42 protein-coding genes and 1 pseudogene (1 of these 43 running past the window's edge) are annotated in these 57,671 nt (G+C 46.3%); 23 read left to right on the top strand and 20 right to left on the bottom strand.

Going from position 1 to position 57,671, the window contains the following annotated elements; genetic code table 11:
* On the bottom strand, positions 1-303 hold the beginning of the coding sequence (locus EMM73_RS08210; RefSeq protein ID WP_127685963.1) for a DUF6776 family protein. It extends 444 nt beyond the left edge of the window; 303 of the gene's 747 nt are visible here — the first part of the coding sequence; the start codon lies at positions 301-303; its stop codon lies off the left edge, out of view.
* 171 nt (positions 304-474) lie between these two features.
* Here EMM73_RS08210 and EMM73_RS08205 point away from each other — a divergent pair, with 171 nt between their 5' ends.
* The 5 genes from EMM73_RS08205 (at position 475) to EMM73_RS08185 (ending at position 5,414) form a co-directional block, all read left to right on the top strand.
* Positions 475-2,178 carry a chloride channel protein gene (locus EMM73_RS08205; protein WP_127685962.1) on the top strand — a complete coding sequence of 568 codons (1,704 nt, stop codon included), beginning with the start codon at positions 475-477 and terminating at the stop codon, positions 2,176-2,178.
* On the top strand, positions 2,178-2,609 hold the full coding sequence (locus tag EMM73_RS08200) for a CopD family protein (protein ID WP_127685961.1): 432 nt from the start codon (positions 2,178-2,180) through the stop codon (positions 2,607-2,609). Before EMM73_RS08205 ends, EMM73_RS08200 begins: the two co-directional genes overlap by 1 nt.
* Positions 2,610-2,698: 89 nt before the next feature.
* Positions 2,699-3,703 (top strand): aspartate carbamoyltransferase, encoded by a 1,005-nt coding sequence (locus EMM73_RS08195; RefSeq protein ID WP_127685960.1) that lies wholly within the window; start codon positions 2,699-2,701, stop codon positions 3,701-3,703.
* An 80-nt stretch (positions 3,704-3,783) separates the two neighbouring features.
* Positions 3,784-5,070, top strand: a complete 1,287-nt coding sequence (gene hemL, locus EMM73_RS08190) for a glutamate-1-semialdehyde 2,1-aminomutase (protein ID WP_127685959.1) — start codon at positions 3,784-3,786, stop codon at positions 5,068-5,070.
* A 131-nt stretch (positions 5,071-5,201) separates the two neighbouring features.
* Positions 5,202-5,414 (top strand): hypothetical protein, encoded by a 213-nt coding sequence (locus EMM73_RS08185; RefSeq protein WP_261373356.1) that lies wholly within the window; start codon positions 5,202-5,204, stop codon positions 5,412-5,414.
* 88 nt (positions 5,415-5,502) lie between these two features.
* Here the strand turns inward: EMM73_RS08185 and EMM73_RS08180 are convergent, their stop codons facing one another.
* From EMM73_RS08180 to EMM73_RS08150, 7 genes are all read right to left on the bottom strand, one after another.
* Positions 5,503-7,584 carry a winged helix-turn-helix domain-containing protein gene (locus EMM73_RS08180; RefSeq protein ID WP_127685958.1) on the bottom strand — a complete coding sequence of 694 codons (2,082 nt, stop codon included), beginning with the start codon at positions 7,582-7,584 and terminating at the stop codon, positions 5,503-5,505.
* 70 nt (positions 7,585-7,654) lie between these two features.
* Complete coding sequence (locus EMM73_RS08175) at positions 7,655-7,864, bottom strand: hypothetical protein (protein ID WP_127685957.1); 210 nt, start codon at positions 7,862-7,864, stop codon at positions 7,655-7,657.
* A 93-nt stretch (positions 7,865-7,957) separates the two neighbouring features.
* Positions 7,958-10,108 (bottom strand): winged helix-turn-helix domain-containing protein, encoded by a 2,151-nt coding sequence (locus EMM73_RS08170; RefSeq protein ID WP_127685956.1) that lies wholly within the window; start codon positions 10,106-10,108, stop codon positions 7,958-7,960.
* A gap of 17 nt (positions 10,109-10,125) precedes the next feature.
* Positions 10,126-12,309 (bottom strand): penicillin-binding protein 1B, encoded by a 2,184-nt coding sequence (gene mrcB / locus EMM73_RS08165; protein ID WP_261373355.1) that lies wholly within the window; start codon positions 12,307-12,309, stop codon positions 10,126-10,128.
* Positions 12,310-12,383: 74 nt separating this feature from the next.
* Positions 12,384-14,843 carry an ATP-dependent helicase HrpB gene (gene hrpB, locus EMM73_RS08160; protein WP_261373354.1) on the bottom strand — a complete coding sequence of 820 codons (2,460 nt, stop codon included), beginning with the start codon at positions 14,841-14,843 and terminating at the stop codon, positions 12,384-12,386.
* Between the two features lie 96 nt (positions 14,844-14,939).
* Positions 14,940-16,229: an aminopeptidase PepB gene (gene pepB, locus EMM73_RS08155; protein WP_127685954.1), complete on the bottom strand. Its 1,290-nt coding sequence runs from the start codon at positions 16,227-16,229 to the stop codon at positions 14,940-14,942.
* A 79-nt stretch (positions 16,230-16,308) separates the two neighbouring features.
* On the bottom strand, positions 16,309-17,118 hold the full coding sequence (locus tag EMM73_RS08150) for a sulfite exporter TauE/SafE family protein (RefSeq protein ID WP_127685953.1): 810 nt from the start codon (positions 17,116-17,118) through the stop codon (positions 16,309-16,311).
* A gap of 302 nt (positions 17,119-17,420) precedes the next feature.
* Between EMM73_RS08150 and dksA the strand changes: the two genes are divergently transcribed.
* The 7 genes from dksA (at position 17,421) to EMM73_RS08115 (ending at position 31,475) form a co-directional block, all read left to right on the top strand.
* A complete protein-coding gene (gene dksA, locus EMM73_RS08145) occupies positions 17,421-17,870 on the top strand; it encodes an RNA polymerase-binding protein DksA (RefSeq protein ID WP_008897238.1) in 450 nt (149 codons plus the stop codon).
* Positions 17,870-18,766, top strand: coding sequence for a tRNA glutamyl-Q(34) synthetase GluQRS (gene gluQRS / locus EMM73_RS08140; protein ID WP_127685952.1), 897 nt, complete (start codon positions 17,870-17,872; stop codon positions 18,764-18,766). The genes dksA and gluQRS overlap by 1 nt, the downstream gene beginning before the upstream one ends.
* Before the next feature lie 76 nt (positions 18,767-18,842).
* On the top strand, positions 18,843-20,285 hold the full coding sequence (pcnB, locus tag EMM73_RS08135) for a polynucleotide adenylyltransferase PcnB (protein WP_127685951.1): 1,443 nt from the start codon (positions 18,843-18,845) through the stop codon (positions 20,283-20,285).
* A complete protein-coding gene (gene folK, locus EMM73_RS08130; protein ID WP_127685950.1) occupies positions 20,278-20,763 on the top strand; it encodes a 2-amino-4-hydroxy-6-hydroxymethyldihydropteridine diphosphokinase in 486 nt (161 codons plus the stop codon). Before pcnB ends, folK begins: the two co-directional genes overlap by 8 nt.
* Positions 20,764-20,969: 206 nt before the next feature.
* Positions 20,970-21,761 (top strand): 3-methyl-2-oxobutanoate hydroxymethyltransferase, encoded by a 792-nt coding sequence (gene panB, locus EMM73_RS08125; RefSeq protein WP_008897234.1) that lies wholly within the window; start codon positions 20,970-20,972, stop codon positions 21,759-21,761.
* 12 nt (positions 21,762-21,773) lie between these two features.
* Entirely contained in the window at positions 21,774-22,616 is an 843-nt protein-coding gene (gene panC / locus EMM73_RS08120) for a pantoate--beta-alanine ligase (RefSeq protein ID WP_127685949.1), read from the top strand.
* A 135-nt stretch (positions 22,617-22,751) separates the two neighbouring features.
* The gene (locus tag EMM73_RS08115; protein ID WP_127685948.1) at positions 22,752-31,475 is read left to right on the top strand and encodes a GH36-type glycosyl hydrolase domain-containing protein; all 8,724 of its coding nucleotides are present in this window, start codon (positions 22,752-22,754) and stop codon (positions 31,473-31,475) included.
* Position 31,476: 1 nt separating this feature from the next.
* On the opposite strand, the gene EMM73_RS08110 is transcribed toward EMM73_RS08115, so the two are convergent.
* Together EMM73_RS08110 and EMM73_RS08105 are read right to left on the bottom strand one after the other, a co-directional pair.
* Entirely contained in the window at positions 31,477-31,884 is a 408-nt protein-coding gene (locus EMM73_RS08110; protein ID WP_127685947.1) for a GFA family protein, read from the bottom strand.
* Positions 31,885-31,913: 29 nt separating this feature from the next.
* The gene (locus EMM73_RS08105) at positions 31,914-32,111 is read right to left on the bottom strand and encodes a PspC domain-containing protein (protein WP_127685946.1); all 198 of its coding nucleotides are present in this window, start codon (positions 32,109-32,111) and stop codon (positions 31,914-31,916) included.
* 309 nt (positions 32,112-32,420) lie between these two features.
* On the opposite strand from EMM73_RS08105, the gene EMM73_RS08100 reads away from it, so the two are divergent.
* The gene (locus tag EMM73_RS08100; RefSeq protein ID WP_127685945.1) at positions 32,421-33,881 is read left to right on the top strand and encodes a YolD-like family protein; all 1,461 of its coding nucleotides are present in this window, start codon (positions 32,421-32,423) and stop codon (positions 33,879-33,881) included.
* A 72-nt stretch (positions 33,882-33,953) separates the two neighbouring features.
* On the opposite strand, the gene panP is transcribed toward EMM73_RS08100, so the two are convergent.
* Entirely contained in the window at positions 33,954-35,594 is a 1,641-nt protein-coding gene (gene panP, locus EMM73_RS08095; protein ID WP_127685944.1) for a pyridoxal-dependent aspartate 1-decarboxylase PanP, read from the bottom strand.
* A gap of 344 nt (positions 35,595-35,938) precedes the next feature.
* Here panP and EMM73_RS08090 point away from each other — a divergent pair, with 344 nt between their 5' ends.
* Both EMM73_RS08090 and EMM73_RS08085 read left to right on the top strand, forming a co-directional pair.
* Positions 35,939-36,313, top strand: coding sequence for a hypothetical protein (locus EMM73_RS08090; protein WP_127685943.1), 375 nt, complete (start codon positions 35,939-35,941; stop codon positions 36,311-36,313).
* 130 nt (positions 36,314-36,443) lie between these two features.
* Positions 36,444-37,817 (top strand): EAL domain-containing protein, encoded by a 1,374-nt coding sequence (locus EMM73_RS08085; RefSeq protein ID WP_127685942.1) that lies wholly within the window; start codon positions 36,444-36,446, stop codon positions 37,815-37,817.
* 8 nt (positions 37,818-37,825) lie between these two features.
* Here EMM73_RS08085 and EMM73_RS08080 read toward each other — a convergent pair whose 3' ends face one another.
* The 4 genes from EMM73_RS08080 to mpl are packed head-to-tail and all read right to left on the bottom strand — an operon-like array spanning position 37,826 to position 41,524.
* Complete coding sequence (locus EMM73_RS08080) at positions 37,826-38,596, bottom strand: ABC transporter permease (protein ID WP_127685941.1); 771 nt, start codon at positions 38,594-38,596, stop codon at positions 37,826-37,828.
* Positions 38,593-39,519: an ABC transporter ATP-binding protein gene (locus tag EMM73_RS08075; protein ID WP_127685940.1), complete on the bottom strand. Its 927-nt coding sequence runs from the start codon at positions 39,517-39,519 to the stop codon at positions 38,593-38,595. Before EMM73_RS08075 ends, EMM73_RS08080 begins: the two co-directional genes overlap by 4 nt.
* Positions 39,516-40,130, bottom strand: coding sequence for a flavin prenyltransferase UbiX (locus EMM73_RS08070; protein ID WP_127685939.1), 615 nt, complete (start codon positions 40,128-40,130; stop codon positions 39,516-39,518). Before EMM73_RS08070 ends, EMM73_RS08075 begins: the two co-directional genes overlap by 4 nt.
* A 50-nt stretch (positions 40,131-40,180) precedes the next feature.
* Entirely contained in the window at positions 40,181-41,524 is a 1,344-nt protein-coding gene (gene mpl, locus EMM73_RS08065; RefSeq protein WP_127685938.1) for a UDP-N-acetylmuramate:L-alanyl-gamma-D-glutamyl-meso-diaminopimelate ligase, read from the bottom strand.
* Positions 41,525-41,725: 201 nt separating this feature from the next.
* On the opposite strand from mpl, the gene EMM73_RS08060 reads away from it, so the two are divergent.
* The 3 genes from EMM73_RS08060 to EMM73_RS20030 all read left to right on the top strand — a co-directional run bounded on the left by EMM73_RS08060 (position 41,726) and on the right by EMM73_RS20030 (position 44,788).
* Positions 41,726-42,697, top strand: coding sequence for a class 1 fructose-bisphosphatase (locus EMM73_RS08060; RefSeq protein WP_127685937.1), 972 nt, complete (start codon positions 41,726-41,728; stop codon positions 42,695-42,697).
* A 152-nt stretch (positions 42,698-42,849) separates the two neighbouring features.
* Positions 42,850-43,380, top strand: coding sequence for an inorganic diphosphatase (gene ppa, locus EMM73_RS08055; protein ID WP_127685936.1), 531 nt, complete (start codon positions 42,850-42,852; stop codon positions 43,378-43,380).
* A gap of 268 nt (positions 43,381-43,648) precedes the next feature.
* The gene (locus EMM73_RS20030) at positions 43,649-44,788 is read left to right on the top strand and encodes a methyl-accepting chemotaxis protein (RefSeq protein ID WP_127685935.1); all 1,140 of its coding nucleotides are present in this window, start codon (positions 43,649-43,651) and stop codon (positions 44,786-44,788) included.
* 283 nt (positions 44,789-45,071) lie between these two features.
* Here EMM73_RS20030 and EMM73_RS08045 read toward each other — a convergent pair whose 3' ends face one another.
* Positions 45,072-47,297, bottom strand: a complete 2,226-nt coding sequence (locus EMM73_RS08045; RefSeq protein WP_127685934.1) for a two-component system response regulator — start codon at positions 47,295-47,297, stop codon at positions 45,072-45,074.
* A 390-nt stretch (positions 47,298-47,687) separates the two neighbouring features.
* Between EMM73_RS08045 and EMM73_RS08040 the strand changes: the two genes are divergently transcribed.
* On the top strand, positions 47,688-48,602 hold the full coding sequence (locus tag EMM73_RS08040) for a TIGR03899 family protein (protein ID WP_127685933.1): 915 nt from the start codon (positions 47,688-47,690) through the stop codon (positions 48,600-48,602).
* Here EMM73_RS08040 and EMM73_RS08035 read toward each other — a convergent pair.
* The 4 genes from EMM73_RS08035 to EMM73_RS08020 form a co-directional block, all read right to left on the bottom strand.
* Positions 48,574-50,739, bottom strand: a complete 2,166-nt coding sequence (locus EMM73_RS08035) for a response regulator (protein ID WP_127685932.1) — start codon at positions 50,737-50,739, stop codon at positions 48,574-48,576. The genes EMM73_RS08040 and EMM73_RS08035 overlap by 29 nt on opposite strands.
* Before the next feature lie 106 nt (positions 50,740-50,845).
* Positions 50,846-51,595 carry a TIGR04219 family outer membrane beta-barrel protein gene (locus tag EMM73_RS08030; RefSeq protein ID WP_127685931.1) on the bottom strand — a complete coding sequence of 250 codons (750 nt, stop codon included), beginning with the start codon at positions 51,593-51,595 and terminating at the stop codon, positions 50,846-50,848.
* Between the two features lie 3 nt (positions 51,596-51,598).
* Positions 51,599-52,576 (bottom strand): DUF2333 family protein, encoded by a 978-nt coding sequence (locus EMM73_RS08025; RefSeq protein ID WP_222422630.1) that lies wholly within the window; start codon positions 52,574-52,576, stop codon positions 51,599-51,601.
* A 10-nt stretch (positions 52,577-52,586) separates the two neighbouring features.
* Positions 52,587-53,012, bottom strand: a complete 426-nt coding sequence (locus EMM73_RS08020) for a copper chaperone PCu(A)C (RefSeq protein WP_127685930.1) — start codon at positions 53,010-53,012, stop codon at positions 52,587-52,589.
* 339 nt (positions 53,013-53,351) lie between these two features.
* Between EMM73_RS08020 and dusB the strand changes: the two genes are divergently transcribed.
* The 4 genes and pseudogenes from dusB to EMM73_RS08000 all read left to right on the top strand — a co-directional run.
* Complete coding sequence (gene dusB / locus EMM73_RS08015) at positions 53,352-54,338, top strand: tRNA dihydrouridine synthase DusB (protein WP_409994302.1); 987 nt, start codon at positions 53,352-53,354, stop codon at positions 54,336-54,338.
* 18 nt (positions 54,339-54,356) lie between these two features.
* Positions 54,357-54,647 carry a DNA-binding transcriptional regulator Fis gene (fis, locus tag EMM73_RS08010; protein WP_008897208.1) on the top strand — a complete coding sequence of 97 codons (291 nt, stop codon included), beginning with the start codon at positions 54,357-54,359 and terminating at the stop codon, positions 54,645-54,647.
* A gap of 346 nt (positions 54,648-54,993) precedes the next feature.
* The gene (gene purH / locus EMM73_RS08005) at positions 54,994-56,580 is read left to right on the top strand and encodes a bifunctional phosphoribosylaminoimidazolecarboxamide formyltransferase/IMP cyclohydrolase (RefSeq protein WP_127685929.1); all 1,587 of its coding nucleotides are present in this window, start codon (positions 54,994-54,996) and stop codon (positions 56,578-56,580) included.
* A gap of 547 nt (positions 56,581-57,127) precedes the next feature.
* Positions 57,128-57,671: pseudogene (locus tag EMM73_RS08000) on the top strand (hypothetical protein); the annotation flags it as partial.

Genomic DNA, 57,671 nt, shown 5'->3' with positions numbered 1-57,671 from the left:
TTGTTGTTCAGCTTTTAATTCTTGCTGCATCAACTGCCCGGCACTTTTCTCCACCGCCAGTTCAGCCGTCAGATAGTCATTTTGTTTTAACTGCTCATTCAGACGAGCTGTCAGACTGTTACTTTTTCTCTGACTTTCCTCAAGTTTGGACGACAACATATTGACTTGCTTTACATAAAAGTAATTACCAACCAATTGCCCAGCCAGAGCTGCAAGCCCCATCAGGCCAGCTGTGACCAAAACCAATCTCCAACGCGCCTTGAGCCAGGGCACAAACTGCATACGATTCATCAATTTACTCAAATAATTACACCCATCGGATTTAAAGCCGCAACTCTTTCTGCCAGCAATCTGTTCCCTCAATCACATGGGACTTTTATGCTAGAGGGACTCTTTCATTTGTCGTCATACTGCAACTTCAATTACTTTAAGTATATGTTACACTTCACTTATCTCAGATTCAGACACTATAGCATGTTACTACCTGCAGACTGGCAAGCAAAATTACGACTCAGGTTAGCTTTCCCACTTACGTCAGTTCAGCTTTGCCTGCTGGCCATAATAGCTGGTTTTTTAGCCGCCTTTATCATTTTGCTGTTTCGTCTGACTATTATTGGTATCCAAAGTTTCTTTTTAGAACGCACTGATGACTTTTCCGGCATAGCTGAGGGCTATCGCTGGGTTTTACCTTTTGTTGCCGCTTTTCTGATCAGTGTGATGGCGATGCTGGTCGGGCTTTCACATTATCGTGTAGGTATAGCCTATGTGATCCATCGCATCAAAACGCGCTATGGCGTCATGCCTTTCTGGAATACCTTTAACCAATTTTTTGGTGGCATTATCGCCTTGACCAGTGGTTTCTCCGTTGGGCGTGAGGGCCCTTCAGTACATTTGGGCGCTTTTGGTGCCGGCTTGCTTGGGCAATATCTTCGTTTACCATACAACAGTATCCGAATTCTGGCTGGCTGTGGAATCGCAGCTGCTATCTCAGCGTCTTTTAATACCCCCCTTGCTGCTGTGATCTTTGTGATGGAAGTGGTGTTACGGGAATACCGTATTCATGTGTTTGTGCCTGTAATGCTGGCCTCTGTGGTCGGCGCTTTATTGACCCGTGGCGTTTTTGGCATGGGCAATGATCTGGCCGCGTTGAAAATTGTCTCTATTAGTGGCTGGCATCTGCCTTATCTGGTGCTTTGCGGTATCGCCATAGGCGCTGCCGCTTATGTGTTTAACCAGAGTATCTGGCGTATTTTAAAGTGGTTTCAGAAGTGGCATTTAGCTCTCAAACTATTATTGGCTGCAGCTATAACAGCAGCTGTGGGTCACTTGGTCCCTCAGGCAATGGGCGCTGAAACAGGCGCAATCTTTTATGCTGTTACCGCATCCACTGAGTTTTGGTTATTGTTGACTATTCTATTAGCGAAATTTCTGTTAACCATAGTTGCTGTAGGCCTGGCGGTGCCGGGAGGTGTGATAGGTCCGGTTTTTGGTATAGGTATACTGGCTGGTACTTTATTGGCCTTTTTACCTGTGTTTGTATCAGGAGATGCCAGTTTATCTGGCACTTATGCCACGTTAGGAATGGCGGGCTTTATGGCCGCCACTTTACATGCGCCTTTGGCCGCTTTAGTCGCTGTGATGGAGTTATCCTATAACCCGGATATTATAGTGCCTGCCATGCTGGTAATTACCTGCGCTTATGTCACCACAGTACAGCTGTTTAAAAACAAATCCATCTTCGTTCTGCAACTGGAACTGCAACAGTTACCTTATAAACTGGCACCAGCTGATGATGTGCTGCAAAAAGTCGGTGTGCTGGCCATGCTGGATAAAGAATATGTGGTGCTATCCGCTTCAGAAGAAGACAAAATTGAAGCTATTCTGACCGAAAAACCAGCGCATCAGTTGCTTATTCAGGCCACAGACAATCCAGAGCGACCTTTCCTGCTCATTGATTACGATCTCGACGCCTCTATGACTGGACAGTCCACCTTGCTGCATCAGCCTATCCAAGGACTGAGCCATCAGGCAACTATGGCTGAAGTACATACCCTGCTGGATGAACAAAAAGGTGGAGTAGTGTATATTTTTGACCCAGAACAACCGAAACAACTGCTTGGCCTGATCCGTTGGGAGCAAGTCCGCGCCCTATTAACTAAACAGAACAATCTAATCTGATGAATACATTACTTATTATTAAAGCCTTGCATGTAAGTTTTATGGTGGCTTGGTTTGCCGGAATTTTTTATTTACCCCGGCTTTTTGTCTATCATGCAGAAACCACAGATCCTGCCGTTGATGCTCAATTTAAAGTGATGGAAAGGCGACTACTCTATTTCGTCACGCCTTTTGCTGTGCTGACTTTGGTATTTGGGCTTTGGCTGATCCATTTATACGGCGCTGCCTGGTTTGCAGCCAGTAGCTGGTTGCATTACAAACTGCTACTGGTGATTTTGCTTTATGCTTATCATGGTTACTGTTTTAAGCTGTTGAATGATTTTAAGCAGGGTAAAAACAGTAAAAGCAGTAAATTTTACCGTTTTTTTAACGAGTTTCCGGTGCTGTTACTTTTTGCCATTATTTTTCTGGCGATTTTGAAGCCGCTCTAGGCTGATTTTAAGCGGCTTGTTTGCTATGATACGCGCCGACTTTCAGCCAGTTTCGGCGCCCCGCAACCTCTAGCAGATGAGCACCCAGTATGAGCTTTAAAGGCGAACATATCCTCTCCGTTAAACAGTTTGACCGTGACAAAATTCAGCAGGTTTTCGATATAGCTCGTAGCATGGAACCTTACGCCAAACGCCAAAAGCGCACTACTGTGCTTGACGGTGCCATTTTAGGTAACCTGTTTTTTGAGCCCAGCACCAGAACCCGGGTCAGCTTTGGTTGTGCTTTTAACTTACTCGGTGGCGAGGTTCGTGAAACTACAGGTATGCAGTCTTCGGCTTTATCCAAAGGAGAATCTTTGTTTGATACTGCCAGGGTGATCAGTAGCTACAGCGATGTGATTGCAATGCGTCACCCACAAGCGGGTTCAGTGGCTGAGTTTGCTGAAGGCAGCCGGGTTCCGGTATTAAACGGCGGTGATGGTGCCAACGAACACCCCACCCAGGCTTTGCTGGATTTATTTACTATCGAAAAAGAGCTGGCAGCGTCGCAGCAACCTATAGATGGTATGCACATTGCCATGATTGGTGATTTAAAGTTTGGACGTACAGTGCACTCGCTATCCAAATTACTGGCATTGTATAAAAATATTCAATTTACTCTGATAGCGCCGAATGAACTGGCGATGCCGGACGATATAGTGTCGCTGATTGAAAACGCCGGCCACAGAGTGACAGTGACCGACCAACTGGCTGGCAACTTAAACGCTGATATTGTGTATCAGACCCGTATTCAGGAAGAGCGATTTCCATCGCAGGAAGAAGCCAATAAATACCGCGGTAAGTTTCGCTTAAATCAGGATATTTATACCAAACACTGTAAATCCAATACGGTGATTATGCATCCGTTGCCAAGGGATTCTCGTAGTGAAGCCAATGAGTTGGACAACGACTTAAACCTGAACCCTCACCTGGCTATTTTCCGTCAGGCAGATAACGGCGTTTTAGTGCGTATGGCCCTGTTTGCGTTGACCTTAGGTGTGGAGCAGTTGGTGACTAAATACGAACGCGAAGTGCCCTGGTACAGCAACAAATAAACCGCAAGCCAACTCTCATCCATTTTGAGTCGGGCTTTGCGCCCGGCGTTCTTTTAAAGGTTTAGTTTTAAGGATCTTTTATGTCCAAGTCAGAACAGTTATTTCAGCAAGCGCAAAAAACTATTCCAGGTGGTGTCAATTCTCCGGTTCGCGCTTTTAAAAGCGTCGGCGGTACGCCGGTATTTATCGACAGCGCGAATGGCGCTTATTTATACGATGTCGATGGCAAAAAGTACATCGACTACATAGGCTCATGGGGCCCCATGTTGCTGGGTCATAACCACCCTGCTATCCGTGAAGCTGTGATTAAAGCGGCGGAAAAAGGCTTAAGTTTTGGTGCGCCTTGCCCTGCAGAAATCACCATGGCAGAAACCATTTGCGAATTAGTGCCCAGCATGGAAATGGTCCGTATGGTCAGCTCAGGCACAGAAGCCACCATGAGCGCTATTCGCTTAGCCCGAGGTTTTACCGGTCGCAACAGCATTTTAAAATTCGAAGGTTGTTACCACGGTCATGCCGACTCTTTATTGGTCAAAGCAGGTTCAGGCGCTTTAACTTTGGGTGTGCCTAATTCACCTGGCGTACCTGCTGATTTCGCTAAATACACCTTAACAGCAGAGTTTAATAACTTAGAGCAGGTGAAACAGATTTTCGCCGAACAAGGCGCTGATCTGGCTTGTATTATCGTCGAGCCAGTTGCAGGCAATATGAACTGCATTCCACCAGCGCCCGGCTTTTTAGAAGGTTTACGGGCACTGTGTGACCAGTATGGTGCTGTGCTGATTTTTGATGAAGTAATGACAGGATTCCGGGTGGCTTTAGGTGGCGCTCAGGCTTATTACAACATCAAACCTGACCTGACCACTTTAGGCAAAATTATAGGTGGTGGTATGCCAGTCGGCGCTTTTGGTGGCCGTCGCGACATTATGCAGCATATAGCGCCTTTAGGTGGCGTCTATCAGGCTGGCACTTTGTCAGGTAATCCTATTGCTATGGCGGCTGGTTTAGCTGCGCTGACCGAAATCCGTAAGCCTGGCGTCTATGATCTATTAACAGCCAAAACCACTCAGTTGATTGAAGGTTTGGCCGCTGTTGCCAAAGAAGTGGGTATACCGCTGGCGACCACTCAGGTCGGTGGCATGTTTGGTGTGTTTTTCAGCAATGAAGCGCAAATCACCAACTATCAGCAAGCCACTCAGTGTGATATCGCTGCCTTTAAACGTTTTTTCCATCTGATGTTAGAGCAGGGTGTGTACCTGGCACCTTCAGCTTATGAAGCAGGCTTCTTGTCTATAGCTCATTCTGATGAAGATTTGGCTTACACCATAGCAGCAGCTAAAAAAGCCTTTATTCAGTTGAAAGCTTAACTAACCTGAACTTGGGATAAGCCGTGCCACTGAATAGACTTTGTTTGCTTGACGCAATAATTTTACTTCGTTGATTTAATTCATTAAATCGAAAAAAGGCGACACTCATTATCCCGAGTTCAGACCAGTTATTGGAAGACATAGACAAAGAAGATATGTCCTTGCATCAGGACGGCACCGCTGAATGTTCAGTGTATATTACTGAATGGGATTTCTTTTTTGCCGGAGCAGGCGCTTATATGGCTTATAGTTACCAACCTGCTGTAATAGCTGAGTTTAATCCCGATATTCATCTGGAAGATAAAAGAAGTATCACAGAGAAAATTTTTTTACTAAAGCCTTAGCGGATGGCTGGTATATCGAATATTTAAAGCAGCCTTAAGCCGGGACTGAATAACCTAGAGTGATATATCAAAAATTAGGATCTTTTATTTATTCAGCAGGCTCAGGATGCAACCAGACAATGTCTGTATCCTGAGCCCTGAATTGCTGCACAAATAAAGCACCATTACCGTAGACCAAAGCCTGAGCAGGTTCTACCAAAGGCCATTTTTGCTGTAACTTGTCACGCCAATCGTAATAATTTAACGTTTTACCACTATCAGACAACCAATATAAGCCCGCTGCAGTACTGGCCCAGGCTGCAGGTTCAGTAGTACGCCAACTGATTTGGATCGGTAATGTAAAAATTTGGCCTTGTCGCCATTGTTTTACATAAGCAGAGTTTTGCTGCTGCAACAACAAGCTGCTCTCTGGTCCACACTGCACATTAACCACATCTTTTACAACTTCGCTCACATTCCCCTGTTGCAACTGATACAAGGCCCAACTTTGCTTGTTTCTGGATATCCAGTATAGGGTATCTGCACAGACCACAAAATTCTCACTTCCGACCATTTTTTGCATAAAAGGCTTTAATTGACCATCTGAAAAATAGAACAACTGTCGGTCAATCCGCACAACTAAATTCCCTTCAAACCATAACAACTGTTCAATCTGGTATTCAGTGTCAAATTGACTGATTTGCTCCGTCACTGGTCCTTTTGAGCGCCACAGCTGAGGTAAACCAGAGCGCTCTGATACAAAAAAATACTGTTCCTGATGTGTGACTAAAAGATAATCTGACCTGTTACTGTCGACAAAAGGTAAGGCCACCAGTTTGTTGTTTTGTTCTTGCCAGTCAAGCTGACGCAAGTCGGTCGCAGCCTGTGCAGGATAAGTGCCCAATAAAGAGTTTTGCCAAACCGAGCTGTCGGCCAAATTAACAGCCATTTCGCCAAAGACCCTACTGTTGCCGGTACGTAACGACAATACCTGTAACTGACGGACAGATTTATTCACCAAAACATCATTATCCCCCCACCAAGCAAGTTGATTGGCTGAGAAATCAAACTCTGTGACAATTCGCCAATCTAACTCAGAAAGATCAAGCTCCAGAAGCGCCGAGTAGCTATACCCAAACTGCGCAATAGCATAGGCTTTTTTGTCTTTGACTATTAAATGACTGACTCCACGCCAGTGGCCGGGAAAAGTCATTAATAAGCGCTGAGAGCTATCTTGTTGCCATAACCAGAGTTGACTTTGCCCTGTTGCGGGATCTAAATCGAGCCAATACAATCCCTCGGACGTCATAGCCTGCCCCTGCGCAATAAACTGATGGCAGGAAAATAAAGGGATGGCAGCATCGAATCTGTGTTTCACTGTTTTTCGCCAGAAAGCGCAGTGCTGTTGCTGCTGAGCACGAAATACGATTTGCTCTGAATTCGCCCATTGAGGCTGAGAGAGCTGCTGATACCTTTGCTCATCCTGAAGACTTTGCATGGAAACGAGTTGTTGCACCACCCAATACCAATCCAGACTGTCTGAAGCTTGATGTTGGAATACAACTAAGGATCGATCTGCAGATAATAAGGGAGTCTGTTCTTTACCATCCAGCGCACTGACCGGACTCACCTGCAGATAACGAGGCAGAGCTGCTTTTTCGTTCATTTTGTTTAGTAGCAACGCAAAAGCAAAACTAAAAAGTAATAAAACTAAAGTACTTAACCAGATATAGCGAATACGCTTGAGCTTAGATAACTTTTTAATTTGCCACTTTTCTATAGCTTTTTGAGTACTGATTAAATCCAGAGGCTCTGCAGGAACTCGTTCTTGAACTGGCTCAGGAGGGACCTCCAGTTGCGTTACAGCAGCTTGCCAGCAATAGCCTTTTTTAGACAAAGTGGCAATGTAAAAAGGTTTAACTCTACTGTCATTCAATACACGCCGCAGTGCTGCAACAGCACGACTCAAAGACTCATCTGATCCCAGGCCTTCGCCCCAGACTCCAGTAAGCAATTCTTCCCGGCTTAGCACCAGATCTTTGTGATCAAGAAAGAAGTTAAGCAACTTATGCAGACGAGGTTCCAAGGTCAATACCTCCGGATCAGCAGCAGCTGACAGAGACTGTAATTGTCCTATGGAACGCAGATACCGCCATTGACCAAAGGTCAGGTAGTCTGCCGTATAATGCATAAGGGTCCGCCTACATAACTAAGTAGGCGGATTATAACCAATTCAGACGAAAAGTAGAGAGGTGTTGTATTCAAGCTTCTGAACTATTTATCAAAGATTCCTGCATCATCGAATCCAATGAAAGTTCATCTACTTTAACTTCTCCTCGACAAATTGGCCACGCTGGACATACTCCAGCTATATCTTGAGCTACATTTTTTTCTATAACGGGTTCTTGTTCTGTGACGAAAAATACTGACGCCGTAAAAGTAACAGCTAGAATGAATTTAGTAACTTTCATTTTGTGACTTCCCAGTTAGTTGGTTGAATTTGACCAAACCAGTATCCTGTTGAAAAGTCTCTATAAACTGATGAAAAAATTATAAATTTATGATTATTTTGTGGTTTTTAACTCTAATTTTGCTATATCCACATCTTTAGTCTCGCCGACCACCATAAAAATAAACTGCCCGTCATGGCTTAATGAAAATCTGGAAGAGTAAAGATCTGACATCAAGCCCAAAGGTGTAATTTTTTTAGTGTTGTATGAATAAAAATAGATCTGGCTTTGCTGTTCAGTATTAACGCTCGAAAAGTAAATCCCATTGTCCCACAACACTATCGTTGCCTCAGTAACTAACAAACGCTGCAACTCTGCTGGTAGTTTTTCTTCTCCTAATTTGGAAACTAATACATAGATACCGTCGGAAGCACTTCGTTTAAGCTGGTATTCCCCGTTACGGCTTTGTAAATAAAAATCTATACCGTCTAAATAAGGAATAGCATGCTGCTTCTGAACTAAAGAGTATTGCATCAACTGCCAACGGCCCTTTTGCTGAATAGTATAAAAAACAGTATCGGCCGCTTTGCCCCATGTCATATTTTTTACGACCTCGCCTGGTTTGCTAATAGGATGAGAGTTCCCTTTTAGATCGAATAACCAAACCTGCTGATCTATTAACGCTAGTAATTTTCTTCCATCAGGAGAAAACTTCATCTCAGAAATCAAGACAGAATTCGTAAAGTTACTCACCATCAACTGCTCACCATCAGGATAGAACAACCATATCTGAGCTAATCCCGTACGCTTCGAAGCAATAGCAGTAGGCCCTGCACTGAGAGGATTTGCTTCAACTTGTCGTTCGCTACGGTTAGATTTAAATACGACAATATCGGAGGCGATATTATTTAAAATTGGATTATTAGACTTTTTAATATGATAGTTACCATATAAACCAATAGTGCCGTAGAACTCACCATGTTTACCCAGCAAAATCTCATAAGCTTGATTGTCAGTTAAAGCCACAGTTTTAGTTATACCGCTTTTTACGGCTACTGCTTCGATGTTCCATTTCTTCGCGGGGTAATAAATCAACTGGTCGTCTTTACTCCAGGCTATATCACCTGGGTAGCTGTCTTTTAAATGTAGAATTAAGGAAGTTTCACCACTGACTAAATCTTTTAACCAGATTTGCACTGAGTTGCTGGCGACATCGCGTAAAAATGCAATTTTATCACCGCTATGTGAATAACGAGCGGTAAAATCGCCCATGCCACTGTTGTCAGGTAAAACCAGCTGAGTTTTATTTTTTGAAGTTAAATCTAAAGAAAAAATGGCCATACGCTGAGGGCTATTTTCATCGCTGGTATAAATTAACGAGCGAGCATCGGCAGCCCAAGATATACGGCTTGAAACACTGCTGTTACCGCAATTAGTTAATAACTCATCAGTCCAGTCAGACTGGCCGGGCTCGCCCTCAAAGCTCAGTAAGCGTATTTCACAGTATTCTCTGTATTTTAGTCGTTGATAAGCGATGGCTTTGCCATCAGGTCGGAAACTGGCGCCATAATCATCGGCATCACTGTTGGTCAACTGTTGCGTTTGATGGTTTTTCAAATTTTGTAACATCAATACATTAGGTGAGTTTTTATCTTTTTTATAACTGTACACCAAAAAATTTAAATCGGCGGATAAGGCCGGGTAATATTCAAAACCATCTTTAGAAGAAACAGGGCTCCAGTTGACAAAAGGCACCTGATCATCGGCAAGGTCTGTAGCAGGCCAGAAAAACCAACTGACAAAAATAGCTACAAACAAGGTTGCGGCTGTCAAACCAAGCCACCAAAGCTGGTTTTGTTTTCTCTCAGCTACGCTTTCTGGCTCTTCATCTGAAGCAGAGCCCTGGGCTATCAGTTGCTCCTGCTCTATCACTTTAGCAATAAAACGGTAGCCTCTTTTTGGGATAGTTTCGATGTAACGGGGCGCTTTAACGCTATCACCCAGCACATCGCGCAGAATACTGATCACTCTGGCCACACGACCATCCGTAACAGCGGTCATTTGCCACACTTCTCTTAACAACTCTTCTTTACTAATCAAACGGCCAGGATTCAGCAAAAAAAAGTTCAGTACACTTTGACACAAATGATCAAGGTCAGCCTGTTCGCACACCTCCATTTTGCTGTTGAGCTTTGCCAGCTTATCCAGCTGTGGCAAATACCACCACTCTTCAACTTTTAACTGTTTATCTGGCTTGAACGACATAGGTTATTAATTCCCGTTTATTCGCATTCTGTAGCTAGTGTCGTATTGACAACTTTTGGCAACAACAGGGTTCCATCACAGTAGTCAGCCACGGCTCGACCTGTAGTTGCAGAAAAGCGTCCTAGCGCAATATCTGGTGGTACAGCCCTGAACAAAGAATTAGCAGGCACACGTCTGAAGTAATGACTAAATAGCGTTAAAGCTCCCGACCCCCCAGTCAAACCTATAGATTTATTATCATCTCTTCCTAACCAGATAGTAATAGAGGTTTCATGCTCAAAACCTGTAAACCAACTGTCTTTATGATCGCTGGATGTTCCGGTTTTTCCCGCAAAACGTATGCCTGGAAACTGATTCGCCAGTACCTTGCCCGTACCACTGCGGGTGCTTTGTTGCATTGCATACTGCAACAGGTAATTCGCTTCTTCTGTAACTCTTTGTTGCCGAATGTTTCTGCGTTCATACAGCATAGTACCGTCTGTTTTGGTAATTGACTCTATACTGGCTAATTTTATATAAAGCCCTTTGTTGGCAATAACTTGATACAACTGTGCCACTTCAGCTGGCGTTAGCTCTACTGCACCTAAAAAAGCTGAAGGCTGAAGTTTCAGTTCACGCTCCAGCCCAAGGCGCTGAAAGCCATCTTTTAATGCGGGTAAACCCAGTTTTAAACCCAAACGCACTGTGGGTACATTTAACGACTCAGACAAAGCCTGGATCAAAGGGACCTGACCACGAAACTTTTTATCAAAATTTTGTGGACTCCAGCTCTTCGGATTCCCTTTGAGGTGAATAGGACTGTCGTCCAACATAGTCGCCAGACTAAACTGCTCGGATTTTTCCAGAGCCTGCAAATACAATACGGGTTTGACTATACTGCCAATTTGCCGGCGGGCATCTAAAGCTCTGTTGTAGCCAGCAAAATGCACTGCTTTACCACCCACTATGGCTTTATAAGCTCCAGCCTGATAATCAGTCACCACCATAGCTGCCTCCAGTTTGCTATCGAGCGCAGACAGCCTTTGTTTAACAGCATCTTCAGCGGCCAGCTGTGCCTGAGGGTCCATGTAAGTAAAAATTTTCACGCCCTTTTCGATAACACTCTGATCGGCAAGAAGCTCTTTAAGTTCACGCTTTACTGCGTCTAAATAGGAAGGTGAACGACCTTTTAAATGCTGACCCATAGGGATCACAGCTAAAGGTTTGCTAATAGCCGTCTTATACTCAATGTCCGACAACAGACGCTCGTTGTGTAACATTTTCAGAACCAGATCGCGACGATCTTTGGCCCTGGCACCAAAACGGCGCGGATCGTAATAGGAAGGCCCCTTAACAATAGCCACGAGCAACGCATATTCTTCCGGTAGTAGTTCATCGAGCGGTTTACCGAAGTAGAACTTACTAGCCAGACCAAAACCATGCACAGCATTGTTATGAAACTGGCCAAGAAATATTTCATTCAGATAAGCTTCAAGAATCTGATCTTTGCTGTAACGATAATCAAGGATCAATGCGATGAGTGCTTCATTGACTTTGCGGATCAAGGTTTGGTCTGAGGTCAGATACATATTTTTCGCCAACTGCTGGGTCAAAGTCGACCCACCCTGTACTGTTCTGCCAGCCTGTAGATTGACCCAGAATGCCCGAACAACAGACCAGAGGGAGACGCCATGATGTTGATAAAAATCTCGATCCTCTACAGTCAGCAACGCATCTTTGATATGCTCAGGCATATCCGCCAAAAATACCATTTCTCTGTCTTCCTGCGCAGAGGACACCAGATGCTGCACCAGTTGGGGCTCTATCCTGGCTTTTTGTACCGACTTCTTTAGCTGGTGATCATAAATGCTATGCACCCGTTGACCAGCAAAAGATACAGTAAAGACCTCTTCCTGATCATAACCATCAGCAAACTGAAAAGCGCGACGAAAAACAACAACTTGCTCGCCATTTTGGCTGTATTGCCCTGGCCCTTTTACTGCAGTCACAGCTCTGTATTGCAACAAGTCCAGTTCGCTGACCAACTGCTTTTTCGTCAAATTCTTACCAGGTATGATCTCCAGACTTCTGGCATAAACCTGGGCCGGAAATTGCCATTTATTACCAGAAAACAAAGTGGTAATTTTGCTGTCCAAGTAAATCAGATAGATAAACAAGGTCAACAGTAGCACCAGGCCTAATTTCAGTCCAAACCAAAGCATCTGCCGGGCGAAGCCTGGACTCCTCGGGTGTTTGGCAACAGTTTTTTTTCTGGGTGCACGGCTTTTTGTTTGGGTCATTTTTGCATAGCTTTTTTAGTTTTATTAGTCGGCATGGCCTCTGCTGGATTATCAGGCCAATAGTGTTTAGGGTAACGACCTTTCATTTCTTTTTTTACGTCGGAATAACTGTTCGCCCAGAAACTTGCCAAATCCTGCGTTACCTGCAGTGGTCGACGCGCCGGTGACAATAAATGAATCTTCATGGCTCTTCGCCCCTTTGCAACAGTGGGGGTCTGAAGTTGGCCAAACATTTCCTGAATACGGATCGACAAAATAGCCTCCCCTTCCTCGCTATAACTCACAGGGATCATAGAGCCTGTCGCTGAACGCCAACTGTCTGGCATACAGCTATTGAGCAACTGTTGTTCCTGGTAAGTTAAACGTTGCCACAATAAAGTATAAAGATCTAACTTATTCAAATCATTCAACTTTGTAAATTTACCCAAAGCTGGTGCTAACCAAACGTCAGCATCAGCCCACAAGCTATCTTCATCCACCTTGGGCAACTGATGTTCAGGCATATCAACTTGCATAAGCTGCAGCCTGTAGCGCAGCTGCAGGGCTTGATCTGTCCAGGCCAAAGACTGCAAACCCTGCTGTTTTAACCAATCCAGCCAGGCCTGTTGCTGCTGTACTTCTGTTAGTTTGAGATTCAGTGGTTTACGTTCCAGCACGCAGCTGCCTAGTGTTAAACGTTGCTCTGCGATAAAACGCCCTTGTTGAGCATCAAAACCCACATACTGCTGTTGTTGTAAATCAGCCTGCCACTCCTTTATCAGCCCTGCCATACTCCAGCGAGCTGCCAGACTAATTTGGGTACTTTGACCAAAATACAAATCACAGATCACCAGTACTTCAGCACCAGCTAAAGGGCTGTCCGGAAACAACGAAGCACCGGCACTGTTGGTTAGCAGATAACCTTTCCCCCTTAATAACGCGATCCTGTCGGGAAAAGCCCGGCTTAATAAGGCGGCTGTTAAATGCTGTGGTAAAAAAGCACTGACTTTAATTTGATTCTGCTGTGCCAGTTGTTTTGCCTGTTGCAATAAAGCGCCATACAAGGGTTGCTGTAGTAACTGGTCGATATCCTGCTCCCGGCTGCGGTTTGGGTTTTCCAGCAGAGTTGCCAGCACCACAGCTAACCAGGCTGCACCTTGCTCACCTTGTTGTTCCAACTCTTTACCATGCAGCACTAAAGCGGCTAGTCTGGGTTCAGTCCCTGTAGCTAACAACCGCCTGCCAAAGTCGGTGATTTGGCCTTTGTTCGTGATGGCTTTCAGTTGCAACAACACCCAGGCTGCAGATTTCAAGTTGGCTTGTGGCGGTTGATCCAACCAGAAGAGTTGCTCTGCTGAACAGCCCCAGGCCGAGATTTCTAACAGCAGCGAAGTTAAATCCGATTGCAGTATTGAAGCCGGAGTGTACGCAATACGGCGCTGCCATAACTCGGCACTGTCAAGGCGATAACAAATACCGGCCGATAAACGCCCCGCCCGACCCGCTCTTTGAATAGCAGCAGCCTGGCTGATAGCGACAGTATCGAGCCTGGTTAAACCATGTTTCGGATGATACACAGCCTGACGACACCAACCCGAATCCACTACCACCTGAATACCTTCAATAGTCAGACTGGTTTCAGCAATATTAGTGGTCAGCACCAGTTTACGCCGCCCTGCCGGACTTGGTGCTATGGCTTGCTGCTGCTCAGCTAAAGTTAAAGCACCGGATAAAGCATAAATATCTAAGTTGCTGTCTCTGCTTTGCTCCAATAACCAGTCCTTTGCCTGATTAATATCACGCTGGCCAGGTAAAAAGGTCAGAATACTGCCCTGATGTTTTTGGCTGGCTTGCAGACTTAATCTGGCACTTTGTAACCAGATGGGTTCAGAGCTCGGCGGCTGATACAGGATCTCAACCGGATAACTGCGACCTTCACTGCTAAGCACAGGTGCATCTAAAGCCGTTGCAAGTTTTTGCTGATCTAAAGTCGCAGACATAATCAGCAGTTGCAACTCAGTATTCAGTTGCTGCACTTCCAGCGCCAAAGCCAAAGCTAAATCGGCTTGCAAGGAGCGTTCATGAAATTCATCAAATATAATCAGGTCTATAGCTGTAAGCTCTGGATCCTGCTGAATTTTTCGGATTAATATCCCTTCTGTGACTATCAATAATCGGGTATTTTTGCTGAAATTTTTTTCATGGCGGATTTGATAGCCTACCTGCTGACCCACGGCTTCGTTCAACTGGCTGGCCAGATAACTGGCAATACTTTTAGCCGCCAGCCGTCTCGGCTCTAACAGCAAAATAGTTTTGCCTGCAAAATCAGCATCGTTAAGTAAATACAGGGGTAGGTAGGTTGATTTACCAGCACCAGGCGGTGCAGATAAAATCACTTTGTTGTGCTGTTTCAGGCTCTGAACCAGCCTTGGGCAAATCTCTGCAACAGGTAACAAATCAGGTCTCGCAAAAAACAAAAAGCAGCCTTATCTTAGCTGCTTTTTTCGTTGAACCGAAGCCAGAAACAAACTTTATGCAGCTAACTGCTGCCTTAAACAGCAATTAGCCAACAATTATTCCTGTGTAAGGGTTTGTGCTACTAAACGGATGCCCATACCTGTAGCGCCAGCGGCCCAAAAACCATTGGCTGAGTTATGAAAAGCAGCAGCTAAATCTAAATGCACCCAGCCTTTGCCATCGTTCGGTACAAAACGGCTTAAAAAACCTGCGGCATTGCTGGCGCCACCTGTACCACCGCCTTTCACCGGTCGGCTGTTGGCCGTATCAGCATAAGGTGAAGGACATTGGCCTTGGTGCCATTTCTCCAGCGGCAATTGCCAGGCACCTTCCTGCACTTGTTCGGCATATCCTAAAACCCGTTGTGCTAAAGCTTTATCCAAAGCAAACACTGCATTGTATTCAGAACCTAAAGCATTCATGGCTGCGCCCGTTAACGTAGCTGCATCAATAATGAGTTCAGGTGCCGCTTCTGCCGCTTTTTGTAAACCATCAGCCAGCACTAAACGGCCTTCCGCATCCGTATTAACAATTTCTACAGTGACGCCGTTTTTATAGGTCAGAATATCGCCCAATTTAAAAGCGCCACCTGAGATCAGGTTTTCAGCGCAGCATAAAATCAGCTGCACTCTTTTGTTTAAACCCTGCAATATCGCCAAAGCTAAAGCTGCTGTGACTGTGGCTGCGCCGCCCATATCACATTTCATGGTGACCATGCCTTCGCTGGCTTTAATCGAATAACCGCCCGAATCAAAAGTAATGCCTTTACCTACTAAAGCGGCAAACACAGCAGCGTCAGCTTTTCCTGTAGGGTTGTAATCCAGCACCAACATGGCGGGAGGCCGCTCACTGCCACGACCGACCGCATGAATACCTACCCAGCCCTGTTCTAACAAAGCTGAGCCCTCAATAATCTCGCTGGATACTGTACCTGCAGGTGCAATGGAGCTGATAAAAGCCAGGGCCTGCTCAGCCAAAGCCACAGGAGCTAAATCTTCAGGCGTCTGATTAATAATGGATTTAGCCCAACTAAAGGTTTGGTGCAATTGCTGCAACTGTTGCTGTTCAGCTTCAGTGCCTGTCCAGCCAATAGCGCCAAGCTTTTTCGCGTTACAAAACCCCTGATACAAAGCCCACTGGCTATCGACAGTCCAGCCATCACCTGCCAGTTGAAATTGTTGAATGCCTAAAGCGTCCAGTTGGCGACCGGCTTTTTGCACAGCGCGTAAATCAGCGGCTTTCACATGCAATTGATAGCCAGTTGTGTCTGGTGTCAGCAGCACATTTTTGCCCCATTTGGCATCTGCAGCAGCACGACTTAAACGAATTTGGATCAGATCAGACATAGTTTTTATTCTCTTTATTTCTGGATTTAAAGCCCGGATAACATATCAGCCCGAGTGTATCACAGGCCTTCACAGCCCTTTAAGAGCTTAAGACGCTGTGTAACATTTTAGCGCTTAATGCGATAAGCAAGGCAGCAAATACTTTCTTTAAAGTAGCCACTGGCAAACGGTGCGCCAGCGAAGCGCCAAGCGGCGCAGTAAAATAACTGACTGCAGCAATCAGCAGCATAGCGGGTAAGTACACATAGCCCAGACTGTAGTCTGGCAACACAGCGTCTGTCGAAGCACCGGCGAGGAAATAGCCTAAGGTACCACTGATAGCTATAGGTAAACCTACGGCGGCAGAAGTGCCAATGGCCTGCTGAATTTTGACATTACACCAGGTTAAAAAAGGCACAGTCAAAGAGCCACCGCCTATAGCCACTAAAGCAGAGACAGCACCAATAACTAAACCTGTCAGACTAAAGCCAACTACTCCCGGCAATTGCCTGCTGGCTTTGGGTTTGATATTCAGCAGCATTTGCACTGCGACGTAGCTCATAAAACAGCAGAAAAATATCGCCAAGGCCAAAGAAGATAAAGCAGCCGCCAGATAAGCGGCAGCCACTGTGCCTATTAATATAGCCGGAGTTAATTTCCAGACCACTGGCCATAACACAGCACCATGCTTTTGGTGACTGCGCATACTGGAAAAGGAAGTGACAATAATGGCCGCCATTGAAGTCGCCAGCGCCATATGCACAGACAATTCAGCCGGAAATTGCTGTGCTAGAAATAAAGCTGTTAGTACGGGCACCATAATACCGCCACCGCCAACCCCTAATAATCCAGCAAAAAAACCTACTGCGGCGCCCAGCAGCAAATAAGCAATAATCCATTCAATGGCCATATCAGCCTGCCTTTTGGTCAGAAAAAGAGCCTTACTTTAACAAAGACAAGTGGTAAAAATCTTCTGTTTTTAACAAGTTAGTTTAGGTAGTACAGAACAATGCTTCCCAAGCTGGCTTTGGGCGGTTTAGAGTGTTTCTTTTTTAAACCAGCCAAATTTGTAGACAACAGGAAAAAAGGTGACGCAGGCTGTTCTGCTCTGTATACTTCGGCGGCTTTTTTAATAGTGATTGCAGCTGTCATATTTTTCTGCTATCACTAGCCGCCAACTTTTTGCTTGGCACTGTTTTACAGGAGATGATCATGCCAGAAGGCAAAACCGTAAAAACCTTGGGACTGTTAGCCCTTGCTGGCGTAGAGCCATATCAGGCCGCGCAAGGCGAAGAATACATGAACCCAAAACAGCTGGACCATTTCCGCCGCATTCTGGACGCATGGCGTCAACAGTTACGTGAAGAAGTGGATCGCACCAAAAACCATATGGCCGATGAAGCAGCAAACTTCCCGGATCCAGTGGATCGTGCTGCTCAGGAAGAAGAGTTCAGTCTGGAATTACGCGCTCGTGATCGCGAACGTAAATTACTGAAAAAGATTGAAAAAACTCTGCAGAAAATCGAAGACGAAGACTTTGGTTACTGCGACACCTGTGGTATCGAAATTGGTATCAAACGTTTAGAAGCCCGTCCTACCGCCGATATGTGTATCGACTGTAAGACACTGGCTGAAATCAAGGAAAAACAACTGGGCGGTTAATGATGCCTGTTGTACCTCCTGCTTACAGGGGCCGGTTTGCGCCATCGCCATCCGGCCCTTTGCATTTTGGATCCCTCATTGCCGCTGTGGGCAGCTATCTGCAAGCCAAATCCCAACAAGGCCAATGGCTGGTGCGGATGGAAGATATAGATACACCCCGTATGCAAGCTGGTGCAGCCGACGGCATTTTACGTACTTTAGAGCGTTATCAGCTGTTCTGGGATGGCGACGTCTGGGTACAAAGTCAGAGATTAGAACGCTACCAGCAGGTACTGGATCTATTAAAACAGCAACAACTCACCTACGCCTGCAACTGCAACAGATCCCGTATTCAAGGTCTGGGGCAAGGTTATGATGGCTTTTGCCGTGACAAAAATCTGGCTGAAGGCACGCTTGCATGGCGCTTAAAAGCGCCTGCCACAGACACAAGTTTTATCGACAAATTGGCAGGGGAAATACAAATCCCAGCCACTCTTGCCACTGAAGATTATATTTTAAAACGCCGTGATAGCTTATTTGCTTATCAGTTGGTGGTGGTGGTCGATGACATGGATCAGGGCATTACTGAAGTAGTGCGTGGTGCAGATTTAATTGACCTGACCAGCAGACAACAAGCACTGTTTCATTTACTCGGCGCAGCCGCACCTGATTATCTGCATTTGCCTTTGGCTGTGACTGAACCTGGCTTTAAACTTAGTAAACAAAACTACGCACCAGCAGTAGAATTCTGGCCGGTCAGTCAGACCTTAACTGCAGTTTTGTGTTTTTTGGGTCATCCGCCGCCAGCGGAATTAGCAGGGGCTGATGCCAAAGAATTACTGGCTTGGGCTGCTTCTCACTGGCAAATCAGACAAATACCGACACAAAACGAACAAAAAGCCGCAGATTTTTTATAAAGCATCAGGCCGCACATTCTATTTTTCCAGCTGCTGCGGTATCATTAGCCGCTTTTTTCATCGAGTTCATTTATAGATGCTCACAAGGAGTACTGCCATTATTTCGCGAGTCCTGGATTTTTGCCGCCGCACCCTTGGCAGCAAAAGCGTTGAGAGCGTTGCTCAACCCAAAAAAAGCCGTCAGTCCATTCTGCCAGAGCTGAAAAAAATCTCCCGTGATGCTCATTCTGTGTCGCGCAAAGACATCAGCCCCAATGCATTAAAAGTATTGTATCGCTTAAAAGATGCCGGTTATGAAGCCTATCTGGTCGGTGGCTGTATTCGTGACATTCTGCTTGGCTTAAAACCAAAAGATTTTGACGTAGTGACCAATGCGCACCCTGAACAGGTCCGCCAGGTGTTCAAAAATAGCCGCCTGATTGGCCGCCGTTTCCGTTTAGCTCATGTGGTGTTTGGCCGTGAAGTGATTGAAGTCGCTACCTTTCGTGGCCACCATACAGGCGATGATGAAACCAGCCCTAAAGCCAGCCAAAGTGATGCAGGCCAGATTTTACGTGACAACGTCTACGGCACTATTGAAGAAGACGCTGAACGTCGCGACTTTAGCATCAATGCCTTGTACTACTCAGTCGCTGACTTTGCCATTTACGATTTTGCCAACGGCATTGAAGCCATAGCAGCACGTAAAATTGAGCTTATTGGCGATCCTGAAACCCGTTACCGCGAAGATCCGGTGCGGATGCTGCGTGCTGTGCGTTTTGCTACCAAGCTGAATATGGACATAGCAGCAGAAAGCAAAGAGCCAATTAAAGAGCTGGCTGTGCTTTTGAAAAACATTCCGGCCGCCCGTTTGTTTGAAGAATTCCTCAAGTTATTTATGGCTGGAAAAGCCTTTGACAACTTCGTGATGCTGAACGATTTGGGTATTCTGAAACAGCTGTTGCCACAACTGGCTAAAGTATTAAAGCAGGACAGTAGTGGCAAAGTGTTTAATCTGATCACTAAAGCCATGCAGGATACGGATCAACGTATCGCCATTGATAAACCTGTGACTCCGGCTTTCACCTTTGCTGCATTGTTATGGTATCCGGTAGAACAACGTGCAGAAAAATTGCTGGTTGAAAGTGGCTTAAATGAAGTCGATGCGCTGAACATTGCCATGATGGAAGTGCTGGATGAAGTGCAACGTTCTATTGCTATTCCAAAACGTTTTAGCCTGACGATTAAAGACATCTGGTTCCTGCAAAGTCGGTTAAGCAAACGTGCTGGCCGTCGTGCCTTTAAGTTGATGGAACAGGTGAAGTTCCGTGGCGCCTATGACTTTTTACAACTTCGTGCTCAGGCTGAAGGTGGCGAATTACTGGAGCTCGCCAACTGGTGGCAACGATTCCAATCAGATGACGAAGCAGGCCGTGAAATTTTAGTGCAAAACCTCGGTAAAGAAGGCATTGAACGCCGGCCACGTCGTCGTCGCCCGCCGACTAAACGCCGCCCACCAGGCCCTGCAGCCAATGGCTGATACACTTGTATATATCGGGCTGGGAGCTAATTTGAACCAGCCTGTCCAGCAATTAGAACGTGCTGTATTGGCCTTGCAGAACATCAAAGAGACTGAACTGGTAAAAGTATCTGGTTTTTATGGCTCCAAACCTATGGGGCCACAGGATCAGCCGGATTATGTTAATGCCGTGGCTTTGCTGAGCACCCGCTTATCTGCCGACGATTTGCTGACCCAGTTACAACAGATTGAACTGGAACAAGGCCGGCAGCGCAAAGATGAACGCTGGGGCCCGCGCACTCTGGATTTAGATATTCTGCTGTTTGGTGATGACAGCATTCAGACAGAACGTTTAACAGTGCCGCATTACGGCATGAAGGTGCGTGAGTTTGTGCTTTATCCGCTGGCAGAACTAAACTTGAGCCTGGTATTACCTGATGGCACTTTGCTGACAGAACTACTGGCCACTGTGCCGCGCAATGGCCTGAGTCGTCTATAACCGTCGTACTTGAAGCTGCAGCTTTGTTGACTGAGCCATCTCGCCCCAGTCACATAGGTTTACTATGCTCCTGGGGTCTCACTGGCTTGTCGCCGCCCTGCAACTCCAAGTTACTTGGTTATATAGAAAATGGATAACTTGCACAACACTTGGTTTTATGCCAAGGTGCGCCCCGAATTATTCCCTTGTGGTCGGATGAGAGAAAAATGGCAAAAATTACCACTGCTCAATTGCTGAAGTTGAAACAAAAAGGCGAAAAAATTACCGCCTTAACGGCCTATGATGCCAGTTTCGCTAAATTGTTTGCCGATGCCGGAGTTGAAGTCATTCTGATTGGTGACTCTTTGGGTATGGTGTTACAGGGCCATAGCGATACTCTTCCTGTAACCACAGCTGAAATTGCGTACCACACCCGCTGCGTCCGAGCTGGTGCGCCTTTGGCTTTTGTCATTGCCGATATGCCTTTTATGAGTTATGCCACAGTGGAACAAGCGATGCAAAACGCTACACCACTGATGCAAGCCGGCGCTAATATGGTCAAGCTCGAAGGTGGTGATTTCTTATTGCCTACCATCAAGGCACTGACTGAACGTGGTATTCCGGTTTGTGGCCATTTAGGCTTAACTCCTCAGTCTGTGCATGTATTTGGTGGTTTTAAAGTCCAAGGCCGCGATGAACAAGCCGCTGATTTAATGGTGCAACAGGCAATAGCCTTGCAGGAAGCCGGTGCTCAGCTTTTGGTGGTTGAATGCATTCCTTCGGCTTTAGCTGAACGTATATCCAAAGCTCTGGTGATACCAGTGATTGGCATAGGTGCGGGCAAAGAAACGGATGGTCAGATTTTAGTGATGCATGACTTATTAGGCATCAGCTCTGGCTATATTCCAAAATTCTCCAAGAACTTCCTGCAGGAAACCGGCGAAATTAAACAAGCCATCGGCAAATACATTCAGGATGTAAAACAAGGCCAGTTTCCTGGTCCAGAACATAGCTTTTAAGGTCAGCTTCCTATGTTAATGATTCAGGATATAGCCCAGCTACGTGCTTTAATACGTCAATGGCGTCAAGCTGGCGAACGTATTGCTTTTGTGCCCACCATGGGCAACTTGCATAAAGGTCATTTGCAGTTAGTAGACACGGCGAGGCAACATGCCGACAGAGTCATTGTCAGTATTTTTGTCAATCCAATGCAGTTTGGTGCCAATGAAGATTTGGACAAATACCCCCGCACTTTAGAACAGGATTGTCAGGGTTTAACTGAACATGGCGCAGATGCGGTGTTCACTCCTACACCACAACTGATCTACCCCAGGGGTTTGGATGTGCAGACTTATGTCGAAGTGCCGCTCTTGGGCGATTATCACTGCGGCGCCAGTCGTGCCGGGCATTTCCGTGGTGTATCGACCATAGTCACCAAACTATTTAATCTGGTACAGCCTGACATCGCTTGTTTCGGTCAGAAGGATTATCAGCAACTGGCTATTATCCGCCAGATGGTGATTGACCTCTCTATGCCTATTGAAATCATTGGGGTTCCCACAATCAGAGCTGAAGATGGTTTGGCATTAAGTTCTCGCAATGGTTATTTGACAGCAGAACAACGCGCTACAGCACCGGCTTTGTACCGCACTTTACAGTGGATGAAACAGCAGTTAAATCAAGGCTTCAGCGATTTACGTACTTTGGAGCAACAAGCAAAACAGCAACTTGCTGCTGCTGGTTTTAAAGCGGATTACATTAATATCTCCAATCGCCAGACCTTAGTACCAGCGACAGATACCACTGCTGCATTGGTGATACTGGCGGCTGCTGCTTTGGGCAATACCCGCCTGATTGATAATATCGAAGTTTAAAATGTGGTCAGATCACATTGTTAACTGTTAACAATGTGATCTGACTCCGTTGTTATAGTCTGTACGACAACGAACTGAGAAAAAACCTCTGCTGTTCTAGCCTGTTAGCCTTCTCCTCAAGCAGGCTTTCGCCTTATGAATTCATTTCTGCATACAGCCTCTGGTTATGCCCAACTCTTTTGGCCGGAAAAAAATGCTTTAATCTGGCAGGATACAAACCCGGTTCGTGCTGAGTTATTTAGTGTGGAGCGGCTTGAGCAACACGCAATAAGTCTGGCCACAGAACAGCGGATCCTCAATAAAAGACAAAGTGCTTCAGGCTGGCGTGACTGGCAAAGCCCGTTACATACCCGATTGGACAGCAATGCAACTGTGCTGCTTGCCGCCTACCGCGCCAGTGCCGCAGAACTTACAGCAGGTCACGCTATAGTTCCTGCCGCTGAATGGTTACTGGATAACTACCATCTGGTGGATCAGCAGATCAGGGAGATTTATGATGATCTTCCTGTAGGTTTTTACCGGCAGTTGCCCAAACTTCAACAAGGCCCTTTTGTCGGCTATCCCAGAGTTTTCGCTATAGCCTGGGCTTTTATTGCCCACACCGACAGTCACTTTGACCCTGTTATTTTGCAACGCTTTTTAAATGCCTATCAGCAAGTGGATGTACTGACTATTGGCGAATTATGGGCTGTTGCTATTACCTTACGCATAGTACTGATTGAAAACTTACGCCGCTTAACCGATCAAATCAGTCTGGGTTTAACAGACAGAGCCACTGCAGACCAACTTGCTGATCAATTGCTGCGACCCGATACCAGTCAACAAGCCCTGCACTCTTATATCAGCACTTTGGCTGACAAAGCACTAAGTCATACCTTTGCGGCTCAATTGGCTAAACGTTTACGGGGACAAGATCCTCACAGCACCCCGGCTTTGCATTGGCTGGAACAAAGGCTATTGCACCAACGCAGCAGTATTGAATTGGTAGTGCTTTATGCACAGCAACGGCTGGGCGCTTCTAATGTCAGCGTGCGTAATGTTATGACCAGTATGAGACGTATCTCCGCGATAGACTGGTCTGAGTTATTTGAGCATGTCAGTCTGGTCGATAGGTATTTGTGCCAGCATAGCGCCATCCCTGTTTGTCAGAACTCATCTGCACCCAGCGCATATGCAGCAATGGATTTTACCAGCCGGAATTTATACCGCAGTGCGATAGAGCAATTAGCACGTGGTGCTGACTTGTCCGAATTTGATGTAGCCAGAGCAGCTGTAGAAATGGCTTTATCCGCAGAAGCTGGGGTAGATCCGGTCCAACAAGCACGAGAAGCCGATCCTGGTTATTACCTGATTAGCGCTGGCCGTCTGAAATTTGAACATCGAATTGGCTTTAAGGCAGCTTCAGGCTTAAAACTGCACAGAGCTTTGGCCGCTATAGGTCTGACCGGCTACTTATCCACATTGGCTCTGCTTACTTTGGTTTTTTTAGCTCTGGCCTCGCTGCTGCTGTCTGGATACGCTGATTATACTTTGTGGTGGTTGCTGCTCATTCCTCTGGCGTTGTTACCAGCCAGTGAACTCGCCAGCACCCTGCTGCAGTGTTTTATAACCCGCTCAAAAATACCCAGCTTGTTACCTGCTTTGGATTTAACGGCTGGTGTGCCCACAGCATTACGCACTTTGGTCGTTGTGCCTTGCATGCTAAGCCATGCAGCCGATGTACAGGAATTAGTGTCACGGCTTGAAGTCCATTACCTCTCTTCTGGCGGCGGAGATTTAAGCTTTGTGTTATTAACAGACGGTCTGGATGCAGTAGAGCAGGAGTTGGCAACAGATCAGCCATTGCTATTGCTTGCCAGTCAGTTGATAGCGCAGTTAAATCAAAGCTACCCAGCAGGCCCTGCAGGTCCAGTGTTTTTATTGTTACATCGACGTCGTCTATGGAACAAACAAGAACAGCTCTGGATGGGCTGGGAACGAAAAAGAGGCAAGTTGGCAGAGCTTAATCTATTGCTGCGTGGGGCGACCAATACCAGCTTTATGGATGGGTCTGTCGAATTACCGCTGTTATCCAACAAAGTTCCAACCGGCGTCCGTTATGTCATTACCCTGGATGCAGACACCCAGTTACCCAGAGATGCTGCAGTGCGAATGGTGGCTAAGCTGGCTCATCCGTTAAACCGGGCTCAGTTTTGCCCGGAACAACAACGAGTGATCAGCGGCTATGGCCTGTTGCAGCCAAGGGTGACGCCGGCTCTGGCTTGTGGTCAACAAGGTTCGGCTTATCAGCGGCTGTATTCAGGCCCTGCAGGTTTAGACCCTTACGCCGCAGCTGTTTCGGATTTGTATCAGGATCTGTTTGCTGAAGGCTCTTTTACGGGCAAAGGTATTTATGATGTGGATGCCTTTAGCGCTGCTATGGCCGGTCGTGTGGCTGACAATACTATGCTCAGTCACGACTTATTTGAGGGTATCTATGTTCGTGCTGCTTTAGTCTCTGATATTGAAGTGGTCGAGGATTTTCCGGCTCGTTACGATGTTGCGGTCAAACGCCAACACCGCTGGACCCGAGGTGACTGGCAACTATTACCATGGTTAATAGGTTGCCCGCCCAGGCAGCAGAATCCATCATCAACGCCACAGCAATTGCCGCCGCTTGGACGCTGGAAGATGCTGGATAATTTACGCCGCTCTTTAGTGCAACCGGCCTGCTTTATTTTATTGTTGTTATCTGCTTTGTTGCCATTTTCAGCCGCGGTTTGCGCTTTGCTAATAATTGCTTCTGCGTTGATGCTGCCTGCTTTATTGCCCTGTAGCCTGAATCTGTTACCGCACCGTAAAGGTATTCAATGGCCGAACCATCTGAATAACCTGCTGACAGATTTCAAACTGGCCTTGAGTACAGGTCTGCTGAGTCTGGTGTTTCTGGCTGACCATAGCTGGCGCATGCTGCATGCTATTGGCATTACTTTGTTTCGTCTGCTGGTGAGTAAAAAACATCTGCTGCAATGGACCACAGCGGCGCAAAACCAACGCGATTCCAGCTTAACCTTGCCCAGATATTATATGTTGATGGGCACAGCTGCACTGCTGGCCTGTGCTGGCCTTGGTTTTCTGCTCTGGCTGAATCCGGCCAACTGGCCATTATTTTTACCTTTACTACTGCTCTGGTGTGCAGCTCCTGTAGTGGCTTTGGCGTTAAGTAAAGCTTTTCGCATCCAACCCGACTTACAGCTGTCCGCACTTCAGGAAACTGAACTGCGTCTGATCGCCAGACGTACCTGGCGTTATTTCGAGCGTTTTGTCACGGCAGAAGACCATATGCTGCCACCGGACAATTTCCAGCAACAGCCGCAACCTGCAATAGCCCACCGCACTTCGCCAACCAACATTGGCATGTATCTGTTGTCTGTCGCTGCAGCACGGGATTTTGGCTGGCTTACCACAGGTCAGGCGATACAAAGATTGGAAGCCACTTTTGCGACTATGAAGCAACTTCGTACCTGCCATGGTCACTTGTTTAACTGGTACGATACCCGTGATTTACGCCCGCTTGAACCTGTTTATATCTCCTCAGTGGACAGCGGCAATCTGGCTGGCCACCTGATTGCTCTGGCCAATGCCTGCGATGAATGGCAACAGCAGCTCTGCAGCACGGCCGCCATAACAGGTTTATGCGATAACTTAGCTCTGGCGCAGCACAGCCTGCAACAAGCTCCTGAAGCCATGCTGCAAAGCCAAAGTGGTTCGCAGCTACAGGCTATTCTGAGTCAGCTGAATATAGTGCTGCAACAGCCGGATTGCCTGCAGCACCAGCCAGAGCAATTAACGGAACTCTGCCAGCAAGCCTTGCTGCTTGCCAGTGCACGACAAAGCCTTACCTTTCAACGTGACACAGAGCAGCAAAAGTCAGCACAGCACAGCCTGGTCTTTTATTTACAGGCATTGCAACAGGCTTTGACAGAACAGCTGGTACAACTGCATTTGACCGCCGCAGAGCAACAACAGCAACTAGTGCAGCTACAGCAGCTGGCAATAGAGTCGCGCCAATTTGCCATGGCGATGAATTTCGCCTTTTTTATCGACCCGGAGCGCAATTTATTGTCCATAGGTTATGCGGTGGAAGAAAACCGCATGGATACCAGTTGTTACGATCTGCTGGCCTCTGAGGCCAGGCTTGCCAGTTTATTTGCCATAGCCAAAGGCGATGCAGACAGCAAACACTGGTTCCGTTTAGGCCGCGGTGCTACCCCTCTGGGTTATGGCTCAGCTTTATTATCCTGGTCAGGTTCTATGTTTGAATACCTGATGCCTTCGTTGGTGATGAGAGCTGCTGCTGGCAGTTTGCTGGAGCAAAGCAACAGACTTATTGTTGAACGGCAAATCAGTTATGGCCGTCAGTTGGGTATTCCCTGGGGTATTTCCGAATCGGCTTACAATGCCAGAGATTTGGAGTTTACCTATCAGTACTCCAACTTTGGTGTGCCTGGTCTGGGTTTAAAACGTGGTTTGGCGGAAAACAAAGTGATAGCGCCCTACGCTACTGCATTAGCCACTATGGTCAATCCTGTAGCCGCCTGTGCCAATTTCGAGTTGTTAAAACAGTCAGGCGCTTTGGCCGATTATGGCTTTTTTGAAGCCATAGACTATACCCCTGCCCGCTTACCGGACGACACCTCTTTCGCTTTGGTGCAAAGTTTTATGGCGCACCACCAGGGTATGACCATAGTGGCCATAGCCAACACCTTGCAACAGGGCCTGATGCGCGGCCGCTTCCACCGTGAACCTATGATCCAGGCGTGTGAGTTGTTATTGCAGGAGCGACTGCCACGTTATGTCGCCATAGCTCACCCCAAAGCTGAAGAAGTCAGTATTGCCGCCAACTCTGCTGCTGCACAGCAACTGACAGAACGCAGACTACATGCGGCTGCTTCTGGCCCACCCTGTAGTCATGTACTGTCCAGCAGCGGTTATGCTGTCATGTTAACAGCCGCAGGCGCTGGTTACAGCCGCTGGGGCGATATAGCCATCACCCGTTGGCGCGAAGACAGCAGCAGGGATCCCTGGGGCGCTTTTGTGTTGTTGCGGGATAAACAAAGTGAGCAAATCTGGTCCAGTACCCTGACGCCAGACCTACCGGCTCTCGCCAGTTCCGATCACTCCACTTTCAGTCAGAACACAGCTCCTGTGGCTATCTTCAGCGAAGATCATGCCGAGTTCAGCCGTCAGTCTCATAATCTGACCTGCACTGTCGAAGTGGTCCTTTCGACCGAACATCATGGCGAAGTCAGACGGGTTTCACTGATCAATCACAGCTCCTTCTGCCGGGATATTGAATTAACCTCCTATGCAGAAGTGGTGTTAGCCCCTGTCAGCACAGACAATGCCCATCCTGCTTTTGCCAAATTGTTTGTCCAGACCGAGTTTGTCGCCGAGTTTGGCGCTTTAGTTGCCACTCGCCGTTTACGTTCAGCTGATGAAACTGCTGTGTTTGCCGCTCATTTTGCTGTGGTAGAAGGTGAGATTTGTGCGCCCTTGCAGTACGAGACCAACAGAGCCTTATTTTTTGGTCAGGGCCATCAGTTGATGGACGCAGCGGCTATGCAAAATAAGCCTCTGACCAACAGTAGTGGTACTGTGCTTGATGCAATTTTTTCCTTGCGCCAGTCAGTACGTATAGCTCCAGGCCAGGTCTGCCGGGTGGCATTCTGGACCTTAGTGGCTTCATCGCGGCAGGAATTGCTGGATATGGTCGATCAACATAATGAACGCAGCGCTTATGATAGAGCCTGTACTTTGGCCTGGACTCAGGCTCAGGTGCAATTGCGCCATCTGGCCATCACCGTTGCTGAAGCTGCTGATTTTCAAAGACTGACAGGTCCGCTTTTATACAATGATCGGCGCTTTAGAGCCTCAGGCGCCGCTATTACAAGAGGTGCAGCAGCCCAGTCAGGCTTGTGGCAACATGCCATTTCCGGCGATTTACCTATAGTGCTGCTGCATATCGATGATATCGAAGATTTGTCTGTGGTACAGCAACTGCTGCGGGCCCACGAATACTGGCGCATGAAACAGCTGGCTGTAGATTTAGTTGTTATCAATGAAAGAGCAGCGTCTTATGTACAGGAATTACAAACGGCCATTGAAACCCAGGTGCGCAGCAGTCAGAGTAAACCCAATCTGGGCTTACGTTTAGCAGGAGGCAGTGTATTTTGCCTGCGCGCAGATTTAATGACAGTCGAATCCAGAGCTCTATTAGCAGCCGTTGCCCGTGTTGTGCTTTATGCAAACCGCGGTAGTCTGGCCACTCAGTTAAGCCGGATCCCCGCTGCTACAGCTGAACCTCTGAGGCTCAATACCACTAAAGCAGCCCGACTGCCTGAGCAGGAGCAAAAGACCGAGCCACAACTGCAGTTTTTTAATGGCTTGGGGGGCTTCAGCGCAGATGGTCGCGAGTACCACACCCAGATGCTGCGGCATCAACGCCCTCCTATGCCCTGGATCAATGTAATTGCTAATCCGGCTTTTGGCTTTCAGGTTTCCACTTTGGGCAGCGGTTACAGTTGGTCGGAAAACAGCAGGGAAAATCAACTGACCCCATGGTCAAACGACCCCGTGACTGACCCTTGTGGTGAAGCTTTTTATATACAGGACCAGGGCAGTTCTGAACTGTTAAGCCCAACAGCTCAGCCGATCAATGACGGCGGTTTGTATCGGGCCTGTCATGGTTTTGGTTACAGCCAGTTTGGCCATCAGGCCGCAGGTATAGACATGCAATTACTGCAATATGTACCAGTGGCTGATCCTGTGAAAATATCGCGCTTAACTCTGACCAATAACTCAGCTCAAACACGAAATTTAACAGTCACAGCTTATACCGAGTGGGTCCTGGGTAGAGACCGCAGCGCCAGCAGTGCCTTTTTACAAAGTTCTATGCATCAGGACAGTCAGACCATGTTACTGTCCAATCCATGGAATACAGCTTTTGCCGGTCGTATCGCTTTTGCCGCTTTAAGCCATCACAGCACTGCTCAAGCCTCTGCGGATCGGCTATCGGGCTGGACAGCGGATCGCACCGAATTTATTGGCAGAAACGGCTCTTTGGCGAGCCCACTGGCTTTAAGCTGTACACAGCCTTTGTCCAAACGCAGTGGAGCAGCCTTAGACCCTTGCACCGCACTGCAACTCGAACTCAGTCTGGCCCCGGGAGAAAGTTCTGAACTGGTATTTTTACTGGGGCAATCGGCAGACAGCCAAAGTGCTACTGCTCTGGTACGGCAATATCAGCAGTTGGATTTACAGAATGCATTACAACAAGTGAAAGACTTCTGGCAGCAAAAGCTGAACTCTGTGCAGGTGAAAACACCGGATCCGGCGATGAATATTATGCTGAACGGCTGGTTGTTGTATCAAACCATAGTCTGTCGGCTCTATGCCAGAGCCGCCTTTTATCAGGCCAGCGGCGCTTATGGTTTTCGCGATCAATTACAAGACAGCATGGCACTGAGCTTTGCCGACCCGGTTTTTGCACGTCAGCATTTGTTAAAAGCCGCAGGGCGACAGTTTATTGAAGGCGATGTGCAGCATTGGTGGTTGCCCCATTCAGGCGCTGGTGTACGCAGCAGGATTTGTGACGATAAAGTCTGGTTAGTCTTTGCCTGTGCCAGTTATATCCAAAGTTCAGGTGATCAGGCGGTACTGGATGAGCAACTACCCTTTCTGCAAGGCCCTGCACTGACGGCCGATCAGCACGATGCTTTTTATCAGCCTATGCCATCAGACCATAGTGCGTCTTTGTTTGAACACTGCGCCCGCGGCTTAGATCTTTGTATTGCTCAGACAGGGGAACTTGGTTTGCCCTTAATGGGCTCTGGCGACTGGAATGACGGCATGGATTTAGTGGGTGCAGAGGGCAAAGGCCAAAGTGTTTGGCTGGGCTGGTTAGTGCTTGCCAGCATTAAACTGTTTTTGCCTTTTGTTCCCACGGATGAGCAGGACAGAACCAGCCGCTGGCAGCACTATGCCAAGAGATTAATACAAGCGCTGGAACAGCATGCTTGGGACGGCGAATGGTATAAAAGAGCGACTTTTGATCAGGGTAGCTGGCTTGGCAGCAAGGCATCACCTGAATGTAAAATTGATTCTATTGCCCAGTCCTGGGCCGTGTTATCTGCAGCTGCACGCCCCGACAGAGCCAAAGTGGCGATGGCTTCCGTTAGTCAGCATTTAATCAACACAGCACAAGGTTTGGCACTGTTGTTCAGCCCACCTTTTGAGCATATTGAACCCAACCCTGGTTATATCAAAGGCTATCCGGCGGGTTTACGCGAAAACGGTGGCCAATACAGTCATGCCGCCATGTGGGCTATTTTTGCCTTTGCGAAGCTGGATCAGGCGGAAAAAGCCACTGAGCTGTTTAGTATGCTCAACCCCATTCAGCATGCGCTGACACCAGAAGCTGTGGCTCGTTATCAAACCGAACCTTATGTGGTTTCTGCCGATATCTATTCAGTTGAGCCTCATAACGGCCGTGGAGGCTGGAGTTGGTACACTGGAGCTGCAGCCTGGATGTACCGCTCTGGTATTGAAGCTATTTTAGGGCTAAGCAGAAAAGGGCAATGGCTGCAGTTTGCGCCTTGTATTCCATTTGCGTGGCCGGGCTTTAGCATTAGCTTGTCAGTTGCCGGTACTCTGTATCAACTGGAATTGCAGCAACATCAGTCTGCAGCTTCAGTTAGGTTAGATGGCAAAGACATAGCTGCAGACCCAGCCTATTACAACGTGGGTATTTTGCAGTTACCTTTGGATGGCAAACCCCATCAGTTGGTCTGGTCTATAGCTTCTGTTACGCAGCTATGAATCAGTGTCTGCCGGGTTCATGGCTATCATAGCGGGGCAAATCTGCATCCAGATTGTCCCAGCAGGCTTTTGACGAGACAAAGTTATGACTTATGGGTCGCTCAGTAATAGCAGAATCCAGTATGCCCAAACGAATGCGGATCCGATTCGGATCTGCAGCGTTTGAGCTATATACAGGAGAACCACAACGGGAACAAAAATGCCGTTGCCTGCCTTGCTGTAACGAAAACGCATTGAGCAGCTCTTTGCCTTGCACCAAACTAAATTCAGCACTTAACACAAAACCATTAGTGGCATAGGCTGTGCCGCTGGATTTACGACACAAGGAACAGTGACAATGAATAATGTCAGTAATAGAGCCACGAATTTCAACTTTTACAGCGCCGCAAAGACATTGACCTGAATACATAATTTACCCTTTGCTGAACTGATATCAGCTCAGAGGCTGTGTTTTTTTGGCATCACCAACCATAAAATGATGTAAACAAAAAAACCAGGAAAAGCTGCTGATAACACAGACAGCAATACATAAACCAGACGTACTCCGCCTTTGGACCAGCCAAAATACTCAGCTATACCACCACAAACTCCTGCAATCATCTTGTCATTAGATAAAGCTAAGGTTTTCGTCGACATCAAAACGCCCTCCTGCATTCAGCAATATCTTAAGTTACTACCGCACTGCCGACTAAGCAATGCCTGAAGATGTAAGCAACTGTGTAGCATAGTTCCCTCAAGCTCTAGGACTATACTAAATAACCTGATGTGATGGTCGGGCTCTGGCTGGCCTGGCTTTGGAACCTTAATAGGTCTCTTTGGCTGCAGTAAATCATCTTGCCGCAGCCGAAAAAATGTTAAATTTGTTACAAAATAAAGTCCAGCTGATATTGCGATAGCATAAACAGAGCTATAGCATTGTATTTCTTCAATAAAATGGACTTTATAATGGGACACAAATCAATACCTTTGCTGGTATCAGCTCTTATCACGCCTTTACTATTGACAGCATGTGGCGGAGGCAGCACAGAGGGCGCAGCGCCACAAACTCCAATCAAGGATGGTGGTAACCCTGTCGTTGCAAAATCAACTATCAAAGGCAAAGTCATAGACGGTTATGTCCGTGGTGCCACGGTCTGGCTTGATATCAATGCCGATAAGATCCGAAATGCAGACGAGCCTTCAGCTATCTCAGGGCAAGCTGGTTCCTATATCCTTGAACTGACCGAAGCACAACGGGAGTGTGTGGCTTATTCGACTATTTACGTGGATGTCCCGGTCGGAGCCATAGACGAGGACAGCGGCGTGGTGACCCAGGCTTATCAAATGTCTCGTCCACCTTTACTTGCGGCTCCCACAGTAGAGGACGTTCTGAACATATCCCCGCTGACCACTGTATTGAGTGAGCAGATCCTGGAAAAATTTTCTCCTCTGGGTTCAAGCCCCAGAACTTGTTCTGAGCTTAAAGCAAACAGACAGCTGGTTCAGGATTTTAAATATGAGTTAAAGGTTTTATTCACTAACTTTGTGCAAAGATACAACCTTTCTGAACAGCAAATTTATGCTGATTTTATTCAGACAGCGGACCAGGCCAGTTATCAGCTGGCCCAGGTGATAGTCAAAGGACTCAAAGCAAGTTTCAGTTACCGCCAGCAACTGAAAACTCAGCACCCTCAGGCAAGTTCTATCCGCACTCTGTTTTATCAGGACAAACAAAGTAGCGAGCCAGGCCACTGGTACAGAGAAACCAGTCTCTGGTTTGATAGCAGCTACAACTATGAATTAGTGATCATGTCTGATGATCTGCAGACTGTACTGCGCCCTGTCTATGTAAGAGAAACCAAAGACAGCAGCTGGGGCAGCGGAATTTATAGTCTGAGCCGGGACAGATCCAGTTACAACGGTACTGATTATGTCTGCAGTGCCCAGGAAGCGGTTCGCTTCACTGCTCAGCAAGTACAGTATGAACTCAACAATTTATCTCAAATTCAGACGGTGTCTGATCTAGCTTTATGCACAGAGCCTAACTTTGAACCTGCATCCAGCAGGTATTACTCCATCAACTACACAAAAAATGGCATCAATTACCATACTCGCTTCACTATTTTGCCATCAGACAGTGAATTTTCCGCCTTAAGTGGCTGGAGCCAGCTGAGCTCCAAAGCTGGTATTCTGGACCCTCAACAGCTAATCAACAGAGCTGAAGTCTCTGGTTATCGCTTTGACGAAGAGGTTACACTGAATGTCTACGACTGGTACAAAAGATCAACAGATGACAGCAGCGGCCAGCGCATTCAGATTGATCGTTGGAAGGACGGCCACTGGCTAAAACTGAGTTATAAAGCAGATAACACTTATAGTAAGGAATGCAGCACTGATGGTGTGGTCTGGGTCAGCTGTCAGATTTAACTAACCTGATGCAATGGTACTAATAGTTCGCCAGCTGCAGCACCGCAGCTGGCGAGTTACTCAAAGCTGTAATCAGCTTTCTTTCGCCAATTGTAGCAATTTCGGCAGGAACTCTTTATCCAGTGCAGCCACTTGCTGCTGCTCCTCCAGCACATCAAATAAAATTTGATCTGTTGTCAGAGGGTTCGCCAATACGACACGAAACACCACTGTATCCTGGCGCTGATATCGCTCTGGTTTAATCCGGGTACGGGAAACAAAAGAGCGGCCCTCTTCCCTTTGCGTTTTCTGGATAAAACGGGTTAAACCGTTCAGTAATTCATTAAACTTCAGCAGTTTCTCGGCAGAAGCTACAGCCATAGCGCGCTGCACTTGTGCTGGTACATAACGATAAGTTAATAAACAAAGCTCAGGTTCAGTGATTAGCTCAAACTCTGCATGGTCTTTAATTAAACTGGCAAAATATCGCGCTTTATCCAAACTGCGATTGATCAGAATTTCATATCCCTGACGGCCAATCACCTGTAAGCAGGCATGCACCAACATCGCCATACCAGGGCGTGAACCTTCCAGCGTCTGACTGCCTAAATCTTTGGAGCCTTTACGCAAAATGTATTCGGCATGATGTTCTATCGCATGGGCCGAAGATGGGTGCTTAAACACCACCATACCAGCCCCCATAGGCACATACATTTGTTTATGCGCATCGATAGTGACTGAATCTGCTCTCTCTATGCCACTTAGCAAATGACGGTATTTATCCGACAACAGTGTAGCGCCCCCCCAGGCCGCGTCCACATGGAAATGACAGCCCAATTCAGCGGCTAAATCGGCTAAATCATGCAACGGATCGACGTTGCCTGTTTCGGTCGTGCCAGCTACACCCACTATGGCCATTACTTTTATGTTTTTGTCGTTCAGCTCGCGGCTAACCCGGCGCATTTCATCGCTTTGTACTTTGTTATTGGCATCGGTTTTTACCGGCACTAAAAACTCACGGCCAATACCCAAAATATCTGCAGCTTTGCCTAAAGAATAATGACCGCGCTCTGAGACTAAAATGGCTAAACCTTCATAGCCATAATATTTCATAGCGCGAAACAGGCCTTCTTTCGCCACACCTTTAAAATCACCATCTGCTTTTAATAAGCGGTTACGGGCAATCCAGAGCGCCGTGATATTGGCAATGGTGCCGCCGGAACAAAAAGCACCGAGCGAATGATTGGCGCTGTGCATCCATTTTTTATAAAAGCTGTCACCTTCGCCATACACCAAGTGGTGCATCATGCCGATAACCTGACGCTCTAACGGAGTAAAGGCTTTGGAGGTTTCGATTTTCACCAGATTCTGGTTTAAACCTACCATCATTTTTGATAGCGGCAAGACAAAATATGGCAAAGCCGACGTCATATGGCCGATAAAGCTTGGCGCAGCTGTATGTACTGAATGGGCCACCAGCTTCTCCATCATTTGCTCAGCATAATCTGAGACAAACTTTGGTTCAGACGGAATTTGGTGGGCCTGAAAATCACGCTCGATTTGCCACAGTGGTTTTTCCACAGCAACAATGCTCTCGCGCAAAAATCCAGCCAGATTTTGCGAAATATTCTGCTCTATGATACTTAAGGTCGAGTCCGGAGCCTCTGGCACAGTAAATATCCGCCACAAAGCCTCTTCAGACGCTGTAGCTTGGCGCTTGTTTGATTCTGTCATTCGTATCCTGTCTCACCGGGGTCACATTATCGGCTTATAATTTTGTGTTTTCGGGCCGTAAAATCAGTAAGTCAAAAAGGAAGTCACTGTACTAAAAGCCCCTTTAAATGTCTTTAAAAAATTTCATCTGTAATGTTTCTTGCTGCTATCTGCTGTAAAGAGCGGCAAAAGAGCGGCAAAGCGGCAAAAAACACTTAGTGTTTTGCCTACTGCAGTTTTCTGCTTGAATCAGATGGCCGTAAACACAACAACAAAAATCAGATCTAAGTATTAGCTGTCAGTCGGAATGAAATCAGCTAAGCTATCAAGGTATTGTTTTCCGGTCCCTTTTTACGAGTCATAGCATGCTACGGATCCGTTCAGCACATTTTATTCTTATTAGCCTGGCTGTATACCTGCTCGCTATCGGCACTTATGTGTATTATCAATATCAGCACACCTATCAGACTAAACTGAACCAGCTTGACTCACAGCTGGTCAATGCAGTCAAAGCAATGCCTTTTCTGCTCGGTGATGACTACCATAATAACATCAGCGGTCCACAACATATTTCAAGAGCTGAATACCTTCAACTGGCAAAGAAGCTCAGCCTTTACGCCAAAGATGTAAAACTGCAGTATGTCTACAGTATGGTTCAGGTCGACGGAAAAGTGCATTTCACCTCGTCCAGCTATACAGAAGATGATTTATTACGTGGTCAGTTAAGCTATTTTTTATGATTATTATCCTGAAGCCACCGCAGCTAACAAAGCTGCCTTTACTGCTTCAACCCCGGTATTTGAAGAGTCTATAGATCAGTTTGGTCATTTCCGCTCAGTCTTAATACCTTACCAAAGCTCAGACGGCACAGTGTATTTAGCCGGTGCAGATATAGCTATTACCGATCTTGATTATTGGTTAATGGCGAGCATGCAACAGTCGGTATTAAGTGGATCCGTATTTTTTGGCCTGGCCTTGTTGCTTGCTTTAAGTTATGCCATGGTACTGCGGCACAATCTGACCACAGACCGCAGTTCAGGTACTCGGAACGGCTTGGCTTTGGAAGCGCATCTGCGCCATGAAACCAAAAGCTTAAGCCAATTAGCTATTTTGCAAGTGAATAATCTCGAAGAGATTGGTAACTTGTATGGCACTGCTATTGCGGAGCAAGCGTTCAACCAGTGCCTCAAGCAATTGCAACAGCACTTGGGCTCTTCCTTCCGCTTGTACCGTTTATCTTTTGAAAAATTGGCAATACGCCGTGTCGCCGCCATTTCTGACGAAGATTTGCATGCCAAACTCAACAGTTATGATTTTTCTCAGCCAGTACTCAACGATCCTTATGTGCTTTTTACTGTCACTTTAGGTGTCGCTTTATCACCAGCAGCTGTTGTACTGGAAAATGCAATGTTGGCCGTTAATACTGCCCGTCTGCAACAACAATCATTAGTAGTGTATTCGGATAACTTATTGGCGCTAAAACAGCATCTGCATACCAATATAAAAATGGCGAAAGAAGTACGGGAAGCTATTGGTCATGAACAAATAGTGCCTTATTTCCAACCAGTAGTACAAATCAGTACAGGCGAAATTTTCCAGTACGAATGTCTGGCCCGTGTTTTGCGCAGTGACGGCAGTATACTGACTCCCGACCAGTTTTTAAGCGTCATCAACCGCAGCCATCTGGATGCAGAATTAACTAAAATGATGTTCATAAAAAGTGCCAGTCAGTTTGCAGCCTCTAAAGTGAGCTGGTCTATTAACATCACTTGTCGTGATTTATTGGATGATGAATTGCAGCAGTTTTTTCTAGACTACCTGAAACATTACCCTCAACCAGAACGGGTATACTTTGAACTGGCCGAGTCTGGGGTTTTACCCCAATTTGAGCGTTGCCGTGAGGCCATAGCAGCCCTGCAAAAAGCTGGAGCCAAAGTAGTTTTGGACGATTTTGGTATAGCCAGTGGAGTTGGGATGGCGGATTTATTGCAGTTGCATGTGGATGGTTTAAAAATTCACGGCAGCCTCATTGAGATGATAAGCACAGACCCGGACGCCCAGCTATTTATTGAACATATCAGCTCCTTTGCCAGACAAACTCAGCTAATCATTATTGCTGAGATGGTCGAAAGCAAACAATCCCTTGATGCATTGGAACGTTGTGGCATCAGTTATGCGCAAGGCTACTATTTTGGACCCGCAGCGCCAGTGCCACTGCGGTATTACGAAAGAGGCTCTGTTTAAAAATTGGTTTAGCTTCGAAGGCCTGTGCCTTTATTAATCAGGTACATAGCAAAACTGAAAAACACCAGAATAAAGCCAATAATCACGCTAAATGCAAACACCAGATTGACATCACTGACACCTAAAAAGCCGTAGCGGAAGGCGTTGACCATATACACAATAGGGTTGATTTGCGATACGTATTGCCAAAATTGTGGCAATAAACTCAGTGAATAAAACACTCCCCCTAAATAGGTTAAAGGTGTCAGAACAAATGTTGGAATTATGCTGATGTCGTCAAATGTTTTGGCGTAAATGGCGTTAATTAAACCAGCCAGCGAAAACAGAGTGGCAGTGAGCACCACGGTCGACATCAGAATAAACAAGTGATGCACTTTTATATCGACAAAAAACAGCGATAACAAAGACACTATCAAACCCACCAGAATACCGCGTGCCACACCACCGCCGACATAACCCAGCACTATGATGTAGTTAGGCACAGGAGCGACTAAAAGCTCTTCGACATTACGCTGAAACTTAGCGCTGAAAAAAGACGAAGCCACGTTGGAGTAGGAGTTGGTGATCACTGACATCATAATCAGGCCAGGCACAATAAACTCCATATAACTGAAGCCACCCATATCGCCAATACGCGAGCCGACCAAAGCGCCAAAAATGACAAAATACAAAGTCATAGTAATGGCAGGAGGCACCAGGGTTTGCACCCAGATGCGCATAAATCTGTTGGTTTCTTTATAAAGAATGCTTTGCAGCGCTATTAAATTACCTGAACTCATGCTTTGGCTCCGCGTCCGTTTTCGACCAGACTGACAAACAACTCTTCCAGACGGTTGGCTTTATTGCGCATTGAAAGCACCTGAATGCCCTGCGCTGTTAACGCACTGAATACGCCATTTAAACCTTGTGCTTTGACTACATCCACTTCCAGACTGTTGTTGTCCGATTGGCGAAAGCTATATCCTTCAAGAGTAATGACGGCATCTGTCGGCGCTATATCGAGTAAAAAGGTTTCTTTATTCAGTTTACTCAGCAGGTTCTTCATACTGGTATTTTCGACTATCTGACCTTTGTCGATAATGGCGATATTACGGCACAAAGACTCAGCCTCTTCCAGATAGTGGGTGGTCAGAATAATAGTTACGCCTTGCTGGTTAATTTCTTTCAGAAATTCCCACATAGAGCGGCGCAGTTCAATATCAACACCTGCTGTAGGTTCGTCTAAAATCAGTAACTTGGGTTCATGCATTAAGGCACGGGCTATCATCAGACGGCGTTTCATCCCCCCAGACAGCTCACGAGAGCGGGCATTGCGTTTCTCCCATAAGCCAAGCTGACCTAAGTATTTTTCCGCCCGGACCAGAGCAACAGAACGTGGCACCCCATAATAGCCAGCCTGATTCAGTACAATTTGCAGCACAGTTTCAAACTGGTTAAAGTTAAACTCCTGTGGCACTAACCCCAACTGGCTTTTGGCCTCTTCAAGGTGAGTGTCCAGATCGTAATCAAAGACTTTGACTGTACCGCTGCTTTTATTCACCAGTGAGCTGATAATGCCAATGCTGGTACTTTTACCAGCGCCATTTGGGCCTAACAAAGCAAAAAAGTCGCCTTGCTGCACTTCCAGGTCAATACCAGTTAAAGCAACAGTGCCACTTTTATACACCTTGTGTAACTGCTTAATTTCTAACGCTAAGGTCACTGTGATTCTCCATAGCCCCAACGGCTGACTAACTGTTGCTTTAAACCTAAATGGTCAAGAATTCGTGCCACCATAAAGTCGATTAAGTCCTCAACAGATTGTGGCTGATGATAAAAACCAGGCGCTGCGGGCATTACCACAGCACCCGCCTTGGATAAGGCCAGCAGATTTTCCAGATGTATGGTACTAAGTGGAGTTTCACGGGGCACTATAATGAGCTGACCGCGTTCTTTCAGTACTACATCAGCAGCACGCTCAATCAAATTATCGCTCATACCATGGGCGATAGCGGCAGCTGTGCCGGTGGAACAAGGACAAATCACCATCTGCTTCGGTGCAGCAGAGCCTGAAGCACAAGGCGAAAACCAATCATCTTTGCCATACACAGCCAGCAGCTCTTTGGTAGCACCGGTTTTTTCCAGAATAAAATCACGGCAGGCCTCAGGACCACCTGGCAGTTTTAAATCATATTCAGTAGCAAATACCACACGGGCTGCGCTGGAAATTAACAGATGCACTTTGACCTGTTGCGCCAGTAAGTTTTCCAGCAAACGCCAGCCATAACCAGCGCCTGAAGCGCCAGTAAAAGCTAAGGTGACTTCTTGGGTCATGGGGTTCTCTTTTTAAAGTGGTGACAACAGACTGCTCTGCGGCTTTAACCTTATGCTAACGCATCGAGTAATTTTTGGTGAATGCCACCAAAACCGCCGTTGCTCATAATCACTATATGATCCCCTGCGGCCGCTTTTTCAACCAAAGCCGCCACTATTAATTCCACCGACTGAAATACGGTAGCTCTGCCTGGCATTTGTTCTGCCACAGCAGCCAAAGACCAGCCAGAATTAGCAGGTTCAAACAGCAGTACATCATTGGCATCATGCAGGGAATCAGCGATAGCCGACTTATGTACGCCCATTCGCATGGTATTGGATCTCGGCTCCAGCACAGCCCAGATTTTTGCGTCACCTACACGAGCCCTTAAACCAGCTAAAGTAGTTGCAATAGCTGTGGGGTGATGAGCAAAATCATCATAGACAGCTATGCCTTTGACTGTGCCTTTGAGTTCCATCCGCCGTTTTGGCGCCACAAACTGCGTTAAGGCTTCAATGGACACAGCCACAGGCACCCCGACATGACGAGCCGCAGCTATCGCCATCACAGCGTTTTCAACATTATGGTTGCCACATAAATCCCAGTGCAAGCTGCCTTGCGAAAGTCCCTGATAAAACAGTTCAAACACACTGCCATCCGGTTGTTTTAATTGCACAGTCCAGTCTCTGCCATAGCGCTGCTGTTCGCTCCAGCAGCCCATAGCCAAGGTTTGATCCACAGCTTCAACATTAGCTGGGCTTAACACCAGACCACTAGCTGGCACCATTCGCAATAAATGATGGAACTGGCGCTGAATAGCGGCTAAATCCGGGAATATATCAGCGTGATCGTATTCCAGGTTGTTAATGACTAAAGTGCGGGGTCTGTAGTGGACAAACTTGGAACGCTTATCAAAAAAAGCCGTGTCGTATTCGTCGGCTTCAATGACAAAAAATGGCGAGTCACCTAAACGGGCTGAGCTATCAAAATTCTGTGGAATGCCACCTATTAAAAAGCCGGGTTTCAAGCCTGCGTATTCCAGCACCCAGGCCAGCATACTGCTGGTGGTGGTTTTGCCATGAGTACCGGACACAGCCAACACCCAGCGCTGATGTAATACCTGCTCAGCCAGCCACTGTGGTCCTGAACTGTAAGGAATATTTTTATCCAGAGTGTATTCCACTGCCGGATTGCCACGTGACATGGCATTACCAATAATCACCAGATCAGGGGCGGGTTGCAGCTGCACCGGATCATAACCTTGGGTCAGCTCTATACCCAATTGCTCCAGTTGAGTACTCATAGGCGGATACACATTGGCGTCAGAGCCAGTCACTTTATGCCCAAGACTTTTTGCAATAGCGGCAATACCGCCCATAAAAGTGCCACAAATGCCTAAAATATGAATATGCATACTGCATCCTTACTGCCTGTAAAACGGGGTCTGCGGCCATTCTAGCAAAGGACTCTGCAGAACAGCTGAAATAAAACCAGCATTAACCTGCAATTTAACCTGAACTTGATTAAAATAGCAGCCGCTGTGGTCGACAGCCTCTTATCAAAATTCACACTGCGGCCAAAGCTACCTCTACCTACACAACAAAAGGATTTTATTATGCGTCGATTGGCTCCAGCTCTGCGTCTTGATGGTGCAGAAGCAGACCTGATAGATCTGATTAAAAGCATCGTAGCAGCCTGCAAAGAAATTTCGTTTCGGGTCGGCCAGGGTGAACTCTCAGATGTGTTGGGCTCCACCTTGAACGAAAACGTCCAGGGCGAAACTCAGAAAAAACTAGATCTGATCTCCAACGAGCTACTTAAAGATCTGATCCTGGAAACGGGTTCGGTGATGGCTATTTCGTCAGAAGAGGAAGACAGCACTGTAGCTGGCAATCCGGCTGGCAAATACCTTGTCACTTTCGATCCGCTGGATGGTTCATCCAACACTGACATCAACAGCTTAATAGGCACTATCTTTTCTATTCTGCCAGCGCCCAAAGGAGCAGATCCGGCCGACCCAACCATTTTTCTGCAGCCAGGTACAGCGCAAATAGCCGCAGGTTACATCTTGTATGGACCATCCACTATGATGGCATTGACCACAGGCAAAGGCACTAAAATGTATACGCTGGACAAAACCTATGGTGGCTTTCTGCTAACCACTGAAGAAGTCAGCATTCCTGGTGTGACAGCTGAGTTTGCCATTAATATGTCGAACCAACGCTACTGGCAACCCCCAATGCAAGACTACGTAGCGGATTTGTTAAAAGGCAAAGAGGGCCCTCGTGGTAAAAACTTTAATATGCGCTGGATCGCCGCCATGGTAGGTGATGTGCACCGAATTCTGTGTCGTGGTGGTATTTTTGCTTATCCACGGGATTTAAAAGACCCAACCAAACCAGACAAACTTCGGCTGATGTACGAAGCCAACCCAATGAGTTTTCTGGTGGAGCAAGCTGGTGGAGCAAGCATAACAGGCACTGAACGTATTATGGATATTCAGCCTGTCGATATCCACCAGCGCGTCGCTGTGATTTTAGGATCAAAACACGAAGTGGAAAGCTGCCTGCAGTATCATCAAGCTTAATTCAAATTGTAGCCGCAGGGTTTATCCCTGCCCGTCCTAATGGACAAAAGTATGTTGAAGGCAACAAAGCTGCAGCTTCAAGCACAACGGGTATAGCCATTTTTTAGGCCGCCGTTATAATAGGCAGCCAAATTCAGCACAGAGGAAGCGTTATGAGTTTAAGTCAGGTTGCCGCAGGTAAAAATCTGCCAGATGAAATTAATGTCATCATTGAAATTCCGGCCAATGCCGATCCGATCAAATACGAAGTAGACAAAGACACCGGTACAGTCTGGGTTGACCGTTTTATGTCTACCCCTATGTTCTACCCTTGCAACTATGGCTTCGTAAACCACACGCTGTCGTTGGACGGTGACCCGGTTGATGTATTAGTGCCAACACCTTACCCACTGGTGCCTGGCGCTGTGATCAAATGCCGCCCTGTTGCTGTATTAAAAATGGCAGATGAATCAGGTGAAGACGCTAAAGTATTAGCTGTACCTGTAAGTAAACTGACTAAAATTTATGACAACATTCAGGACCTGAACGACGTGCCTGAACTGCTGAAAAACCAAATTCAGCACTTCTTCGAACGTTACAAAGAATTAGAGCCAGGCAAATGGGTAAAAGTTGTTGGTTGGGGCGATAAAGCCGAAGCCAAAGCAGAAATTGTCAGTTCATTTGAGCGTGCTCAGCAGAAGTGATTTTTTGCGTGTGAAAACGGCACTCAGGTGCCGTTTTTTTGCAAAACAGCAAGCCCACTATCACTCTTACTCACCAGCATAACTCTTCAGCTGATAGCTTCACGCAAAAGTCCTGTTTTTTTTCAAAAACCATAAAATCTGATAAAAACTTACGTAAAAATCTGTTATTTTCAACCATAGATTTGGTTTGATTGTTCCAGCCATTTCCACTATTACAATAATAAATATCACTTCAAGCAGTTGTTTGAAGTAATTAGGGGTAAGGTTTATGGCTTTGTTTGAAGTTGGGTCTGCACAAACCAAATTTGTGCTGTCTGGTATTACTACTCTGCTGGGTATGTTACTCATTGTCACCGTATTAGCAGAGCAACATTGGCTCTGGTCTGCTCTGATTGTAGCTGCAACGCTAGTGCTGCAATGGGTCTTAAGTCAAACTGCTTTACATGGCTACCAAAGCTTCGTTGCAGAACAACAACTGCTCCTCAAGCGTTCTGTGCAGGAGAAAAATTTGAGCCTCCAATTAAGTACGGGAAGCTCCACAGATTTAGCCCCTGCCCGTGAGCAATTTAATCAGTGGCTCACTACATTAAAGCAGCAACAACAAGATTCGTATAACCATAATGAAGAGATAAGACAATTGGTTAGCTCTCTTCGCCATATTGTAAAAAATGAACAAAAACATTTGCTTCAGTTAGAACATACAGCCGGCCAAACGCTGACAATGGTAGAGTCGATGAACCAAAGCGTGTTGGACGAAGTACGAAGCGCCAACTTAGCAGCAGAAGCAGCCAATCATTCCAACCAAATAGCACAGCAAGGCCAGCATACTGTGACAAGCACTGTGCAAAATATCGAACAACTGGCAATACATTTACAGCAAGCCTCCGCCACTATAGCTCAGCTGGAACAAGATAGTAATCAGGTTGGTGCTGTGCTTGAAGTGATTAAAGGGATAGCTGAACAAACCAATCTACTGGCACTGAATGCCGCTATAGAAGCTGCCCGCGCCGGCGAACAGGGCAGAGGTTTCGCTGTAGTTGCTGATGAAGTAAGAACTCTGGCATCCCGCACCCAAAAGTCGACGGAACAAATTCAGCGCACTATTGAACAGCTGCAAAGCGCTGCCCGTGATGCGGTACAGAAAATGAAGTTGAGCAGTGAACAAGCGAACCTGAGTGTGCAATCAGCTAATCAGGCAGGGCATTCCTTGCAGCAAATCACTGGCAGTATTTCTCAGATTTGTGCGATGAATCAGGAAATTGCGACAGCAACAGATGAGCAGCAACACCTGACCAAAGCCATGGTGAATTACATGCGAGAAATCACTACTCATACAGCGCAAAGCCAGCAAAGCAGCAGAGATTTTCTGCAATTAGGCGAACAACTGGCTGTAATTGCAAAAAGCTAAGACCAACACATTTCTTAATCAAAAGCCGACTTATAGTCTAATGCCAGTCAGTTAAACTGACTGGCATTATTTTTTCGGAGCAGAAGGCTGTACCCTCAACAACACGCATGCACTGTCTTGGAACTGAGTCTGAAAAAAGTGACCATCCAAAGCAAGGAAAGGCAAAGCACTCAGCAACCCCTGTCAGGGTAACTGCGGGATTTCGATAAGCCAATAATTTGGCTTATCCGCAATAACGCCCTTTGCCAGCATTGGACTTATAGTCGGCTTTTTTATAACAGCTTTAAAACTTAGAGTGTTTAGATAAAAATGCCACTAAGTCTAATCCAGTCATAGGTTTGGCATACATAAACCCTTGAACCTCCTCGCAACCCATAGCGCGCACAGCATCTTCCTGAGCCTGAGTTTCAATACCCTCAGCTATAGAAGCTAAACCTAGCTTTTTACCCAGATTGACGATAGTTTCTGCGATTAAAGTGCCGTTGGGACGAGCAAAGTCCTGAATAAAAGCACGATCAATTTTAATTCTGTCCAAGGGTAACTGCTGTAAGTAACTCAGGGATGAAAAACCTATACCAAAATCGTCGATTGCGACTTTAATGCCAAAACACTTAAGCTTGTTTAAGGCATCTATCACTATCTTTGGGTCATCCATCACTACAGATTCAGTAATTTCCAGCTCCAACGAGGCAGGATCCACCTGATAACGTTCTACACAGTCTATAACAGACTGCACAAATCTATGATTGCGAAACTGTGGCATCGACACATTGACGGCTATCCGCAGGTGCGACAAACCTTCTGTCTTTAAAATTTGTAACTGTTTACAAGCTTGCTGCAATACCCAGTCACCAATTTCAATAATCAGACCTGAGTATTCTGCCAAAGGAATAAACATAGCAGGCGAAATAAAACCGCCGTCAGACTGAGGCCACCTTAACAAAGCCTCCATTCCCAGCACTTTGCCGCTTTTTAAACAAATCTGTGGTTGATACCACAGCTGTAGTTTGTCTTTCTGGAAGTCTGATCTTAAGCTTCTTAGCATCACCAGCCGATCAACCATCTGTTCTTCCATCTGAGCGCTGTAATACTCGTAATTTTGCGCCAGATGCTTTTTAGCTCTGTTTAATGCAATGTAAACGTGCTTGAGGATGGTTAATCCATACAAAGCGCTCTCACGTAATCGGCAAAAACCGAAAGTCGCATTAACTTGCAGCGAATGTTCAGAACACTGGAAAGGCATCTCAAAAATACTGGAGAGGGCTTCCGGAGTTAACGCCTGTTCAGGCCCAATCAACCCAAAAACATCGGCACCAATACGCCCAATCTGCGCTATCTCACCAAATTGCGCCACCAGCCTGTGTGTGACCGCTATCAGCAACTCATTACCGGTTTCCTGACCTAAACCATCGTTCACGTCAGAAAAATGGTCGATATCGATCAGCACGGCCACATTTAATTCAGGATCGAGACGTCTGGTTTCCTGCAGTAAGGAAGTAAATTCATTGCGGTTTGGAGTTTTGGTCAGGGGGTCAATATAAGCAGCATGTTTAAGCTGCTGAAACAAAGTCACGTTTTCATAACCAATAGAGATATTGCTTAAAAATACTTCTATTAACTGACGATCAAAATCTTCTACAGGCCTATTGGTTTCTATATAAACTGCAGCTGCATGATCAGTATTGCCAAGATAGAGCACTGTATCTTTTTCAGTAAAAATGTGGCGGCGCTCTGCCAGACAAGTGGTAATTTGCTGAATAATTCTGTTGTTATTTAACCGCTCTAACTTGCACTTAATATAAGGAGCATAATGCCCTGCGGCGCCTAAAACATAGATGTTCTCACTGCTAGTGCCATCATCTTCAATCTGAGCGCATAATACTCCCTCCGCATGTAAACCAATCAGCGAAGAGATCTGAGTCACTACTCCCTCAGAAAACTCATGTAAAGAATGTTGCTCCAGCAAATTAGCGCCGGCATTGATAATTTTCTGTAAACCAATACGATTCTGGTTAATAGTCCGAATTTGTTGATAGCTACGAATGGACGAAATAATAGCTGTAACCAGCTTGTTGCGGGTTAATTCGGTTTTTGTTTTGTAGTCATTGATATCATATTCTTTGATCACACTCTCTTCCGGAGCATAACCTGGTTGACCTGTACGCAGTACAATACGCACTTCATCCATTTTTAATTCATCGCGGATCTGCTGAACTACTTTTAGACCTGCATCATCAGACTCCATCACAACATCAAGCAAAATAACGGCTATGTGAGGGTTACCCACCAAAAACTTCAACGCTTCTTTGCCTGAAAATGCATGGTGGAAAATCAGCTTACGGTCTAAAACCAATAAGTCTGACAAGGCCAGTTTTGTGACCGTGTGAATTTCTTCGTCGTCATCAACAATCAGCAGGTGCCATTCACCATTGGATTGTGTTTCCGCTTCCGAATCTGCTTCGTCTTCTGCGAGGAACAGAAAATCATCATCTGCTGCTTTTGACACCATGCTCCGACCTTTATTACATCAGCTATAGAGGAACTACTTTTTGACAGCATATCAAGGCACTATTGCATAAATACTAGTATATACCCATAGTCCTTGAAGCTGCAGCTATGCTCGCTGCGCCATGCTAAAACTGCAAATGACCTGAGAATGTACCTGGGCATGTCCCCTGAATCAGCTTTGGCAATAAGCGCCGCCTCTGTCGCTATCCATTGTAAGCTTTTAATCCAGTTTATCTACACTATACCCTAGCGCAAAAAAAGCAATTAATTTTATTAAAATCTTTTTAAATCATAATGTTAAAAATTTTACAAACTTCTTTTAGACTAGTAGTCATTTTTTTACGCTATGGTGAGAATCCAGCGATGAGATCTGTCACCATCAGGAGGATTGATGCAGAAAGTATCAGCAGGCCGGGGACACCAGCGTTTACTGCAATTGGCTCGTAGCCAGCTCGGTCATGAATTTGTCAGCAAAACCAGTCAAGACAGCCAGGACCTGACTGCCACTGTTCAAAGTAGCGAATTTAATCAGCGCCATCAACGTCTGTCACAGCGATCTGGTGTGCCAATCATTGCTGAGACTGGTTTTAACGGACCTAGTCTGCAGCAAAGGGCTGAGCGGCGCGAACGTATGCACAAAGAGCGGCAACAAAGTAACTTAGAAAAAATAATGGCGCTGGCGTTGGATTATTGCCCCGAGCATGTGGCAGACATAGAAGTTGATCCTGACTGGTTTCAGCAGTATTGCGATTTGGTACTGAATATATCCAATCAAACCATGCAGCAGCTCTGGGCTAAAATACTGGCAGGAGAAATTGGCCAACCCGGTAGTTTTTCCTTGAAAACCTTATTTTTGTTACAACGCATGAGTTTTAAAGAAGCGCTGGCTCTGCAAAAAGCTGCCAGCCTGACCTGCAGAGTCCGAATGCAAGAAAGTGGACAAATTTATTTTGGTTATGTGCGTAAACCGTCGATTTGGCAGATTCTGACTGGACGCAGCAGAGCATTATTGAATCTGAGCCAATTCGGCCTGACCTTTCCACAGATTTTGAGTTTGATTGATTTAAATCTTTTACATCAAAGTGAAATAGAAAGCGGCGAACTGATCCCGGATCAACCTTTACAGTTGCAGTACCATCAGCATCAACTCAGCGTTAAAGCCAAGTACTCAGGAGTGGTGCTGCAATACTATAAATTTACCGCTGTCGGCTTTGAGTTATTGCCTCTACTGAACAGCCAGGCTAACCCTGCCTATTTGCAGGCTATGAAACAACTGTTCAACCAGGTGTTAGACTTTGAAGATTAAGCTGCTGACATCGTCTGATCAAATCCGCCACTTTTTGTGTATCTAAGGGTTTGATCACTACATCATTCATACCCGCCTGATGGAACTCTGTGATCTCATCAGGTAAGGCGTGAGCCGTAAACGCCATGATCATAGTGTGCTGATGCTGCGGTAATTGCCTAATCATATGGGTGGCCAGAATTCCAGACATATCAGGAAGTTGAATATCCATAAGGATCAACTGATATCTATTGCCTTTTGCAAGCCTGATGGCCTCAGCACCGCTTTCCGCCGTATCGACCTCAAATTCCTGCTGACTTAGCATAGCTTTGACAAAAGTCAGGTTGGTCTTATTGTCATCAACTACCAGCAATCGCAGGCAGTTATTTTTGGCAGCGCTACTAAGATGCTGGCGAATATCTGCAGATAAGATCGGGTTAGTTAATACTGTACAGCTGAGCTTACTAGCCCAATAAGACTGGTCTGTTTTATCGCAGAATGCCAGTAATTGGCTACGCGCTGAAATCTCACTCAGGTACTGAGTCATTTCAAGTGCGACTTCGGGTGGGGGCAGTTGTATCAAAACTAAATCAATCAAACGGTTCTGCAACTCAGCTCTGAGTTGCTGCGGTTGTTGCACACAAATTACTTGTTCAGCTACTGAATAAAGACTTTGCTTTAACACTGCCGCCCGCATGCTGTTGCTGTCCAGATAAATTGCTGTCTGGTACATGGGCATATCTTTAACTGTAACTGAGGTTAAAGGCAATTCGAGTCGCACCGAGCAGCCCAAATCTTCTAACGCAGAAATAGACAACCTGGCATCCAGCCGAGCCAACAAGTTAGCACAAAGTTTCGGCAATACGTCACTGCTCGTGCCCTCTGATACACTAAGCACCTGCTGTATAGTTTTACTCTGGCCGGCATGATCAAACTGCAGCAAAAGCTTGTTATCGGAGAAAGCCTGCAAGTTAATAGACAAATTCAGCTCCTGCTGCTTAATATCCTGCAGGATCAAACAGAGCATTTGCTTCAGTAATTCTGAGGTATGTTCGGCATAAAACTGCAAGTCCAACAAACTTAATGCCGCATCTTCAATCAGCACAAAGGAGACGTCCGCCAGTTCGAATTCCTGTTGCCATAGTTGCATTTGTTGCGCCAGCCACTGTGGAAACCATACAGATTGCAGTTGCAAAGGAGTATTTTCCAACAAATCCTGCTTTAACAACCAGTACAGCAGTTGAGATTGTTGTTTTGATTGCCCTGCCCGCTCCAACACACAAAGCTGTTGCCATTGCCTGAGTTGTGCCTCACTGACCTTCAACTTTGCGTTCAAACTGGCTAACTGCTGCTGGTAGCTAATTTCAAGTTGCTCGCAAGCTGAGATTTGGCTTTTTCCTTTCTCTTGCTGTTCCTGCCCTTGTTGCTCTAGTTGTAGCTGCAGTTGTTGCTGCTGCAGACAAAGCGAGCGAAATAATAAGCTCAGCTCATCGCAGTCAAAGTCTGCCAATTTTTTGCCATCAGCCTTAGTCGGCGTTAATGACCTGAGTTGCCGCAAAAAACCTTGCCAGCGTAGATGTTGGGTTTTGAAAATACGCCTTTGCCACATCAGAGCTAACGCAAGAATAATAAATAAAGCAAAACCCCATAAACCACTTTGCCACCACCAAAGTTGCGACAGACGAAGTGGAGAAATTTGAATAGCGACATAGCCTAAGGTACTGCCTTCTGCAGCCACTTTGGCTGTATCAAAATAGCTCATACTGACAGGAGTAACCATTACAGTAGACCACATCAATACTGAACCATCCTGTAGCGCTTTTTGTCCAGTTTCATCTCGGATTGGGCTGAAATTCAATAATTCACGGGGAAATTGAGTAGCCGCAAATAAATTACCATCGGCCTGATACACCAAAATAGCTTTGATAGGTAGAGTACTGGAAAAACTAGTCGCCAACAGGTGACCTTTAACCTGTTCCACTTTATTTTGTATTAAAAAAGGTTCAACCATCAAAGACAAACTCATCAGCAACTGCTGCTCAGCCTGCACTCTGACTAAAGTTTCGTGACGTAGTTGCAATTGCGCTGAGGCGTAAAGACAGACCACAATAAGGCCAATAGACCCTAACACCAGACCTAGTTTAGCTTTTAACGTCATGTTAATTGAACCCTGATATCCCTGAAGTGCACTATAAGCCGGACCTCAAAGCAGAACAATAGTTATTCTGCTTTGGGTCAGGTCTACCTCATAATGCTTTCAGGTCTTAGAAATGCAATTCTGCGGAAACAAAAGCGCCATCGAAGGTTAAATCTGCGTCGATGTTGTCAATATCATCCAGCTCAAGTTTAGTCTGTTTGATACCGGCTTTTAACGACAGATCCACAGCCAGTGAATCCACCAACTTATAGGCAAGACCCACTTGCATATCGGATAATGTACTACCGTCGTAGCTGACATAATTTATTTCAGTGTAAATTTTAGTCGCAGTACCCAACAAGCCAAAACTACCATAGGCGTATCCCATAGGGATAACCGCAGACAAGTCTTGCGTTGCAGTTCTGCCTGCAGTGGCCACACTAATATCGCCATCTATGTATTTAGCTGTAATACCTAAATCCAGACTCACTAAGTCATTGTCCAGAATTTCATAATAAAAAGTGGCGTCTAGATTGGACAAATCAACATCCTGATCAACCTGAGTCCCTATAGCAAAGATTTGATCATCAAATTCAAAAGTCCGACTTAAGCTGGTGTTGCCATTTGAACTCAGGCCGTTACGCTGCAGCTTAATATTTGGCAAAAAAGGCACAGGGTGTTCAACTTTCACATAAAAGCTGCTTAATTTTTCATCCTCGAAACTAAAGCCTTGCTGATTACCAGTTTGACCAAAACCACCTTTTGCTTCCGCGAAATGCAAATCGGCCCCAATGTAAAGGCCAGCAACAGTGTCTGCCATTGCCAATGGAGCAGCCAAAGCTGCGACAAATACCATACTCACTACAGACTTTTTCATGCTTTATCCTTGCGCTAGTAATTCAGTTAAATCCAACAGAGCGGCATTGGCTCTGGAAATGTAATTCGCCATCACCAGACTGTGATTTGCCATAAATCCAAAGCCGCGGCCATTCAGAATCATCGGACTCCAAACCGGCTCTTGGGTCGCTTCCAGTTCACGAATAATTTGCCTTAAACTAATCATGGCATTTTTATTGGTCAGAACTTCAGCGAAGTCCAATTCTATCGCTTTTAGGAAATGTAACAAAGCCCAGCAGGCTCCACGGGCCTCATAAAATTCATCGTCAATACTCCACCAACTGGTTTTAATCCGGCTGGATTCCGCCGTTGCAGTGGACTGTCTGGCACTGCTATCGCCAGCTAAATCTGTATTGAGCCTGTCTTGGCCTACACTGACACTGAGGCGCTGGCTGTAGCTACCCAAGCGTTTTTCGACGTTTTTCAGTAAATCACGTAAATTATCCGCCCTGGTGTAAAACTGACTATCAGTCTTGGCGGGGTCTAATAAAGCTGCACGGTACAGAGCTAACTGCTCAATGGCTTTGCCATATTCAGCTTCAGCTGCAGGCACAGCCCAGCTACGGTGATCAATATTCAACATAGGCTGCGCCAGTTTTAAGTATTGATTTTCAATAGACTGTGATTGAGAACGACTTAAATCCTTACGCAGCGCCAAAGCTAAGTCGCGCGACATTTCCAAAGCACCCAGCTCCCAAGCCGGCATATTATCGAGCAGCGAGAATGGCGGTGTTACGTCATTACTGATAAAACCACCATTTTTGCTCAACAAGGTTTCCAGCACCCGAATAAGTGAACTTGTGGTGGTGTAACCCACAGTTTGCTTATGCTCAGGACTAAGCGCAGCCGATACGTCTTTCACATCAAACTGCTCTGGTTCGCTACTGGCCCACCAGGCTGTGCCGTATCCCAGAATAAAAAAGAACAGCATGGCTAGACTAACAATCCTGAATCTGTTCACTTTAGTACTCCTAATGGGTTGGTATTGCGCTGACCTTCGCCTGAACTTCGATGATATGGCCGTCTTTAAACTCTAAACGTAAAGGGATCTGCTGCCCTGTGCTGACAGGGGCTTTGGCATCAAATAACATCAGATGTAAACCACCAGGCTGAAAAACGACGTCCTTGCCTGCGCCAACTTTTACAGACTGAACCTGCTCCATTTTCATCATGCCATCTTTGTGAGTATGTTGATGCAGTTCGATAGAGCCAAAGTGTGGGCTGCTGGCTGCAACAAGTTCTGTGTCCAGACTGTTTTGATTACTCAGACTAAAATAACCTGCGGTCATGCTGCGTCCCGGTAACATTTCCCGAATGGTGACGTCTTTTACCAAAATTTCGGCTATCGACAGACCACTACTCAGGCTTAACAATGCTGCAAGTATCCACTTATTCATTCTGCTTCTCCTTTTAAGATCAGGTCTTTATCTTACACCACTAGTTTACACAACAGGGGGGAAGCCAACAAACTTCACTGACGAAAAGCGTTGACTTCTTTCGTAACAGCTTTTTTCAAAGCTGAAGTGAAGCAGTTGGTGACAAAAACAACAGCTATACAATTATCTGCAAAGCCTACCCCTGATTTTATTGGGTTTTGCTTTTCAGAAAGTCTAGTTTTCAGACGTTTAGCTATTGTCAACCCAGCAACCCCCTATAAATTTATACTTTTGTTTAAATAATAACCTTTGCATTGTTGGCAAAAATCCGTAAACTTAGCGCCCCTTTAGGGTAGAGCCTTGGTTTTAGCGGTGCGCATAGGTCCATATCAATTAACGAACAACGTAATTTGTGCTCCTATGGCCGGAGTGACGGATTACACTTTTCGTGAGCTTTGCCGTCGTTTTGGTGCAGGTTTAGCTGTATCAGAAATGATGTCGAGCAACCCTTTGGTCTGGCAAAGTGAAAAATCGCTAAATCGTATGACTCACCAGGACGAATCTGGTCTTCGCTCGGTGCAAATTGCCGGCTCAGATCCAGATCAGATGGCTGAAGCTGCCGTGTTTAACGTTGAACATGGCGCCCAAATCATCGACATCAATATGGGATGTCCGGCAAAAAAGGTGAATAAAAAACTGGCTGGTTCGGCGCTATTACAGTATCCGGATTTAGTTCAGCAGATTGTTCAGGCCGTAGTTCAGGCAGTATCAGTACCTGTGACCTTAAAAATCCGTACTGGCTGGGACACCGAACATAAAAATGGCGTACAGATAGCGCAAATAGCGCAGGACAACGGCATTGTGGCTTTAGCGGTTCATGGCCGCACCAAAGCTTGTATGTATAAAGGAGAGGCGGAGTACGACACAATCCGCGCTATTAAACAAAATGTGTCTATCCCGGTGATTGCCAATGGCGATATCACCACGCCGGAAAAAGCCAGATTTGTATTGGACTATACCGGAGCAGACGCGGTCATGATTGGCCGGGCCGCTCAGGGCAGACCCTGGATTTTTCGTGAAGTGGTGCACTATCTGCAGACAGGTGAACATTTGGCTCAGCCTTCAACAGCTGAAGTCAGGGATATTTTGCTGGAGCATGTCCGTGGCTTACACCAGTTATATGGTGAGGTGCCTGGCTCACGTATTGCCCGCAAACATGTGGGTTGGTACCTGGCTGAGCATGACAGCGAAGGCATGTTTCGCAGTGAATTTAATGGTATCGAGCAAGCCCAACAGCAGCTGGATACCTTGTATGTGTATTTCGAGCAATTACTAGCAGCAACCTAACGTAAAAGAGAATAGGCAATGTTTAATCAAAACGTGACTTCGCCATTTATCACCAACGCCCATGTTCAAACGCAAGAAAAACCGCAGCCTTTAAGCAACGCGGTACAAAAAGCGGTGGCGAACTACTTACAACAACTGAACGGTCAGGACGTCAACGACCTGTACGAATTAGTGTTGTCCGAATTAGAAAAGCCGTTATTAGAAGAAGTGATGAAATACACTCGCGGCAACCAGACCCGCGCAGCCAACCTGATGGGCATCAACCGCGGTACTCTGCGTAAGAAGCTGAAACAATACGGCATGAGTTAATGCCCCCGCGGGAGGAGTCCCGCAGTGAAAAGCACCTTAGGGTGCTTTTTTCTTTTCCGCGTCGCTCTTGACGCTGCAGCGTTGTTGGCTGCGGGCTTTCGCCCAGGTCACATAGTAAACTATGCTCCCTGGGTCTCTATCCCTTGCCGCCTAGCTGCAACGTCAATAGCTTAGCGGATGGGACTTAAAGAATACGTTGAATAAATAAGGGATTTCACCAGCTAATCCCGGCGATACAGCAAAGCCTTTTTTCTCTATGCTTATGTCCTGGCTTTGTGTGTTATCCAAAAGCTGTGAACCACAGCAGTGCTGGTCCGAATTAACCATTACAGCGGAGAATGATCCAATGAACGCAGCTCGTCCAATCCGTCGCGCCTTATTAAGCGTGTCAGATAAAACCGGTATAGTTGAATTTGCCCGTGCTTTAGCCGCCCAGGGTGTGGAACTGTTATCCACAGGTGGCACAGCCAAGTTATTGGCAGAGCAAGGCATAGCTGTCACTGAAGTGTCTGACTACACAGGTCACCCGGAGATTATGGACGGCCGCGTGAAAACGCTGCATCCAAAAGTACATGGTGGCATTCTGGCCCGCCGTGGTATGGATGAAGCTGTCATGGCTGCCAATAATATCAATCCTATCGACTTAGTAGTGGTGAACCTGTATCCATTCGCTAACACTGTGGCCAAAGCGGGTTGTACTTTAGAAGACGCCATTGAAAACATCGACATCGGCGGCCCAACTATGGTGCGTGCAGCAGCGAAAAACCATAACGACGTGACTATTGTGGTCAACGCAGCTGATTACGACAAAGTCTTAGCAGAAATGGCGGCCAACGCCGGCTCTACCACTCATGCCACCCGCTTTAGCTTAGCCATCAGCGCTTTTGAGCATACAGCTCAGTACGACGGTATGATTGCCAACTACTTCGGCACCATGTTAGCGGCCTATGGCGACGACGAAGCTAAACCAAGCAAATTCCCACGCACTTTTAATACTCAGTTTGTGAAAAAACAAGACTTACGTTACGGTGAAAATAGCCACCAAAGCGCGGCATTTTATGTAGAAAACAGCATTCAGGAAGCTAGTGTTGCCAGCGCCACTCAGCTGCAGGGCAAAGAGCTGTCGTACAACAATATCGCTGACACAGATGCCGCTTTAGAGTGTGTGAAAGAATTCGACGAACCCGCCTGTGTGATCGTTAAACACGCTAACCCTTGTGGTGTAGCTATTGGCGACGACATTCTGGCCGCTTATGAGCGCGCTTACAAAACAGACCCAACCTCTGCTTTTGGTGGCATTATCGCTTTTAACCGCGAATTAGATGCCAAAACTGCCGAAGCTATTGTCAGCCGTCAGTTTGTTGAAGTGATTATTGCGCCAAGCGCTACAGCTCAAGCAGCTGCTGTGGTATCAGGCAAACCCAACGTGCGTTTATTGGTCTGTGGCGAGTGGGACAGCAAAACTACTGGTTTTGATATCAAACGTGTTAACGGTGGTGTGTTGGTGCAAGACCGTGACCAGAAAATGGTCGGTTTGGATGACTTAAAAGTCGTATCCAAACGCCAGCCTACAGCAGAAGAATTACGTGACTTATTGTTCTGCTGGAAAGTGGCGAAGTACGTGAAATCGAACGCCATTGTGTATGCCAACGACAGCATGACTATTGGGGTGGGTGCAGGCCAGATGAGCCGAGTCTACAGCGCTAAAATCGCCGGTATCAAGGCTGCTGACGAGAACCTGGAAGTCAAAGGTTCAGTCATGGCATCAGATGCGTTTTTCCCGTTCCGCGATGGTATTGATGCCGCAGCAGCTGCAGGTATCAAAGCCGTGATCCAGCCAGGTGGCTCTATGCGTGATGCAGAAGTGATAGCTGCTGCAGATGAGCATGGCATGACGATGATCTTCACTGGCGTGCGTCATTTCCGTCACTAAACTTCATTAATATCTGGCATTAGAAAACGGCAGCTTCGGTTGCCGTTTTTTTATTTGCGTTTTCGTTGTCATATCAATTTCACAGCAGCAGTTCATCAAAAAGCCACAGTAATCTCCACCACATCGGACATAAAGTGCCTGAATTTCAATACCAACAACCTGTAAGTGTTTTTTGGGTGACACCCTAAGTCTATAATTTTCCTCGGATCATTTAAAACTAAAACCAATCTAAAAGACGACGTAAAACATACGCCTCGCTTTCTGAAAAATCCAAATAACCAACTGAAGTTATCTAACAACACAGCCCCTCCAATCCCGCTCCCTGAAATGGAGATTTCATGATGCTACAAAACAGAGATTGCGAGATTCATTAAAAGTAGAAAATTCTGTTCCTCACCTGATTTACAACCAAAAAAAGAAACAAAAGAAAATAATTGATTAACAAGAAATGACTAAGTAAATTAAAGGTAAACACAGTATCCAATCACCACAATTTTGCCCTCTGTGCTTAGGTGGTGCATGCGAGTAACACAAGGACGAATGAGCAATGAATTGGACTACAACAACAGCGCACGATGCTGTTGAGCCTTATATGCTATGGTCACGTTATCTGGCTGGCGGCGTTTCCTTGCGTGCAGCGCGTACCACCACCAGACGGGAGTTTTTTATGCGGAGTTGTCTGGCGGCGCCCTGCAATGCGGTGGTTACTGATTTAGTCGCGGCGGTAAACAGATACAACGAGACGGTTTGCGTATCCAACAGCACAGATGCCCGTGGCGTACAGGCAGTTTATGACTATGATGCTGTTGGGCGAATTCAATACAAAAGTAATGGCAGCCTGGCCCTCTGGACTTATGACGAAGGTGCTTACGCTAAAGGTAAACTGAATAAAGTAAATAACGACAGTGGCTCCACCAGTTACCAGTTTAATGAATGGGGTTTATTAAGCAGCCAAACTCAAACCACTCTGGCAGCCAACTATGTTAGCAGCTGGAATGATGTGACCACCTGGGGTTACGACACTGTGGGCCGTGTCACCAGCCTGACCTATCCTGGTGGTAACAGGGTGAATTACTCTTATGCGGTCAATG

Origin of the sequence: Rheinheimera sediminis, assembly GCF_004005375.1 — a bacterium.
In the GTDB taxonomy this organism is placed as follows: Bacteria; Pseudomonadota; Gammaproteobacteria; order Enterobacterales; family Alteromonadaceae; genus Pararheinheimera.
This window is presented reverse-complemented; position numbering and strand designations above follow the sequence as displayed.

What these genes read in the sequence shown, in the direction of transcription:
- EMM73_RS08205 (WP_127685962.1), top strand. Translation starts at nt 475, where the DNA reads ATGTTACTACCTGCAGACTGGCAAGCAAAATTACGACTCAGGTTAGCT.
- EMM73_RS08200 (WP_127685961.1), top strand. Translation starts at nt 2,178, where the DNA reads ATGAATACATTACTTATTATTAAAGCCTTGCATGTAAGTTTTATGGTG.
- EMM73_RS08195 (WP_127685960.1), top strand. Translation starts at nt 2,699, where the DNA reads ATGAGCTTTAAAGGCGAACATATCCTCTCCGTTAAACAGTTTGACCGT.
- hemL (WP_127685959.1), top strand. Translation starts at nt 3,784, where the DNA reads ATGTCCAAGTCAGAACAGTTATTTCAGCAAGCGCAAAAAACTATTCCA.
- EMM73_RS08180 (WP_127685958.1), bottom strand. Translation starts at nt 7,584, where the DNA reads ATGCATTATACGGCAGACTACCTGACCTTTGGTCAATGGCGGTATCTG.
- EMM73_RS08175 (WP_127685957.1), bottom strand. Translation starts at nt 7,864, where the DNA reads ATGAAAGTTACTAAATTCATTCTAGCTGTTACTTTTACGGCGTCAGTA.
- EMM73_RS08170 (WP_127685956.1), bottom strand. Translation starts at nt 10,108, where the DNA reads ATGTCGTTCAAGCCAGATAAACAGTTAAAAGTTGAAGAGTGGTGGTAT.
- mrcB (WP_261373355.1), bottom strand. Translation starts at nt 12,309, where the DNA reads ATGCTTTGGTTTGGACTGAAATTAGGCCTGGTGCTACTGTTGACCTTG.
- pepB (WP_127685954.1), bottom strand. Translation starts at nt 16,229, where the DNA reads ATGTCTGATCTGATCCAAATTCGTTTAAGTCGTGCTGCTGCAGATGCC.
- EMM73_RS08150 (WP_127685953.1), bottom strand. Translation starts at nt 17,118, where the DNA reads ATGGCCATTGAATGGATTATTGCTTATTTGCTGCTGGGCGCCGCAGTA.
- dksA (WP_008897238.1), top strand. Translation starts at nt 17,421, where the DNA reads ATGCCAGAAGGCAAAACCGTAAAAACCTTGGGACTGTTAGCCCTTGCT.
- gluQRS (WP_127685952.1), top strand. Translation starts at nt 17,870, where the DNA reads ATGATGCCTGTTGTACCTCCTGCTTACAGGGGCCGGTTTGCGCCATCG.
- pcnB (WP_127685951.1), top strand. Translation starts at nt 18,843, where the DNA reads ATGCTCACAAGGAGTACTGCCATTATTTCGCGAGTCCTGGATTTTTGC.
- folK (WP_127685950.1), top strand. Translation starts at nt 20,278, where the DNA reads ATGGCTGATACACTTGTATATATCGGGCTGGGAGCTAATTTGAACCAG.
- panB (WP_008897234.1), top strand. Translation starts at nt 20,970, where the DNA reads ATGGCAAAAATTACCACTGCTCAATTGCTGAAGTTGAAACAAAAAGGC.
- panC (WP_127685949.1), top strand. Translation starts at nt 21,774, where the DNA reads ATGTTAATGATTCAGGATATAGCCCAGCTACGTGCTTTAATACGTCAA.
- EMM73_RS08115 (WP_127685948.1), top strand. Translation starts at nt 22,752, where the DNA reads ATGAATTCATTTCTGCATACAGCCTCTGGTTATGCCCAACTCTTTTGG.
- EMM73_RS08110 (WP_127685947.1), bottom strand. Translation starts at nt 31,884, where the DNA reads ATGTATTCAGGTCAATGTCTTTGCGGCGCTGTAAAAGTTGAAATTCGT.
- EMM73_RS08105 (WP_127685946.1), bottom strand. Translation starts at nt 32,111, where the DNA reads ATGTCGACGAAAACCTTAGCTTTATCTAATGACAAGATGATTGCAGGA.
- EMM73_RS08100 (WP_127685945.1), top strand. Translation starts at nt 32,421, where the DNA reads ATGGGACACAAATCAATACCTTTGCTGGTATCAGCTCTTATCACGCCT.
- panP (WP_127685944.1), bottom strand. Translation starts at nt 35,594, where the DNA reads ATGACAGAATCAAACAAGCGCCAAGCTACAGCGTCTGAAGAGGCTTTG.
- EMM73_RS08090 (WP_127685943.1), top strand. Translation starts at nt 35,939, where the DNA reads ATGCTACGGATCCGTTCAGCACATTTTATTCTTATTAGCCTGGCTGTA.
- EMM73_RS08080 (WP_127685941.1), bottom strand. Translation starts at nt 38,596, where the DNA reads ATGAGTTCAGGTAATTTAATAGCGCTGCAAAGCATTCTTTATAAAGAA.
- EMM73_RS08070 (WP_127685939.1), bottom strand. Translation starts at nt 40,130, where the DNA reads ATGACCCAAGAAGTCACCTTAGCTTTTACTGGCGCTTCAGGCGCTGGT.
- mpl (WP_127685938.1), bottom strand. Translation starts at nt 41,524, where the DNA reads ATGCATATTCATATTTTAGGCATTTGTGGCACTTTTATGGGCGGTATT.
- EMM73_RS08060 (WP_127685937.1), top strand. Translation starts at nt 41,726, where the DNA reads ATGCGTCGATTGGCTCCAGCTCTGCGTCTTGATGGTGCAGAAGCAGAC.
- ppa (WP_127685936.1), top strand. Translation starts at nt 42,850, where the DNA reads ATGAGTTTAAGTCAGGTTGCCGCAGGTAAAAATCTGCCAGATGAAATT.
- EMM73_RS20030 (WP_127685935.1), top strand. Translation starts at nt 43,649, where the DNA reads ATGGCTTTGTTTGAAGTTGGGTCTGCACAAACCAAATTTGTGCTGTCT.
- EMM73_RS08045 (WP_127685934.1), bottom strand. Translation starts at nt 47,297, where the DNA reads ATGGTGTCAAAAGCAGCAGATGATGATTTTCTGTTCCTCGCAGAAGAC.
- EMM73_RS08040 (WP_127685933.1), top strand. Translation starts at nt 47,688, where the DNA reads ATGCAGAAAGTATCAGCAGGCCGGGGACACCAGCGTTTACTGCAATTG.
- EMM73_RS08035 (WP_127685932.1), bottom strand. Translation starts at nt 50,739, where the DNA reads ATGACGTTAAAAGCTAAACTAGGTCTGGTGTTAGGGTCTATTGGCCTT.
- EMM73_RS08030 (WP_127685931.1), bottom strand. Translation starts at nt 51,595, where the DNA reads ATGAAAAAGTCTGTAGTGAGTATGGTATTTGTCGCAGCTTTGGCTGCT.
- EMM73_RS08020 (WP_127685930.1), bottom strand. Translation starts at nt 53,012, where the DNA reads ATGAATAAGTGGATACTTGCAGCATTGTTAAGCCTGAGTAGTGGTCTG.
- fis (WP_008897208.1), top strand. Translation starts at nt 54,357, where the DNA reads ATGTTTAATCAAAACGTGACTTCGCCATTTATCACCAACGCCCATGTT.
- purH (WP_127685929.1), top strand. Translation starts at nt 54,994, where the DNA reads ATGAACGCAGCTCGTCCAATCCGTCGCGCCTTATTAAGCGTGTCAGAT.